At 65.9% G+C, this 42,825-nt stretch carries 37 protein-coding genes; 12 read left to right on the top strand and 25 right to left on the bottom strand.

The features are described 5' to 3' along the window. Positions 1 to 108: 108 nt before the first annotated feature. The 6 genes from purM to purF all read right to left on the bottom strand — a co-directional run bounded on the left by purM (position 109) and on the right by purF (position 8,719). Positions 109 to 1,188 carry a phosphoribosylformylglycinamidine cyclo-ligase gene (gene purM / locus ACIBW7_RS39755; RefSeq protein ID WP_063044470.1) on the bottom strand — a complete coding sequence of 360 codons (1,080 nt, stop codon included), beginning with the start codon at positions 1,186 to 1,188 and terminating at the stop codon, positions 109 to 111. Positions 1,189 to 1,293: 105 nt separating this feature from the next. Continuing rightward, entirely contained in the window at positions 1,294 to 2,979 is a 1,686-nt protein-coding gene (locus ACIBW7_RS39750; protein ID WP_397055714.1) for an ABC transporter ATP-binding protein, read from the bottom strand. Next, positions 2,976 to 4,040 (bottom strand): ABC transporter permease, encoded by a 1,065-nt coding sequence (locus ACIBW7_RS39745; protein ID WP_397055738.1) that lies wholly within the window; start codon positions 4,038 to 4,040, stop codon positions 2,976 to 2,978. The genes ACIBW7_RS39750 and ACIBW7_RS39745 overlap by 4 nt, the downstream gene beginning before the upstream one ends. Before the next feature lie 35 nt (positions 4,041 to 4,075). Beyond that, positions 4,076 to 5,086 (bottom strand): ABC transporter permease, encoded by a 1,011-nt coding sequence (locus ACIBW7_RS39740; protein WP_397055736.1) that lies wholly within the window; start codon positions 5,084 to 5,086, stop codon positions 4,076 to 4,078. Positions 5,087 to 5,205: 119 nt separating this feature from the next. After that, entirely contained in the window at positions 5,206 to 6,762 is a 1,557-nt protein-coding gene (locus ACIBW7_RS39735; protein ID WP_397055734.1) for an ABC transporter substrate-binding protein, read from the bottom strand. A gap of 397 nt (positions 6,763 to 7,159) precedes the next feature. Further along, positions 7,160 to 8,719 (bottom strand): amidophosphoribosyltransferase, encoded by a 1,560-nt coding sequence (gene purF / locus ACIBW7_RS39730; protein WP_397055732.1) that lies wholly within the window; start codon positions 8,717 to 8,719, stop codon positions 7,160 to 7,162. Between the two features lie 217 nt (positions 8,720 to 8,936). Here purF and ACIBW7_RS39725 point away from each other — a divergent pair, with 217 nt between their 5' ends. Together ACIBW7_RS39725 and ACIBW7_RS39720 are read left to right on the top strand one after the other, a co-directional pair. Further along, positions 8,937 to 10,190 carry an ABC transporter permease gene (locus ACIBW7_RS39725; RefSeq protein WP_397055730.1) on the top strand — a complete coding sequence of 418 codons (1,254 nt, stop codon included), beginning with the start codon at positions 8,937 to 8,939 and terminating at the stop codon, positions 10,188 to 10,190. Between the two features lie 10 nt (positions 10,191 to 10,200). Beyond that, the gene (locus ACIBW7_RS39720; protein WP_397055712.1) at positions 10,201 to 11,316 is read left to right on the top strand and encodes an acyl-CoA dehydrogenase; all 1,116 of its coding nucleotides are present in this window, start codon (positions 10,201 to 10,203) and stop codon (positions 11,314 to 11,316) included. Between the two features lie 130 nt (positions 11,317 to 11,446). Here the strand turns inward: ACIBW7_RS39720 and ACIBW7_RS39715 are convergent, their stop codons facing one another. The 3 genes from ACIBW7_RS39715 to ACIBW7_RS39705 form a co-directional block, all read right to left on the bottom strand. After that, a complete protein-coding gene (locus ACIBW7_RS39715; protein ID WP_397055728.1) occupies positions 11,447 to 11,809 on the bottom strand; it encodes a sterol carrier family protein in 363 nt (120 codons plus the stop codon). 281 nt (positions 11,810 to 12,090) lie between these two features. Further along, positions 12,091 to 12,693: a lysostaphin resistance A-like protein gene (locus ACIBW7_RS39710; protein WP_397055710.1), complete on the bottom strand. Its 603-nt coding sequence runs from the start codon at positions 12,691 to 12,693 to the stop codon at positions 12,091 to 12,093. Between the two features lie 47 nt (positions 12,694 to 12,740). After that, entirely contained in the window at positions 12,741 to 14,492 is a 1,752-nt protein-coding gene (locus ACIBW7_RS39705) for an alpha/beta hydrolase (protein WP_397055708.1), read from the bottom strand. A 302-nt stretch (positions 14,493 to 14,794) separates the two neighbouring features. Between ACIBW7_RS39705 and ACIBW7_RS39700 the strand changes: the two genes are divergently transcribed. Further along, positions 14,795 to 15,085 carry a YiaA/YiaB family inner membrane protein gene (locus ACIBW7_RS39700; protein WP_063044483.1) on the top strand — a complete coding sequence of 97 codons (291 nt, stop codon included), beginning with the start codon at positions 14,795 to 14,797 and terminating at the stop codon, positions 15,083 to 15,085. Positions 15,086 to 15,143: 58 nt separating this feature from the next. Here the strand turns inward: ACIBW7_RS39700 and ACIBW7_RS39695 are convergent, their stop codons facing one another. Together ACIBW7_RS39695 and purL are read right to left on the bottom strand one after the other, a co-directional pair. Continuing rightward, complete coding sequence (locus tag ACIBW7_RS39695) at positions 15,144 to 16,931, bottom strand: alpha/beta hydrolase (protein WP_397055705.1); 1,788 nt, start codon at positions 16,929 to 16,931, stop codon at positions 15,144 to 15,146. A gap of 71 nt (positions 16,932 to 17,002) precedes the next feature. Further along, the gene (gene purL, locus ACIBW7_RS39690; RefSeq protein WP_397055703.1) at positions 17,003 to 19,297 is read right to left on the bottom strand and encodes a phosphoribosylformylglycinamidine synthase subunit PurL; all 2,295 of its coding nucleotides are present in this window, start codon (positions 19,295 to 19,297) and stop codon (positions 17,003 to 17,005) included. A gap of 177 nt (positions 19,298 to 19,474) precedes the next feature. On the opposite strand from purL, the gene ACIBW7_RS39685 reads away from it, so the two are divergent. Further along, positions 19,475 to 20,788: a glycosyltransferase 87 family protein gene (locus tag ACIBW7_RS39685; protein ID WP_397055701.1), complete on the top strand. Its 1,314-nt coding sequence runs from the start codon at positions 19,475 to 19,477 to the stop codon at positions 20,786 to 20,788. A 164-nt stretch (positions 20,789 to 20,952) separates the two neighbouring features. Here the strand turns inward: ACIBW7_RS39685 and ACIBW7_RS39680 are convergent, their stop codons facing one another. Further along, complete coding sequence (locus ACIBW7_RS39680) at positions 20,953 to 22,239, bottom strand: M18 family aminopeptidase (protein WP_397055699.1); 1,287 nt, start codon at positions 22,237 to 22,239, stop codon at positions 20,953 to 20,955. A 436-nt stretch (positions 22,240 to 22,675) separates the two neighbouring features. Continuing rightward, positions 22,676 to 23,101 carry a MarR family winged helix-turn-helix transcriptional regulator gene (locus ACIBW7_RS39675; RefSeq protein ID WP_397055697.1) on the bottom strand — a complete coding sequence of 142 codons (426 nt, stop codon included), beginning with the start codon at positions 23,099 to 23,101 and terminating at the stop codon, positions 22,676 to 22,678. A gap of 49 nt (positions 23,102 to 23,150) precedes the next feature. On the opposite strand from ACIBW7_RS39675, the gene ACIBW7_RS39670 reads away from it, so the two are divergent. Then, positions 23,151 to 24,227 (top strand): substrate-binding domain-containing protein, encoded by a 1,077-nt coding sequence (locus tag ACIBW7_RS39670; RefSeq protein WP_397055695.1) that lies wholly within the window; start codon positions 23,151 to 23,153, stop codon positions 24,225 to 24,227. Between the two features lie 81 nt (positions 24,228 to 24,308). Here ACIBW7_RS39670 and purQ read toward each other — a convergent pair whose 3' ends face one another. Further along, a complete protein-coding gene (gene purQ, locus ACIBW7_RS39665) occupies positions 24,309 to 24,986 on the bottom strand; it encodes a phosphoribosylformylglycinamidine synthase subunit PurQ (RefSeq protein WP_397055693.1) in 678 nt (225 codons plus the stop codon). Positions 24,987 to 25,062: 76 nt separating this feature from the next. Beyond that, entirely contained in the window at positions 25,063 to 25,302 is a 240-nt protein-coding gene (purS, locus tag ACIBW7_RS39660; protein ID WP_040686358.1) for a phosphoribosylformylglycinamidine synthase subunit PurS, read from the bottom strand. Between the two features lie 95 nt (positions 25,303 to 25,397). On the opposite strand from purS, the gene ACIBW7_RS39655 reads away from it, so the two are divergent. Beyond that, positions 25,398 to 26,042, top strand: a complete 645-nt coding sequence (locus tag ACIBW7_RS39655) for an MBL fold metallo-hydrolase (protein WP_397055691.1) — start codon at positions 25,398 to 25,400, stop codon at positions 26,040 to 26,042. Between the two features lie 91 nt (positions 26,043 to 26,133). On the opposite strand, the gene ACIBW7_RS39650 is transcribed toward ACIBW7_RS39655, so the two are convergent. Next, the gene (locus ACIBW7_RS39650) at positions 26,134 to 27,498 is read right to left on the bottom strand and encodes a dipeptidase (RefSeq protein ID WP_397055689.1); all 1,365 of its coding nucleotides are present in this window, start codon (positions 27,496 to 27,498) and stop codon (positions 26,134 to 26,136) included. A 232-nt stretch (positions 27,499 to 27,730) separates the two neighbouring features. On the opposite strand from ACIBW7_RS39650, the gene ACIBW7_RS39645 reads away from it, so the two are divergent. Beyond that, positions 27,731 to 29,143: a glutamate decarboxylase gene (locus tag ACIBW7_RS39645; RefSeq protein WP_397055687.1), complete on the top strand. Its 1,413-nt coding sequence runs from the start codon at positions 27,731 to 27,733 to the stop codon at positions 29,141 to 29,143. 115 nt (positions 29,144 to 29,258) lie between these two features. Here the strand turns inward: ACIBW7_RS39645 and ACIBW7_RS39640 are convergent, their stop codons facing one another. Next, positions 29,259 to 29,960 (bottom strand): DUF2334 domain-containing protein, encoded by a 702-nt coding sequence (locus tag ACIBW7_RS39640; protein ID WP_397055685.1) that lies wholly within the window; start codon positions 29,958 to 29,960, stop codon positions 29,259 to 29,261. Between the two features lie 103 nt (positions 29,961 to 30,063). Here ACIBW7_RS39640 and ACIBW7_RS39635 point away from each other — a divergent pair, with 103 nt between their 5' ends. Continuing rightward, positions 30,064 to 30,354: a hypothetical protein gene (locus tag ACIBW7_RS39635; protein WP_397055683.1), complete on the top strand. Its 291-nt coding sequence runs from the start codon at positions 30,064 to 30,066 to the stop codon at positions 30,352 to 30,354. A gap of 1 nt (position 30,355) precedes the next feature. On the opposite strand, the gene ACIBW7_RS39630 is transcribed toward ACIBW7_RS39635, so the two are convergent. Beyond that, the gene (locus tag ACIBW7_RS39630) at positions 30,356 to 31,006 is read right to left on the bottom strand and encodes a nitroreductase family protein (RefSeq protein WP_397055681.1); all 651 of its coding nucleotides are present in this window, start codon (positions 31,004 to 31,006) and stop codon (positions 30,356 to 30,358) included. A 120-nt stretch (positions 31,007 to 31,126) separates the two neighbouring features. On the opposite strand from ACIBW7_RS39630, the gene ACIBW7_RS39625 reads away from it, so the two are divergent. Further along, entirely contained in the window at positions 31,127 to 31,570 is a 444-nt protein-coding gene (locus ACIBW7_RS39625; RefSeq protein ID WP_397055679.1) for a MarR family winged helix-turn-helix transcriptional regulator, read from the top strand. Between the two features lie 31 nt (positions 31,571 to 31,601). Here ACIBW7_RS39625 and ACIBW7_RS39620 read toward each other — a convergent pair whose 3' ends face one another. Continuing rightward, the gene (locus ACIBW7_RS39620; RefSeq protein WP_397055677.1) at positions 31,602 to 33,773 is read right to left on the bottom strand and encodes a S9 family peptidase; all 2,172 of its coding nucleotides are present in this window, start codon (positions 33,771 to 33,773) and stop codon (positions 31,602 to 31,604) included. A 10-nt stretch (positions 33,774 to 33,783) separates the two neighbouring features. Beyond that, on the bottom strand, positions 33,784 to 34,155 hold the full coding sequence (locus ACIBW7_RS39615; protein WP_397055675.1) for a MerR family transcriptional regulator: 372 nt from the start codon (positions 34,153 to 34,155) through the stop codon (positions 33,784 to 33,786). Between the two features lie 186 nt (positions 34,156 to 34,341). Between ACIBW7_RS39615 and ACIBW7_RS39610 the strand changes: the two genes are divergently transcribed. Both ACIBW7_RS39610 and ACIBW7_RS39605 read left to right on the top strand, forming a co-directional pair. Then, on the top strand, positions 34,342 to 35,430 hold the full coding sequence (locus tag ACIBW7_RS39610) for an alkene reductase (RefSeq protein WP_397055673.1): 1,089 nt from the start codon (positions 34,342 to 34,344) through the stop codon (positions 35,428 to 35,430). Positions 35,431 to 35,472: 42 nt separating this feature from the next. Next, complete coding sequence (locus tag ACIBW7_RS39605) at positions 35,473 to 36,507, top strand: DUF2330 domain-containing protein (RefSeq protein ID WP_397055671.1); 1,035 nt, start codon at positions 35,473 to 35,475, stop codon at positions 36,505 to 36,507. Positions 36,508 to 36,509: 2 nt separating this feature from the next. On the opposite strand, the gene ACIBW7_RS39600 is transcribed toward ACIBW7_RS39605, so the two are convergent. From ACIBW7_RS39600 to ACIBW7_RS39580, 5 genes are all read right to left on the bottom strand, one after another. After that, a complete protein-coding gene (locus ACIBW7_RS39600) occupies positions 36,510 to 37,466 on the bottom strand; it encodes an alpha/beta hydrolase (RefSeq protein ID WP_397055669.1) in 957 nt (318 codons plus the stop codon). 148 nt (positions 37,467 to 37,614) lie between these two features. After that, a complete protein-coding gene (locus ACIBW7_RS39595) occupies positions 37,615 to 38,037 on the bottom strand; it encodes an HIT family protein (protein WP_397055667.1) in 423 nt (140 codons plus the stop codon). 22 nt (positions 38,038 to 38,059) lie between these two features. After that, positions 38,060 to 39,481 (bottom strand): adenylosuccinate lyase, encoded by a 1,422-nt coding sequence (gene purB / locus ACIBW7_RS39590; protein WP_397055665.1) that lies wholly within the window; start codon positions 39,479 to 39,481, stop codon positions 38,060 to 38,062. Between the two features lie 6 nt (positions 39,482 to 39,487). Beyond that, on the bottom strand, positions 39,488 to 40,126 hold the full coding sequence (locus tag ACIBW7_RS39585; RefSeq protein ID WP_040686341.1) for a TetR/AcrR family transcriptional regulator: 639 nt from the start codon (positions 40,124 to 40,126) through the stop codon (positions 39,488 to 39,490). Between the two features lie 141 nt (positions 40,127 to 40,267). After that, complete coding sequence (locus ACIBW7_RS39580) at positions 40,268 to 41,434, bottom strand: pyridoxal phosphate-dependent aminotransferase (RefSeq protein WP_397055662.1); 1,167 nt, start codon at positions 41,432 to 41,434, stop codon at positions 40,268 to 40,270. Between the two features lie 137 nt (positions 41,435 to 41,571). On the opposite strand from ACIBW7_RS39580, the gene ACIBW7_RS39575 reads away from it, so the two are divergent. Further along, entirely contained in the window at positions 41,572 to 42,546 is a 975-nt protein-coding gene (locus tag ACIBW7_RS39575; protein WP_397055660.1) for a M23 family metallopeptidase, read from the top strand. Positions 42,547 to 42,825: the final 279 nt, after the last annotated feature.

The following is a 42,825-nucleotide window of genomic DNA, read 5'->3' as shown; positions in this document are numbered from 1 at the left end:
CGAGTCGTCGAAGCGCATGCGACGAAGTCGCGAGTCTCGACGACTCGGACGCGAGACACCAGGGGGCCGCGAACACGCAGCGCCGAAGGCGCTGCCAAAGACAGAGACTCAGAAGCGCGGGTGCTCGCCGACCAGTACTGCGCGGACCGCGTCGGCGTCCTTGGCCTTCTTGACGGTGCCGAGGGTCCAGCAGGCGATGTGCCGTGCCGTCAGCACGGCCAGGGCCCGGTCGACGTCCTCGGGCGCCACCACGGCAACCATGCCGACACCCATATTGAAGGTCTTCTCCATCTCGACCCGGTCGACCCGGCCGCGCTGCGCGATCATCTTGAATACCGGTGCCGGATTCCAGGTGCCGCGATCCAGTTCGGCGACCATGCCCGCGGGAATCACCCGGCCCAGATTCGCGGCCAAGCCACCGCCGGTGACGTGTGCGAAGGTGCGCACATCGGTTTCGGCGATCAGCGCGAGGCAGTCCTTGGCGTAGATGACCGTCGGCTCCAGCAGCTCCTCACCGAGGGTGCGGCCGAACTCCTCGACGTGGCCGGTCAGCGACATCCGGTCGATATCGAGCAGCACCTTGCGGGCCAGGCTGTAGCCGTTGGAGTGCAGGCCCGAGGAGCCCATGGCGATCACCACATCGCCGGGACGCACCCGGTCCGGACCGAGCACCGAATCGGCCTCGACCACGCCGACACCGGTCGCGGACAGGTCGTAGTCGTCGGGATCCATCAGGCCGGGATGTTCGGCGGTCTCGCCGCCGAGCAGTGCGCAGCCCGCCCGCACACAGCCCTCCGCGATACCGGAGACCAGTTCGGCCACCTTCTCCGGGACGACCTTGCCGATGGCGATGTAGTCCTGCAGGAACAGCGGCTCGGCGCCGCAGACCACCAGATCGTCCACGACCATGGCGACCAGGTCGAGGCCCACCGTGTCGTGCTTGTCCATCGCCTGGGCGACCGCGATCTTGGTGCCGACCCCGTCGGTGGAGGCCGCGAGCAACGGCTCGCGGTAGCCGCCCTTCAGTGCGAACAGCCCGGCGAATCCGCCGAGCCCACCCTGCACCTCGGGTCGGCTGGCCTTCTTCGCCAATGGCCCGAACAACTCGACTGCGCGGTCACCTGCCTCGATGTCCACGCCGGCTGCGGCGTAGGAAGCACCGGCACCACTGGGGGTCTGTTCAGTCATTTTCGGGGAGAGCTCCAAACCGAATCGGCGGATAGATGCCAGCTCACGCTACCGGAGCCGGATAACAATGCCGCAGCAGATCCGCCTGCTCCCCGCCGCCGACGCTCATTCGCCCTGCTCTGTCGCGAACAGGGCCGCCGTTTGCGCACGCCTGCGTCGCTGCTCCACCGGATCGGGCACCGGCACCGCGGCGACCAGTCGCCTGGTGTACTCCTGCTCCGGACGACGCAGAATGCGATCACGATCGCCCTGCTCGACCACCGCGCCGTTGCGCAGTACCACGATCCGATCGGCCAGCTGGTCGACGACCGCCAGATCGTGGCTGATGAACAGGCAGGCCCAGCCGCACTCCTGCTGCAGCTGACCGAACAGCTCCAGCACCGCCGCCTGCACCGAGACGTCCAGCGCACTGGTCGGCTCGTCGGCCACCAACAGGTCCGGATCGAGGACCAGCGCTCTGGCCAGGCTGGCGCGCTGTCGTTGGCCGCCGGACAGTTCGTGCGGATAGCGGCGTTCGGTGCCCGCGGGTAACTGCACGTCATCGAGAAGTTTGCGGACTCGCGCCCGGATCTCCGCCGAACTGCCCGCCTTGTGCACGATCAGCGGTTCCGCCACGCAGTCGCCGACGGTGAGCCGCGGATTCAGCGAGCTGGCCGGATCCTGGAAGACGAATCCGAAGCGGCGGCGAATCGGTCGCAGCTGCCGCTGGGACAGCTCCGCGATGTTCTGTCCGCGCACCTTCACGACCCCGGAGCTCGGGCGCTGCAAGGCCGCGACGCAGCGGCCGATGGTCGACTTTCCGGAACCGGATTCGCCGACCAGGCCGAGGGTTTCGCCGGGCCGGATGGACAGGCTCACGTTGTCCACGGCACGGAACGGCGGTCGGCCGAAGGGTCCGGGAAACTGCACCACCAGATCGGTCACCTCGAGCACCGGCTCGCCTGCGACGACCTCCTCGACCGCACCGTGCTCCAACTGCTCGGTGCCCAAATGCGGAACGGCCGCGAGGAGTTTGCGGGTGTACTCCTGCTTCGGCGCCGCGAACAGCTCGTCCACCGGCGCCTGCTCGACCACCTTGCCGTCGCGCATGACCACCACCCGGTCGGCTATATCGGCGACCACGCCCATATTGTGCGTGATCAGCACGATGGCACTGCCGATGCGATCGCGCAGATCGCGCAGCAGTTCCAGGATTTCGGCCTGCACGGTGACATCGAGTGCGGTGGTCGGTTCGTCGGCGATGATCACCTTCGGCTCGCAGGAAATCGCGATCGCGATCATCACGCGCTGCTTCTGGCCGCCGGAGAGCTGATGCGGGTAGTAGTCCACCCGATGCTCCGGATCGGGCAGGCCGACCATGCGCAGCAGTTCGATCGCCCTGGCCTTGGCGGCCTTGCGGCTCATATCGCTGTGTGCCCGCAATGCCTCCGCGATCTGATAGCCCACCGTGAACAGCGGGTCGAGTGCACGACCCGGCTCCTGGAAGATCATCGAGATCGCGCCGCCGCGCAGAGCGGTGAGCTGCCGCTCGCTCATCGAGGTGACCTTGTCCGCGCCGAGGGTGACCAGGCCATCGACTCGAGCGGTATTCGGCAGCAGTCCGATCGCGGTGCGCGAGCTCACCGATTTACCGGAGCCGGATTCCCCGACGATGGCGAGCACTTCGCCGGGATACACCTCGTAGGAGACATTGCTGACCGCGTAGACCGGACCGGCGTCGGTGGCGAAGGTGACCGACAGCGATTCGATGGACAGCGCCGGGGGTTTGGTCTCGGCGACCGCTTCCGTCATTGCGATACTCCTTCCCCTGTTGAACTGTCTTTATCTGCGGCGCTACCGCTTTCGCGCAGATCCAGTTCAGCTGCGGTGAGTTCCGTTGCGGGAACCTCTTTTTCGAGGGCGGTGTCGCTGGCGACGGTGGCCGGGCTGAGTGCACGACGGGTGCGCAGCAGCGGATTCAGCACCTCGTTGAGACTTTCGCCGACCAGTGTCAGCCCGAGCACTACCAGCACAATGGCTGTACCGGGAAAGATGCCCGTCCACCAAATGCCATTGGAGACATCGGAAAGCGCCTTATTGAGGTCGTAACCCCATTCGGCGGCCTGGGTCGGTTCGATACCGAAACCGAGGAAGCCGAGCGCGGCCAGCGTCAGGATGGCATCGCCCGCGTTGAGGGTGACGATCACCGGCAGCGACTGGGTGACGTTGGCGAGTATGTGCCGGAACATGATTCGAGTGGTGGACGCACCGGTGACCCTGGCCGCGTCCACATACGGTTCGTTCTTCACCGCGACGGTCGCATTGCGAACCACCCGAAAGTATTGCGGCACATAGATCGCCGTGATCGCGACGGCCGCCGACAGCACGCCGCCGAAGCTGCTCGACTGCCCACCAGCGACCACGATGGACACGACGATCGCGAGCAGCAGGGTCGGGAACGCGTAGATGGCGTCCATGAACAGAACGAGCACCCGGTCGAGGGCGCGTCCGATGTAGCCGGACACCAATCCCAGCGGTACCCCGACGACCAGTGACATCACCAGCGAGATCGCGATCACGAACAGCGCGGTTCGAGCACCGAAGATCACCCGGGACAGCACATCCTCGCTGCGCACCGACGTGCCGAACCAATGCTGACCCGATGGCGGTTGCTGTGCGACGAACGCGACACCGTCCGAAGAGTTCTGGGCGAGCCCGTACGGTGCGATCAGCGGCGCGAAGATCGCCACGAATACGAATACCGCGACGAGGCCGAGTCCGACGATCAGCGTCACCCGCTGCAATCCGGCGGTCATGGTGAACAGCCGCAATCCGGGGATCCGCCTGCGCTTCGTCGGCGGCACCGGTGGCATCACCAGTGGTTCGTTCGCCAATTCCGGAGCGGTCATCAGAACCTCACTCTCGGGTCGATCAGCGCGACGATGACATCCACCAGGAAGCTGATGACCGCGACGGCCAGCGCCAGGAACGCGACAATCCCCTGCACCGCGATGAAGTCGCGTTGATGCAGGTATTCCGCGAGCTGATAACCCAGTCCCTTCCATTCGAAGGTGGTTTCGGTGAGCACCGCACCGCCGAGCATCGTCGCGATATACATGCCCATCACCGTGATGATCGGAATCATCGCGTTGCGCACCGCATGTCGCCCCGTCACCACCCGCGCCGAAAGTCCGCGTGCCCGTGCGGCATCCACGAATTCGCTGTGCAACGTCTGGATCAGATTGACGCGCACCAAGCGCAGGAAGATGCCCGCTGTCAGCAGACCGAGTGCGACCGCGGGCAATATCGCATGCTTCAGCACATCGATCAGATAGCTATTGTCCCCGTAGAGGATTGCATCGACCACCATGATGTTGGTCTTCGGCGAAACATGCTGCAGTTGCAGCTCGACGGGAGTGCTCGCCCGGCCGGCGACCGGCAGCCACTCCAGCTTCACCGCGAAGATCAGCTTCAGCAGCAGACCGACGAAGAACACCGGCGCCGCGTACGCCAGGATGGCGAACAACCGCAACCCGGCGTCGGCCGTCGAATCACGGTGTGTCGCAGCATATCTACCCAGCGGCACGCCGACCGCGAAGGCGACGAGCAGGGCCCAGAACACCAGTTCCAGAGTGGCCGCGCCGTAGGTTGTCACCACCTCGCTGATCTGCCGATTGTCCTGGGAGTGACCGAAATCCCCGTGCATCAGCCCGGAGATGTACTCCCAGTACTGGGTCAGGATCGGCCGGTTCAAACCGGCGGCTTCCTTGCGCACTTCGATCTGTTCCTGGGTCATCCGTCCGCCCATCGCGGCGCTGATCGGATCGCCGATCACCCGCATCAGGAAGAACACAACGGTGACCAGGATCCACGCCGTCGGCAGGATCAAGATCAGTCGAATCACCAAATACCGCAACAACGCCAGCTGCCGGGAATCCCCACTCGACTTCCCGACCCATGGCAGCCCGAAGCGCCGGGCCCGATCCGGCACCTGCTTTTCAGCAGTGGTAACAGATTCGGGCCCGGCTTCGCCTGATGTCACTTGCTCAGCACCGTGTACCGGAACTTGAACGACGCGTCGAGTGTGTCCGACACACCCTTGACGCTCGGATTCGACACCGCGATCTGCTTACCGGACAGCAGCGGCAGGGTCGGCAGGTAGTTCTGCGCGAGATCCTTCTGTACGTCCTCGATCAGCTTGATGCGCTTGGTCTTGTCCTGCTCGGTCGTCTCCGCGGTGAGCTGCGCGGTGATCTTCGGATCCTCGAAGTGCGATTGCAGGAAGTTGTTGGGCGCGAAGAACGGGGTCAGGTAGTCATCGGCGTCCGGGTAGTCCGGGAACCAGCCGAAGTGATAGAGCGGGTAACCGTCGCGGGCCCGTTCCTTCTGGTAGGTAACCCATTCGGTGGATTGCAGATTCACCTTGAACAGCCCGGTCGACTCCAGTTGCGATTTGATCGCCGCATACTCCTCGGAGCTGCTCGAACCGTAGTGATCGGGGTTGTACTGCAGGTTCAGCTCGACCGGTGTGGCGATGCCCGCACCGGAGAGGAACTTGGCCGCCGCATCCTTATTGGGCTTGGCCCCGTAGAGGTCCTTGAGCGGCTCGGCCGCACCCGGCATACCTTGCGGCACAAAGCCGTACGCGGGCTGATAGGTGTTCTTGTAGACGCCCTCGGCCAGCGCGGGTCGGTCGATCGATGAGGCTATGGCCTTGCGCACCGCCAGCTTCTGCTCCGGGGTGCCGCCCGGCATGGTGTTCAGATTGAAGACGATGTAGCGCAGCTCGCCGCCGGGCCCGTCCTCCACCTTGACCTTGCTGTCCTTGCGCAGCGATTCGATATCGGTCGGCGTGAAGGATCGGTACGCGACATCGAGCGCACCGCTCTGCAGATCGAGCTTCATATTGTCGGAGGTCGCGTAGTACTTGGTGGAGACCTGCGATGTCTTCGGCGTGCCGAGGATGCCCTTGTAGTCCGGGAACGCCTGGTACTCGACCAGCTTGTTCTTGTCGTAGCTAGCGATCGTGTACGGGCCCGAGTAGCCCTTGGTCTTCACTACGTCCTCATCCGGCAACACCTTGTCGGCCGGGAAGACCTTCTCGTCCACGATCGGACCGGCCTGGGTCGGCAGGATCGCGGGGAAAGTCTGATCGTTGGCGACCTTCAAGGTGAAGTTCACTGTCAGGTCGTCGGCGACCTCGGTCTTCTCGAGATTGCCCAGCAGCGAGGCGGGACCGTTCGGGTCGTTGATGCCCAGCATGCGATCGAAGGAAAACTTGACGCTCTTGGCGGTCAACGGATTCCCATTGGCGAACTTCAGCCCGGACTTCAGCTTGCAGGTGTATACCGTCGGCGAGCTGAAATCACACTTCTCCGCGGCGTCCGGCTTCGGGGTGGCATCGCCGGGCGCGAAATTCAACAGATACGAATAGATCTGGGTTTCGACCAGCAGCGAACCGTTGTCGTAGGCGGCCGCCGGGTCGAGCGAGAAGATCTTGTCCGTGGTGCCCGCCACCAGACCGGCCCCGTCACCACCCCCACCGGTGCGCCCGGAACCGCATCCCGCGATCGCCGAGACGGCCAGCGCCGCCATCCCGACCGCCGCGATTCGTCGCGTCCGGTCCCCTCGCCCAGGCTTGTTCGAAACCCTCATCATCAGGCCCCACTTCTCGAGCGCGCCACGCCGCGTGTGCTGGATCACAGGACGGCGGCGGACACGGTGAACTTCCGATATGTCGGGCACCGTACCCAGGATCCATTTCTGGGATGTTGCGTTTTCAAAGAAAAAATGACGGGCAGGTTAGCGGAGGTTGCGAATGGTGCGCGGGCAACAGCGGATCACCGGACGAATGACCAGGTTCGCCTCGAAATCGCCGCCGGCACGTCTCGAGTAGGCCACGGCACACGCACGGACAGGTCGCGTCGAAAGCGACCCGAACAAGATCGAACCCCCCGGCTGTCACCGAGGGGTTCGTGATCGTCGAATTCTGTCAGGGGCGGCTCAGCGCACTCGCATTCGCGTTCTCGCTCAACAACATTGCCTCGGATTGGCCGGTGAGCATGCCCTCGAGCACGTTCTTGCCGATGGCCGCCTCGGTGGGCAGCGGGATCGGGTATTCGCCGTCGAAGCAGGCGCTGCACAACCGCGAGCGCGGCTGCTCGGTGGCGGCGATCATGCCCTCGGTGGAGATATAGCCGAGGGTGTCCGCGCCGATCGAACGACGCACCGCCTCCACCATGTCGTCATAGCTGTCATCGGCGCCCGCGCCATTGGCGATCAGCTCCGCGCGCGAGGCGAAGTCGATGCCGTAGAAGCACGGCCACTTCACCGGCGGCGAGGCGATCCGCACGTGGATCTCCACCGCGCCCGCCTCGCGCAGCATCCGGATCAACGCGCGCTGAGTGTTGCCGCGCACGATGGAGTCGTCCACCACGATGAGCCGCTTACCGCGGATCACCTCGCGCAGCGGATTCAGCTTGAGCCGGATGCCGAGCTGGCGGATGGTCTGACTCGGCTGGATGAAGGTGCGCCCGACGTAGGCGTTCTTCATCAGGCCCTGTCCGTACGGCACGCCCGAGCCCTGCGCGTAACCGACCGCGGCGGGGGTGCCGGACTCCGGCACCGGAATCACCAGATCGGCCTCGACCGGATGTTCCTTGGCCAGGCGACGACCGATCTCCACCCGGGTGGCGTGCACCGAGCGACCGGAGATGGTGCTGTCGGGCCGGGCCAGGTAGACGAATTCGAAGACGCAGCCCTTGGGTTCGGGATTGGCGAAGCGCATGGACCGCACACCGTCGGCGTCGATCGCCAGCAGTTCGCCCGGCTCGATCTCCCGGACGAAGGCGGCGCCGACGATATCCAGCGCGGCGGTCTCACTGGCAACGACCCAGCCACGCTCGAGCCGGCCGAGGCACAGCGGACGAACGCCGTGCGGATCCCGCGCGGCATAGAGGGTGTGCTCGTCCATGAAGGTCAGACAGAACGCGCCCTTCAGCGTCGGCAGCAGCTTCATCGCGGCCTGCTCGATGCTCGAATCCGCGGCGGCGTGCGCGAGCAGCGCGGTCATCACATCCGAGTCGGAGGTGGCGGTGATCGGCACGGGGCGACCACCGGAGACCGGCGGCATCCCGATCAGCCCGAGTTCGCGTGCGCGCGCGCTCAATTCGGCGGTATTGACCAGATTTCCGTTGTGGCCCAACGCAAGTCCGGAACCGACCGAGGTGGTGCGGAAGATCGGCTGCGCATTTTCCCAAGTGGTGGAGCCGGTGGTGGAGTAGCGACAGTGACCGACGGCGATATGACCCGGCATCGCGGCCAGCGTCTGCTCGTCGAATACCTGGCTGACCAGGCCCAGATCCTTGAAGACCAGAATTTGTGAGCCGTCGGAGACGGCGATACCCGCGGCCTCCTGGCCGCGGTGTTGCAGCGCATACAAGCCGTAGTACGTGAGCTTGGCCACGTCCTCGCTCGGCGCCCAGACTCCGAACACACCACACTCTTCGCGTGGTTCGTTCTCGACCTGATCGGGGGTAGTTTCGACCGGCATCTCGGCGTTGGTCACCGTTTGCTCCCTGTTCGGGCGGGCTGGGGGCAATGGCCATTCTACGGGTGAACGATGCGCCGCGATCACCGCCACCGGGTAGGCGCAGCAATCGCCGAGCGACGCTGCCGTTTTTCCGCGCGGCACGGTGCTACCGTGCCAAGCCGTGACGACTTCGGACAGTGCGCGCACCCGTGGGTCGGATACACGGTTGACCGCACGCATGTGGCTGGTCCCGATCGCGGTACTGACGCTGTTCATGGCGCTGCTGGCGACGATGTATCTGGATTACGTCGTCGATCCGGAGAAGAACCTGCACGACTTCCCGATCGCATTGGTGAACCAGGATGTCGGCGATACGGTCGGCGGCCAGCAGGTGAATTTCGGCACACAGATCACCGATGCGCTGCGCCAGGGCATTCCGGCGGACAAGGTCGATCTGCAGGTGCTCGGCATCAACGATGCCGAGCTGAAGATGCAGTCCGGTGCGGTCTACGGCACGATCCTTGTTCCCAGCGATTTCAGTAAGCGCCTCGGAATTCTCGGTGTGGGCAGTGTGGTGCCCGGTGATATCCAGCGCCCGACGCTGACGCTGCAGACAAATCCGCGCAGTGGCGCGTTCGTCACCAATATCGTCACGACCATCGGCACCCAGGCTCTGGCCCAGGTGAACGATCAAGTCGGTAAAAAACTGACCGATCAGGTGAATGCGCAGTTGACGCCGCCGAGCGGCGGGGCAGCGCCCGAGTTGACGGGTGCGACTCGGGTGGCGCTCGCGGATCCGGTGCGCATCGTCATCTCGCCGTTCCGTCCGCTGCCATCCGGCACCGGACAGGGTTTGACGGCGTTCTTCTACGCGCTGCTACTTCTGCTCGCCGGACTGGTCGGCTCGATGACCATCCACACCATGATCGATGCCGCACTCGGATTCGTGCCCACCGAATACGGGCCGTGGTACGTGCATTTTCCGGCCACTCCGATCTCGCGGTTCAATACGCTGCTGATCAAATGGGGTGTGATGGTTATCACCGCGAATATCGTCGCGGGCGTATTCCTCGGTGTGGCCGGGCTGCTCGATATGCCGATCGATCATCCGCTCACGCTGTTTCTCTATAGCGCGTTGGCCATCATGGCGGTCGGGATCACCGGGTCGTCCATCCTCGCCGCGGTCGGTTCGGCGGGTTTGCTGATCAACCTGATCCTGTTCATCATTCTCGGGCTGCCCTCCTCGGGCGGCACCGTGCCGATCGAGGCGACGCCGAAATATCTGGGCTGGCTGGCGAAATTCGAGCCGATGCACCAGGTGTTCGTCGGTGTGCGCGCAATTCTCTACTTCGACGCGAACTTCCCGGCGGGATTGTCACGCGGGGTGTGGATGGCGGTGCTCGGGCTCTCGATCGGGCTGGTGCTCGGCACCTTCATCACCCGGTACTACGACTACAAGGGCCTGCATCGGCGCGATCTGTCCCGCGGCTGAGGCGAGCCCCGTGGCGGCTGCGACCGGATTCGCGGCATGCACCAAGATGGGTGGAGTGAATTCGTGGATCGAGCACGCGCGGTATCTGGCCGATGAGATATTCGCACCACAGGCCGACGCGGTCGACCGCACCGGCGAAATTCCCGGCACCCATTTCGACCTGCTCGCCGAGTACGGGTTCTACGGCGCGACGATGGATCCAGCATCGCGCAGCGATTCGATGAGGGGTGGTGGCCGGGGGACGAGGCAGGCCGATATGGATATCGCCACCTTCACCCAGGCCGGTGAGATCCTGGTCGCCGGATGTCTGACGACCACCTTCGTCTGGGCGCAGCATCTCGGGGTCGCGCGACGGATCGCCACCTCACCGAATCTCGAACTGCGCGAACGACTTACCGAGGAGCTGCGGCACGGCCGGGTGCGCGCGGGTGTGAGCTACGCGGGCGCGAACGACCAACCCGGTTTGATCGCGCGTCGCGTCGACGGCGGGTATGTCCTCCACGGCACCGCGCCGTTCGTCACCGGGTGGGGTCTGGTGGACCTTCTCGGCGTGATGGCGCGCGATGCGGACGACGAGGGATCGTTGATCAGCGTGCTGGTGCCCGCCGAACCGAGCCCCGCGGTGCATGCCACCCCGCTCCCGCTCATCGCCGCCGACGCGAGCAAGACCGTGACACTCACCTTCGACGGCGTGCAGGTGCCCGATTCCGCTGTGGACAACCGGATTTCGCTGCGCAGCTTCAACGCCTCCTTCATCCTGGCCGCCTGGCGCAACGGGGCGCTGGCCCTCGGCATCGTGCGGCGCTGCCTCGGCGAACTCACGCAGTTCGGCATCGACACCACCGCTTCGGCCGCCGAAGCCGCCCGCATCCGAACCGAACTCGACGATGCGCTCACCGGCCAGTCGGATGTCTACTTGGCTCGCGCCCGCGCGTCCGAACTCGCGGTCCGCGCGGCCACAGCTCTGGTGACGGCCACCGGTAGCGCGGCCGTCACGCGGGGCAATCTCGCCGAGCGCTCACTACGCGAGGCGACGTTCACCCTGGTCTTCGGCTCCCGTCCGGGCATCAAAACGGCCCTGCTCGACCGCCTCACCCAGCCAGCGGTGGCCCCCCAGCCCCAGTGAGGTTCGCTCCGTAATCGGCGCACCCGTCGTGGGCGCCCAAAGAGTGCGGATCCCGATAGGAGAGGTGCGAATCACCGAGGTGCAGACCAGCGGCGGCAGGTATGCGAATTCGTGGTCTGCCCGGGCGATTTCAGTCCGCGGTGGGGCGGGCGATGGGAAGCCAATGGGCGACTTCGGCGGCTCGGCTGCCGGAGGCGGTCACGGTGCCGTTCGCCACTGCGGTCTCGAAGTCGAGGAGGCCGGTGGCGAGTAGGAGCCAGGTGCGCGGATCGGTTTCGACGACATTCGGTGGTGTGCCCCTGGTGTGCCGTGGGCCCTCGATGCACTGCACCGCCACGAAAGGTGGGACGCGGACTTCGACGGAATGGCCGGGTGCCGAGGCGGCGAGGGTCCGGACGGTGGTGCGGACCGCGGCCGCGAGTTCGGGCCTGGCGGGGGCCGGCGTCGAGTCGTCGCGTAGCCAGGTGCCGACTGCTTCGACCGCCGCTCGCATTTCCGCTGGATCCACCGTTCCTCGTCCTGCCACGATGCCGAGATTACTGCTGGGCTCCGACAATGCTCATGGAGCGGGTCGGTTGGATCCGGTCCCGCACCTGTAGCGCATTCTGTCGGCAGCGGCACTGCCTGTGGCGTGCGGAAGGCGCGCCGATCAGCTGTTGCGAGCCGGAGCCGAGGCGGAAGTCAGCGCCCCGAGCACGAGCCGGCGCGGGAGTCAGCGCCCCGAGCACGAGCCGGCGCGGAAGTCAGCGCCCCGAGCACGAGCCGAGGCGGGAGTCAGCTGCTTCGGGCACGAGTCGAGGCGAACCGGGCGGCGATTCGCGGTGCGAGCGCACCCCCGGCGTTCACGGCGAAGTGCAGCAGAGCGGGGGCTGTGGCGCTGTCGGTGCGGCGGCGCAGCAGGTCGAACAGGAGGCCTCCGGCTGCGGTCGCGGCAATCGATGCCGCGATGCTGTCGCCCGCAGCGCGTGCGGGATGGATGTGCCAGAGGCCGAAGGCGGCTGCTCCGATCAACGCACCGCGGCGTGGCCCGAACTCCTTGTCCAGCAACGGGTTCAGTGTTGCACGGAAGATGAGTTCCTCGCTGTAGACGGTGCCGATCGGAATATGCACCGCGACCCACTCATCGAGCGAAACGTCCGGAGCCCGGTCGGCGAACCCGCCGAGACGATCGCGCAGCGCCGGAATGGCAACGGCCGCACCATAACCGGCGGCGACCACGCCCGCCGAGGCTAGTCCGTAACCGAGCCCCCGCGCGGACAACCAGTTCGGACGGCCGCGAAATGCCAATGCATAAGCGGTCGCGAATCCGGCATTGGCGGCGGTGCGACCGCGCATGTCCAGCCGCAAGCGCGGCAACAGCCAACCGCTCCATGTCAACGGAATACCAACGGCTACAGTGGTTTTCGTAACACGACCGATCAATGTCATTTGATCTCGCGCTCGTAGTCCTCGGCGGCCTCGATCTGGGCCCGGATCTTGTCGGACTGTTCCACGGTCCAATCCGGCGGTGCCGCAACGGCGATCCAGCCGTCCAATACCAGACTGCCGTACCGGTGCCCGTGCCCGTCTGTGACGCCCTGCGCATTGGACAGGTCGCAGGTGACCTGCCAGAACGTGACGAACGGCCACCAGCGCATCTGCGAGGACACATCGGAGCCGCGCGGTTCGGAGAGCCAATCCGGTTGGGAGAAGATCAGATCCGAGGACCACCAGACGATCGGGTCGGAGGCGTGCTGCAGGTAAGCGATGCGCGGGGCCCGCCATTCGGTTGTCGGACGCGCGAGATCGGCACTGTCGGAGGCGAATCGGACCACCAGGCCATCGGCGTACACCGGTTCGACCTCGCGCGATCCGGGGTCGCGTCGCGAAACGAACTGCTCCCACAGTCGATTCGAATTCGGTGGCCCGACCCACAGCGCACCGTCGACCTTGGAGCGCAGATCGGCGAGTCCGCCGAAGGCCGCCTCCGAGCCTTGCGAGCCCAGACTCTCGCCGTACACGAGCAGCTTCGGCCGCGCCCCCTCGGGCCGCGCCGACCAATGCTGGTAGACCGCGTCGAACAGCTGCCTACCCGCATCCGATGCCTTACCACGGTCCGCGAGGAAGGACAGCACGCTGGGCAGATACGAATACTGCGAGGCCACGATGGCGGAATCGCCGCCGTACATGTATTCGATGGCGCCGGCCGCCATGGAATTCACCCATCCGGTGCCGGTCGTGGTGACAACCACCAGCACCTTCCGGTCGAAGGCGCCGGTGCGCTCCAGTTCGGAGACCGCGAGCTCGGCCCGGTCTGCACCGCTCTGCGCCGACTCCAGACCCACATAGGCGCGGATCGGCTCGCGGGCGGGCTTACCGGTGATCGAGGTGATCCGGGCCGCGGAGGGACCGTGCGAGACGAACCAGCGGCCCTCGAATCCGAGCGAATCCCACTTCGCCAGCGAGGCCGGACTGCCCGACCGCTCGGGCTGCACCGGCTGGACGGCATTCGGCGAAGTGTGATCGTTCTGGACACTGAAGGCGGAGTTGGCGACCGCAAAGAAGGCGCGCGAGGCGACGCCGTTGAACAGCGTGACGGTCAGCACCACCAGAACCAGGAATCCGGCCGACGGGGCCAGCTCGCGCGGCACCCGCACCCAGCGGTTGAGCTGGCGAGCCAGGAATCGAATGATCTCGCGCAGCGTCCGATACGCCGCGACCACCCCGGTCGCCACCGCGATACTGAGCAATCCCGTGCGCAGATACGCGGGAGTGGTGGTGCCCTCCATGCCCATCAGCGCGGTGATCTCGCGCTGCCAGCGGGCCGACTGCACCAGCATGAAGGCCGCCGTGACGGCGGCGGTCAACAGGACCGCCGATTTCACCGCATAGCGCACCCAAGTCGGCGGCGGCGCGATCCGGTCGCGCAGCAGCTTGGCCAGCCGCGGCCGGACCCAGAGCCGGAACAGCCACTCCAGCAGGCAGCCGAGCCCGTAGCCGAGCGCGGCATTGATGCCGCTGATCAGGCCCTGGAACAGCCAGTCGCGCGGCACCAGCGACGGCGTCACCGAGAGTGCGAAGAAGATCGTCGCGAAGACCAGCCCGACATAGTTCAGATCGATGATGTCCTCGGCACGCCGCACGACCACGACGCCGCGCGCACGCAGCTTCGTCAGGGTGGTCGTGGTTTCGAGCATCGGTCAGCGGGACGGCGCGATGCCCGGATTGTCGGTGGGATCGGGCACGGGCGGCGACGTCAACGGGTCCGTAGCGATCTTCACTCGAACAGTATGCGGGTGCGCTCGGGTCAGTGGGTGCGTTGCCCGGAGCACCACGCGATATCGCCGGTACAGATCACAGGGCCGCTCAGCCGGCTCGACCCGGCACGATTCGCGAATCATCCAGCGGCAGTGCCACTACCGCGTCGTCCGGCAACTACCCAACGCGCTCGAGTAGTTGTACGCGGTTGCGCAGCGCGCCGAATCAGCAGACTACAGGTATGAGCAATCCCAACGCCCGGCCGAAAACCTCTTCGGCCTTCCTCGCGCAAGCCGCGATCGCGTTCGGCGTCAGCTTCTTCGGGACCGGCGTCGGCATCTTCTACCTGCCACTCGATATCGCACAGCGCGGCTTCCTCGGCATGTCCGTGCTGTTCCTGGTGTCGAGCGCCTTCACCCTGGCGAAGGTCGTTCGCGACCAACAGGAATCGGCGAGCATCAGCCGCCGCCTGGACGAGGCGCGGATGGAAAAGCTGATGGCGGAGCACGATCCGTTCAAATCCGTCGCCTGATGGCGCGCGCCTGGGCGAGTCCGGCAACGAGGGGTTCGGGCCCACCCGGGTGTGTGCTCTATTTCAGCTGGTGCTCACGCGCCGCGGAGATCGCCAGATAATCCCGGATCCGATCCGCCAGATCGGCCGACCAATCCGGCGGCTGCGCGATCGCGGCCCACGCATCCAAAACCAGGTTTCCGTAGTTGTGCCCGTGTCCATCACTGACGCTCTGCGCTCTGGGCAGATCCGCGGCGACCTGCCAGAAGGTGACGATCGGATACCACGCCATCCGCGAGGACACATCGGGACCGCGCGGTTCGCGCAGCCAATCCGGTTCGCTGAAGAGCAGATCCGCCGACCACCAGACCACCGGATCGGAGGCGTGCTGCAGATAGGCGATGCGCGGTGGCAGCCAGTTGTCCCCAGGCTTCCACAGGTCGGCGCGGCTGTCGGAGAAGCGCACCACCAGCCCGTCGGCATAGGTCGGCAGGATCTCCGGCGTGCCGGGATCACGGCGGGCGGTGAATTCACTCCACAGCCGGTTGGAATTCGGCGGTCCGACCCACAGCACGCCGTCGGTCTTGGATCGGATATCGGCCAGACCGGTGAAAGCACCTTCGGAGCCCTGGGATCCCAGACTCTCGCCGTAGACGAGCAGTTTGGGCCGGGCATCCTTGGGCCGGGCCGACCAATGCTCATAAACCTTGTCGAAGACCAGCTTTCCCATCTGGGTGGCCTTGTCCTTATCGGACAGGAACGACAGCACACTCGGCAGATAGGAGTACTGAGTCGCGGCAATCGCGGTGTCGCCGTTGTACATCAGCTCGACGGATTCGGCGCTGGACGAATCGATCCAGCCGGTGCCCGTCGTCGTCACGACCACCAGCACCTTGCGCTCGAATGCCTTGGTGCGCTCCAACTCCGCCGCAACCAATTCGGCCTGTGCCTCCGGCCCGTCGGCCGATTCCAATCCGGCGTAGACCCGAATCGGTTCGCGCGCGGGCTTTCCGGTGACCTGGCTGATATCGGCGGCAGTCGGCACGAAGGAGACGAACCAGCGGCCCTCGGAACCGAGCGTGTCCCAGGCCGCCAGCGAATTCGGACTGCCGGAGCGTTCCGGCAGCTGTGGCTGTACGGCATTGGGCGAGGTGTGGCTGTTGCGCACGCTGAACGCCGAATTCGCCACATCGAAAAAGACTTTGGTGAGCACGCCGTTGAACAGCAGCACCGCCGCGACGACCACAACGAGCACTCCGGTCGGGACGGCCAATTGGCGCGGAAAGTGGGCGCGCCTGATCAGCTCGAATGCGATCGAACGGACGAGCCGTCGCAGTATCCGGAATACCGCGATGACGATCGCGCCGACCAGTGCGCTCATTGCGCCGGTGCGCAGGAAGCCGGAAGTCGTCGTGGATTCCATGCCCATGAGCGCGGTGATTTCGCGCTGCCAGCGGGCCGATTCGACCAGCAGGAAAACAGCGACGCCGAGACAGGCCAGCACAATCGTGGTCTTGACCGCACCGGGCAGCCACTTCGGCCGCTTCGCCCACACTCGCGTGACCGCAGGCGGCAACTGAGCGACCTTGCGGCGCAACGGTTTCCGCAACCACTTGCGGTAAACCCATTCGAACAGACAGCCGACACCGTAACCGATGGCCGCGTTGATCCCGCTGACCAGTCCCTCGAACAGCCAATCCCGTGGCAGCAGTGAGGGTGTCAGCGACCAGCCGAAGAACACCGTGGCGACGATGAGGCCGAGGTAATTCGGGTGGAAGAAACGCTCGACGGCGCCGACGATCTTGCCGACGCCGACGCCGCCGCGGCGCGAGCTCAGGCCCCGGAGGCGGTAGCGGAGCGGAACCACGGAGGGGACAGCGAACGCCGCAAATCGAGCCCCGCGTGGGACTGCCGAGACTTCACCAGCCTCCGGCGCGCTCAAACGGCACTGGCCCCGAACAGCTTCGGCAGCGTGCCCTCGTGCGCCTCGCGCAGGTCGTCCAGGGTGATCGAGAACTGGCCCTGCACCTCGACGGAATCCGAGCCCTGATCGACCACACCGATGCGCATCCACGGCAATTCGCGCGCGGTGCACATCTTGGTGAAGCGGGTCTCCTCCGAGCGCGGCACCGCGACGAGCACCCGGCCCGCCGATTCGGAGAACAGCTGCACGAACGGATCCGACCCCTCGGGAAGCAGGATGCGGCAACCGGTTTCGCCGGCCAGCGCGGCCTCGACCACGGTCTGGATCAGACCACCCTCGGAAAGGTCGTGCGCCGCACTGATCATGCCGTCGCGCGAACCCGAGGTCAGCACCTCCGCGAGCAGTTGCTCGCGGGCGAAGTCGACCTTGGGCGGCACCCCGCCGAGATGATCGTGGGCGACCTGCGACCAGATCGAGCCGCCGAATTCGTCGGCGGTCTCGCCGAGCAGGATCAGCGTCTCGCCCGGCTCCAGGCCGAGTCCGGTCGGGATGCGCCGGTGCACATCGTCGATGACGCCGAGCACGCCGACCACCGGGGTCGGCAGGATGGCGTCCTGACCGGTCTGGTTGTAGAAGCTGACATTGCCGCCGGTGACCGGAATGCCCAGGGCCACACAACCGTCCGCGAGACCGCGCACCGCCTGCTGGAACTGCCACATGACGCCCGGATCCTCGGGAGAACCGAAGTTGAGGCAGTTGGTGACGGCCTTCGGCGTCGCGCCGGTGGTGGCCACATTGCGGTAGGCCTCGGCCAGTGCGAGCTGTGCGCCGGTGTAGGGGTCGAGTTTGGTGTAGCGGCCGGACGCGTCGGTGGCCAGCGCAATGCCGCGGCCGGTCTCCTCGTCGATCCGGATGACGCCCGCGTCGGCGTGTTCGGCGAGCACGGTATTGCCGCGGACGTAGCGGTCGTACTGTTCGGTGATCCACCGGCGGCTGCACAGCTGCGGGCTGGCGACCATCTGCAATACGGTGGCGCGCAGTTCCTCCGGAGTCTTCGGCCGGGGCAGCGTGTCCGGGGTGTCGGCGATGAGCGCGTCCTGGAAATCCGGTCGCTGGACCGGACGCTCGTATACCGGGCCCTGATGTGCGACGGTGCGCGGCGGCACATCGACAACGGTCTCACCGTGCCAGCTGATCACCAGCCGGTCGCCCTCGGTGACCTCGCCGATGACCGTGGCCAGCACATCCCACTTGTGGCAGACGGCCATGAAAGCGTCCACGTTCTCCGGCGTGACCACCGCGCACATGCGCTCCTGCGATTCGCTGGAGAGCACCTCGGCCGGGGTCATCCCCTTGGCGCGCAGCGGCACCTTGGTCAGATCGATATGCATGCCGCCATCACCCGCGGCCGCGAGTTCGGAAGTGGCACAGGACAATCCGGCACCGCCGAGGTCCTGGATACCGACCACCAGCTTGGCCGCGTACAGCTCGAGACAGCACTCGATGAGCACCTTCTCGGCGAACGGGTCGCCGACCTGTACGCTCGGCAGCTTCTTGCGGCCGGTGCCGGATTCGTCACCGGAGAAGGTGTCCGAGGCGAGCACCGAAACACCGCCGATGCCGTCGAGGCCGGTGCGCGCGCCGAACAGAATGATCTTGTTGCCCGCGCCGGAGGCGAAGGCCAGATGCAGATCCTCGACCCGCATGACACCGGCGCACAGCGCGTTGACCAGCGGATTGCCTTGGTAGGAGGCATCGAAAACGGTCTCGCCGCCGACATTCGGCAGGCCGAGCGAGTTGCCGTAGCCGCCGACACCGCGCACCACACCGTCGACCACGCGCCGGGTATCGGTTGCGTCCGCCGCACCGAAGCGCAGCTGGTCCATCACCGCGATCGGCCGCGCGCCCATCGCCATGATGTCGCGCACGATGCCGCCGACACCGGTGGCCGCACCCTGATACGGCTCCACATAGGAGGGGTGGTTGTGGCTCTCCACCTTGAAAGTGACCGCCCAGCCCTCGCCGATATCGACGACGCCCGCGTTCTCACCGATGCCCGCGAGCATCGCGGACTTCATCTCGTCGGTGGTGGTCTCGCCGAAGTAGCGCAGATGCACCTTCGAGGACTTGTAGGAGCAGTGCTCGCTCCACATCACCGAGTACATCGCCAGTTCGGCGTCGGTCGGCCGACGGCCGAGGATTTCCTTGATCCGCGCGTACTCGTCGTCCTTGAGACCGAGCTCCTTGTACGGCTGCGGGGCGTCGGGAGTTGCTGCGGCTGCGCTGACGGTGTCGACCTGCGGAGTCACGGAGTACCAGGGTCCTTTCGGGCCGGAGCGCGAAGCTGGGGATTCGCCATGAAGTTTAGCCGTGACCCTCGATGGGCAGCCGGTCGCATCGACCGGTCGTCCGGATCGCCGGTTTTCGGGCGCGGATGCCTCGGGTCGGCACACATTGCGGGAGTTCGCAACCGCTACTCTTTGGCGGTGAACGATCGATCGGGGGTTGCGGATCCGGCCGAGCAGCCCGTCACCACACAGGACATCCGGCTCGAAGCCGACTCGGACATCTCGCCGCGATTCTCATTGTCGAACCCGCAGGTGCGCTGGCTGCTGATCGCCGTGGCGATGTTCGCGGTATCGGCCATCGTCTCGCTGGTGGTGCACTGGTGGAACGGATACATCGATCTCCAGGTCTATCGCAACGGTGCGCGCGTCTGGCTCGACGACGGCGAGTTGTACGGACCGATGCCCCCGGTCGAGGGGATCGGACTGCCGTTCACCTATCCCCCGCTGGCCGCTCTGTTCTTCGCACCGCTCGCACTGATGCCGCTGCCGCTGGCCGAGGTGCTGGTGACCGCCACCTCGGTGCTCAGCCTCGGCATCACGCTCTGGTTGGCGCTCGCGCGGCTACGCCCGAGTCTCGAGCGGCGGACCGTACTGGCGTTGGTCATCGGTATGGTCGCGGTGGCGCAGACGTCCGAACCGATCCGGGCGACCTTCGGCTTCGGCCAGATCAATCTGGTCCTGATGGCCGCGGTCGCCATGGACTGTCTTGTCCGCAAACCGTTCTGGCCGCGCGGCATGCTCATCGGCATCGCGGTCTCGGTGAAATTGATTCCGGCCGGATATCTGCTGTACTTCCTGCTACGGCGGGATTGGAAGGCAGCGGGCACGCTGATCGTCTCCGCGATCGTCGCGGTCGGACTCGGATTCCTGCTGTTCCCGAGCGATTCGGCCGAATACTGGTTCCACACCCTGGCCGATACCGGCCGCATCGGCCCGCCGTACTTCGCGGGCAATCAGTCGATCAAGGGCATGGCCTTCCGCCTCGGCGTCTCCGATTCCCTGGCCACCCTGATCTGGATCACCCTGTCGCTCATCGCGATTGCCCTCGCGGCGGTGTGGATGCGCCGCCTGCTCGATGCGGGACAGCAGGTCGCCGCGCTGATGGTGAATGCTGCCGCCGTACTGCTGGTGTCGCCGGTTTCCTGGTCGCACCACTGGGTTTGGATCGCCCCCGCCATCCTGGTCGCCGCCGACGCCATCGCCCGCGGCACCCGCAACCGCTGGTTCATCGGCACCGTCGCCGCCTTCACCGTCCTGTTCATGATCGGCCCCCAATGGCTCCTGCCGCATTCGAAGGACCTGGAACTCGGCTGGGCCTGGTGGCAACAAATCATCGGCAGCAGTTACGTCCTCGCCACCATGGCGGTATTCGTGGTCGCCGTCATCACCTACCACCCGACCACCACACCAGTGCGGCAGGAATCCGGCACGCTCCCGCCCCACCGAGCGTAGTCGAATGGCGGCCGGCACCTCCCGCAACAACCATTCGACTACTCTCGGCGCCCCTGCCGCATCGAGGGCGGCCAGAAGGTGGCTCACCCCGCCGGGGTAGTCAAATGGTTACTCCATGCCGGGCCACGGCGACCATATGACCACCTTCGACGGGCGCGGGCGGCCTAGGCAGGGGTAAGGAAAGCACCCAGTGCGGCGGCGTAGGACGAAATGTCTGTTGCGCCCATGATTTCGCGGGCCGAGTGCATTGCGAGTTGCGCGGCACCGACGTCGACGGTGGGCATGCCGGTGCGGGCGGCGGTCATGGGGCCGATGGTGGATCCGCAGGGGAGATCTGCGCGGTGCACGTAGCGTTGCAGGGGGACCTCGGCTTGGGCGCAGGCCAGGGCGAACGCGCCCGCACCTGCGGCGTCGGTGGCGTAGCGGAGATTCTGGTTGACCTTGAGGACCGGGCCGCCATTGACTTCGATGCGATGGGCGGGCTCGTGCCGGTCCGGGTAGTTGGGATGGGTCGCGTGCGCCATATCGCCGGAGGCGCAGACGGATCCGGCCAGGGCGGCCAGGTATTCGGCGCGGCCTCCGCCGCGGGCGAGCACGATGCGCTCCAGCACCGTCGGCAGCAGATCGGACTGTGCGCCGCGATCGGACTGACTGCCGACTTCCTCGTGATCGAACATCGCCAAAACCGGAATGGCCGCAGCGGGTTCCGCGATCGCCGCCAGGAAGGCGTTCAATCCGGCGTAGCAGGTGCCCTGGTTGTCCAGGCGCGGTGCGCTCACCAGATCGCGGTCGCGGCCCACCAACCGGCTCGGTGCCAGATCGTGGGTCATCAGCTCCCAGCCGAGCACCGCCTGCGGATCCACCTCGGCATATTCGGCGACGAACTCGAGGAACGAGCGCGGTCGCGCACCCAGACCCCAGATCGCATTGACGTGCCGCTGCGGGTCCAGGGTGACACCCCGGCGGTCCTCCGAAAGGTGGATGGCCAGCTGCGGCACCCGAAGAATCGGTTCATCGATGCGAACCAGCTGGTCGCGCACCGCATTTCCGTCGCGCACGCTGAGCCGTCCGGAGATCCCGAGTTCCCGGTCCAGCCACGAATTCAGCCAGGCGCCGCCATAGGGCTCCAGCCCGACCAATTGCCAGCCGACCGCGGCCAGATCCGGATACTGCTTCACTCGCAGATTCGGACTGTCGGTATGCGCACCGACCACCCGGAACGGCGTCACACCGGCGGAATCGGCTGTCGCCCAGGCGACCAGCGAACCGCCGCGCACGACGTAATGGCGGCTCGGCCCATCCGATGGCCACGGCGCCGACTCCGCGAGCGGGGTGAAGCCGTGGGCGTCCAGTTCCCGCGCGACCGTCCGGCACACGTGGAACGGCGACGGTGAATCGTCGATGAAGGCGCACAATCCGGCGGCCGTGGCAGCGGTAGTGGAAATGGGCATGCCTGTGATCCTAAGAGGGCATCTGAGAACTTGGCGGTGCCCTGTGTCGGGCTGCCGTTTATCCGGGGGCACCGACACTGCTCGCCCGGGTCCGGGAGCCGGAAGCGCGAGCCCCGGTGACCAATGTCAGGGCACTGGCCTGCACGTTGGTGCGGTGGAACCAACCCGGATGAAGCGGAACCGAGGTGTGCAGTCTCGAGGTCTGCACGGAGGACATCCGAGAAGGATGGTGGCTGGAAATGCCGAAGGGTTTTCCAGCCACGCTGTTGCAGACGCCGAGCTAGGGTCCCAGGATCCGATCGGGTCGATCTCGAACCAAATACTTCCCTTTGGAATTTGGCCGAAGGAATGGAAATACGCGCACCCACAGCTGCGGAAACCGGAAATTTGCCCAGTTAATTCATCCGATGACCGAGCCTGTCCGTGCCAATTTGAACTACTCCGCGGAAACGAGTTCGAGCAAACGCATCAGCTCGGCATAACGCCGCGCACCGATACGCGAACGCAACTCCTGCTCCGCACGCTCCTCCTCGGCGCGCACCGCGTCGACCAGATCCGAACCGAGCCTGCTCAGGCCGATCAGGATGCGGCGACGGTCGTCCTCGGCGGCCACCCGGAAGATCAGGCCGCGTTCGGCGAGTGCGTCGGCATGCCTGGTCGCCGAGGACGGCGGTAGCTGTGACCTGGCCGCGAGCTCACTCATGGTGACCCCGAACTCGGTGGACAGATTCGACAGCATCGACCATTGATCGGCTGTCAGTTGCCTTGCGCACAGGGCGGCGTCGAGGTGATCCAGCCAACGCCGTTCCGCGGCACGCAGCGCACCATGCAGCGTGGAATATCCGCTTACAATGGTCGTCATTATTTCCTGCCTGCCATGAATTTCGCTAGAACGAGAAGAAGAGTACCGAATGTCAGCGTTCGGCGAGAGCCCAGACGGCACGATCGAGATCCTCAACATAGTCCCGATGCAGGGACCGGGCGGTATCGTTGCGGCGTCGTGCGATGCGGCGATTTCCCTCGCGGTCGACGAAATCAATGCTGGAGCCGGTTTTCTCGGCCGCGAAATTCGTACTACGAATATCGATGGCGGCCGGAATCCGCGCGAAGTCGCCGATGAGGTTTCCGCGCTGCTCGCCACCGGAATGGTGCACGCGATCACCGGCTGGCACACCTCGGCGGTGCGATTGGCCGTCGCGCGCGCCAATGCCAGTCGGGTGCCCTATCTATTCGCGACCGGACACGAGGGCCTCACCAATGAGCTACCCGGGGTGCTGATGCTCGGGGAGCATCCGGCGGGTCAGACCCTGCCCGCTGTGCACTGGCTGGAGCGCGAACACGGTGTGCGCCGCTGGGCGATCATCGGCAACGACTACATCTGGCCGCGCGAATCAGCCAAGGCGGTGCGGCGCAGTCTGGCCGATCCGAGCGCCATCGTGTTGGAGCGATTCGTACCGCTCGGCGCACCCGACTTCGGTGAATTCCTCAACGATCGCGCATTGGACCAGGCCGATGCCGTCATCATCCTGATGGTCGGCGCGGATGTCTCCCGCTTCAACCAGCAGTTCGCCGCCACCGGACGCGCCGACACGCTGCTGCGCATCAGCCCGGCCGCCGACGAGAACGTCCTGCTGACCGCTGGTCCCGCCGCCAACCACAACTTCTACGTGGCATCGAGCTTCTTCGTGGACCCGGACACCGACGACGGACGCGACCGGCTGGCCCGCTACCGACGGCTACACGGCACCTTCGCGCCCGCACTGACCAGTTTCAGCAATATGAGCTACGAGGCGATCCACACCCTGCGCGCGATCGGCGAGACGGTCGGATCACTGGCCGTACCCGACGTGCACGCGGCACTCGATCAGGGCGTGCAACTCGAAACCCCTGGCGGTTCCCGAAGATTCATCGGAAACCAGGCCCAACAGCACGGCTATATCGCGCTGGCCGACGGCGTCGATTTCGACATCCTCGCCCGCATCACTTGAGGTGACTCACCTGACACGGTGACCACCACGCACGAGACACCAGGGAGCCGCGAACGCGCCGCGCCGGAGGCGCGGCCACAACTACGCAGCGACCAGGGTGTCGAGTACCGAGAGGAACAGGCCGAGGCCGTCGTCGCTGGGGCCGGTCAGCGGCTCGGTGGCGTGTTCGGGATGCGGCATCAGGCCGACGATCCGGCCATCGGCCGAGGAAATGCCCGCGATGTCGCGCTGGGAGCCGTTCGGATTATCGCCCGCGTAACGGAAGACCACCCGGCCCTCGCCCTCGAGTTCATCGAGTACGCGGTCGGACGCCTGGTAGCGACCCTCGGCGTTCTTGATCGGGATGAGGATCTGGGCGCCGGGCTCGAAGCGCGAGGTCCATGCGGTATTCGCGGTTTCGACACGCAGCCATTCGTCACGGCAGACGAAGTGCAGGCCCTCGTTGCGGGTCAGCGCACCGGGCAGCAGACCCGCCTCGCACAGCACCTGGAAACCGTTGCAGATACCCAGGATCGGCAAACCCTTACCCGCGGCCTTCACGACCTCACCCATCACCGGGGCGAACCGGGCGATGGCACCTGCACGCAGGTAGTCACCGTAGGAGAAGCCACCGGGCACGACCACCGCGTCGACCTGCTTCAGATCGGCATCGGCATGCCACAGGCTGACCGCCTCGGCGCCCGCCAGTTTCACCGCCCGAGCGGCGTCGACATCATCGAGCGTGCCGGGAAAAGTAATGACCCCGATCCGTGCGGTCATGACTGCGCCTCGCTGACGCTCGACTCCGTCATGCCCGCAAGGGCGGCTGTGTTTTCGATTCGCTCGCTGCGCTTGCTCATGCCGAGACCCGCACGACCTTCCAGTCCTCGATCACGGTGTTGGCGAGCAGCGCCTCGGCGATCTGTTCGAGCTCCGCGTCGCTGACACTGTCGTCGACATCGAGTTCGAATCGCTTGCCCTGCCGCACATCCGACACTCCGGCGAATCCCAGGCGCGGGAGCGCGCCGGCGATGGCCTGACCCTGCGGATCCAGGATCTCGGCCTTCGGCATCACCTCGACCACGACTCGTGCCACGCGTTGCTCCTCAGGTGGTGTTGGGGTTACCTGAGCAGCGTAGTTGTCCAGGTTGTCCGAGCTACGGTCGGGGTCGAGTCAAATAGCATGGCCCCATGCGCATAGCCCACTTCGGTCACTCCTGCATCCTCGTCGAATTGCACGGCAAGAAGGTGCTGTTCGATCCGGGCACCTTCTCGCACGGCTTCGAGGGCATAACCGGCCTGGACGCCATCGCCGTCACCCACCAGCATCCCGACCACATCGATCCGAGCCGGATCGAGGCGCTGCTCGACAACAACCCGAATGCGCGCCTGTTCAGCGACCCACAGACCGCACAGCAGCGCGGCGAACCGTGGGAGGCGGTGCACGCGGGCAATGTGATCACCCTCGGCGATCTCCAGATCACCGGAGGCGGCGGCAGGCATGCGGTGATCCACCCCGAGATCCCGGTGATCGATAACACCGTCTTCCAACTCGGCACCCCGGACGACCCGGCCCAACTCGTGCACCCCGGCGACTCACTCTGGGTGCCACCGGTACCGGTCGGCATCCTCGCCATCCCCGCATCCGCACCGTGGATGCGCATCAGCGAGGCCGTCGACTACCTGCGCGCGGTCGCTCCCCGCACCGCCTTCCCCATCCACTTCGGCATCATCCAACCCGAAGCCCAGGGCATCTACTTCGGCCGCCTAGCCGAAATGGGCCCTACCGCCACAGAATTCACCGTCATCTCCCCCGAGGACCAGCGCGACCTCTAACTCCTGGACTGTTGATCACCATGTATCCCTGGTGGCAAATGTCGAGAGGGATCCGCTACGGATACATGGTGATCGGGCGTCCGACGCCCGCTCAGCGGATCTGTTGGGCGTAGGTGGTGAGGAAGAGGGCCTCGGCGAGGGCCATGTGTTCGATTTCGGAGGGGTCGACGCTTTCGTTGGGGGCGTGGATGAGGCATTTGGGCTCTTCGACGCCTAGCAGCATGATCTCGGCGTGCGGGTAGGTGTCGGCGAAGATGTTGCACAGCGGGATCGAGCCGCCCTGGCCCTGAGTGGTGGTCGCGCGGCCGTATGAGGCGGTGAGTGCGGCTTCCATGGCAGTGCGGGCGGGACCGCCGCTGGCCGATCGGAACGGGGCGCCGGTCGACTCGGTTTCCACCGTGAGCTTGGCGCGCCACGGCGTATGCGCACGCAGGTGCGCGGTCAGCAGTTCCAGCGCCTGGTCAGGCTCGGTGCCCGGCGGAATGCGCAGGTTGAGCCGGGCTCGCGCGGCGGGCTGGATGGCCGCCGCTGAGCCGACCACCTTCGGCGCGTCGATGCCGAGCACCGTCAAAGCCGGTCGCGCCCAGAGCATATCGGCGACGGTGCCGTCACCGGTGAGTTCGACGCCGCCGAGTACGCCTGCGTCCGCTCGGAATCGGTCCTCCGAGTACTGCACACCGGTCCAGCGCTGATCATTGGGCAGTCCGGCCACCGTCGTGTTGCCGTGTTCGTCGCGCAGGGAGGCGAGCAGGTGGACGAGCGCGGCGAGCGCATCGGGAGCGGGACCGCCGAACATGCCGGAATGCATTGGCCCGGCGAGGGTTTCGATGGTGACGACAACGTTCACACTGCCGCGTAGCGTCTCGGTCAAGGTCGGCACGCCGATCGCGAAATTGCCGCAGTCGCCGATCAGAATCGCATCCGCGCGCAAAAGATCCGGATTGGCCTCGACGAATTGTTCGAGTCCGCCGGTGCCCTGCTCCTCGGAGCCCTCCGCGACCAGCGTCACCCCGAGCGGCAGATCCGCGCCGAGGGCCCGCAGCGCGGTCAGGTGCATCACGATATTGCCCTTGCAGTCCGCACTGCCGCGCCCGTACCAGCGGCCGTCCTTCTCGGTCAGCTCCCAGACCGGGGTCCGCCAGGCATCGTCGTCGAGCGGCGGCTGCACGTCGTAGTGGCAGTACAGCAATACCGTCGGCGCACCGTTCGGCGCGGGACGCGAGGCGATGACGGCCTTACTGCCGTCGGGAGTTTCGTGCAGACCCACCTTGGTAAGGCCCGCCCCGGCGACCGCGTCGGCCACCCACTGCGCGGTCCGGTCGCATTCCTCCAGCGGGAACTGTCGGGGATCGGCCACCGACTTGAACGAAACCAGTTGGGTGAGATCGGTTTTCGCTTGTGGCATCAGCTCGGCCACCCGCTGGCGCAGCGCCGCGATTCGGGAGTCGTCGATCATCCGGAACCTCATTTCAGATCCGATCCAGCACACAGAAGCGGCCGACCGCGCGCCGCCCGCCCACTCTGGCATGAACCGCTCGGTACATACCGAGAAATCAGCCGACCGATCGGTCTGTGTCGTCCGGATCGGAACAGCGAAAATCCGGTCGCCGCTGTGACATGCTGAAACGTCGACGCTGGTTGCCACTGTTTTCGCAAACATCACGCGATCCATATTCGGAGGCGGTTCGATGACAGAAGGACTTGAGCCCGACGACCTATTCGCCCTGCCGGGCCTGCGCCGGTCGGCCCCGAAGACCGGATTTCCGATCAACGAGTTGTTCTCGCAGGTCGCCTACGAGATCGTGCACGACGAGCTGATGCTCGACGGCGTCTCCCGGATGAATCTGGCGACGTTCTGCACCACCTGGGTGGACGATCAGGCGCGCAGGCTGATGAACGAATCCCTGGACAAGAACATCGTCGACAAGGACGAATACCCGCAGACCGCCGAATTGGAGCGGCGTTGCGTGCGAATGGTCGCCGATCTGTGGCATGCGCCGGATCCGGCAGGCACGCACGGCACCTCCACCACCGGCTCGAGTGAGGCCGCGATGCTCGGCGGTCTGGCCGCCAAATTCCGCTGGCGCAAGCGTGGCGGCACCGGTACCCCGAATTTCGTCTGCGGCCCGGTGCAGGTGTGCTGGGAAAAGTTCGCGCGCTATTTCGATGTGGAGATACGGCAGATTCCGCTGCGCGGGGACCGGCTGACCATGCATCCCGACGACATATCCGCCTACTGCGATGCGCGCACCATCATGGTGGTGCCGACCTTCGGGCAGACCTACACCGGCCTGTTCGAGGATGTGGCCGAGATAAGCAAGGCACTGGACCGGCTGCAGGAGGTCAGCGGCCTGGATATCCCGATCCATGTCGACGCCGCCAGCGGCGGATTCCTCGCGCCGTTCACCGCGCCGGATCTGATCTGGGATTTCCGGCTGCCGCGGGTCAAATCGATCAATGCCTCCGGCCACAAGACCGGGCTCGCGCCGCTGGGCTCGGGCTGGGCGATCTGGCGCGAGGCCGCCGATCTACCCGAAGAGCTGATCTTCAATGTGGATTACCTCGGCGGCAGTATGGCCACCTTCAATCTCAACTTCTCCCGCCCCGGCGGGCAGGTGATCACCTCGTACTACGAATTCATCCGGCTCGGCCGCACCGGATACACCCGACTGCAGTCCCAGCTCTACCACGTCGCCCAACATCTGGCCGATGGCCTGCTGAAACTCGGACCGTTCGAGATGATCCACGGCGGCGATCCACATCGGGGCATCGCGGCAGTGTCGTGGCGGCTGACCGAGGATGTCGGCTTCAATCTCTACGAGCTGTCGGATCGGCTGCGGACCAGGGGTTGGCTGATCGCCGCGTATCCGTTGCCCGCCGACCGCGAGAACGAGACGATCATGCGGGCACTGGTCCGGCACGGGTTCACCATCGATATGGCCGACCTGCTGCTCGCCGATATCGCGCGCGGTATGTCACAACTGGAAAAGCATCCACAAGCCAAACCGCTCACCCGAGAGGAAGCGGGCGGATTCACGCATAACGCGACCGCGGTCGTACCGAGCGAGAAGGCCAAACCCGTCCGACCGAGCCGCAAATAGCGCTGGCGGAGAGTCGATTACGCCGCGCGCCGCCGCCCGGTCACGCCATTACGGGCGGCGGCGCCTCGTGCGGGCGGTGCCGACCACACCCCTGCACGGCTTCCGGCGGACCCGATCAGGCCGCTTTGACGGCGACGAACGGCTCCCAGCGGTACACGTCGCTGGCCGCGCCGTGGAACAAAGCGAGATCGACCGCGTCGAGCATTGCCTGCCGCGGACCGGAGCGGCCGAGCTGAGCGGCGGAAACGGCCAGCCGCAGCACACCGCCGCGACGTGCGGTCCTGGCCGCGCCGAGCACCAGCGCACGACACCACCACGGCTCGGCGCGGAAACCCTCGCCCATGCCTAAGACCCGCGCCTTCTGGGCGATATTGCGCTCGAGATCGAGAATCGAGGTCAGCCCGAGCGCGAGCCGGAAACCGGCCTCGGGCAGCGCCTCGATGGCGCCCGCCGAGGCATCCCAGCGCGGGGCCGCGAACAACCGGGTACGCAGTTCCACCTGCTCGAGCACCCGATCCGCCGCGGTCAGCCGCAGCCGCGCCTCGTGCCTGGGCAGTGTGGCGAATTCGGCTCGGCGGCGCTTGGTCGCCGCCTGGTCGTAGCCGTGCAGCACGATCGCATCGCCGCGGGCCCGCCGACCGCGCAGCCACGACTGCGTCGCCGGATCTTCCACCAGCCGGTAGCCACCCTTCAACCGGGGCGCGACCAGCAGCGAAAGCCGCACATCGCGGCGATCCATTTCGGCCGCGAACTCGATAGCCGCGTCCCGCGTGGTGTCCCGGATCCCGGAAATCGACACGATCAGCTCAGCGTTCATGGCCTTACCGTGCCAGCCGCAGATGTACTCGGCGTGCAGGGCGGATGACCCGCCGACGAACACTGCGTTCCACCCGCGGCACATCTCCCCTAGGATCTCCGGCGTGAAGACAGCCCTGCTCAGCGCTCTGTCAGTTCCACTCCTGCTCATCGCACCGGCTACGGCCCTAGCCGATCCGGGCGATCCCCAGATCTTCAGTCAAGACGAAACATGCACGGCGACACAGGGTTTCGTCAACCAGGTGCGCAGCAAGACCCCGGACGCGACGCCGGATCAGATCGCCAACGCCTACATCGCGATCATGGATGCGAACGGCGCATACCAGGGGATCGAGGAATTCCGCGACAGCGATCGCGCAACGTTCCTGGACAACATGCGTACCTGCGGCCTCTGACCTACCACCGCTCCCAGTGCAGTACCTGCGCCCTCGGCACCCGGACGGCGGGTTTGAAGTCGGTGCCGAGGGTGTAGGCCAGCGGAATGAATGCCGCCAGCATCACCTTGTCGTACGGAATCCCGAGTGCCGCAGCGAGTTCGCGCTCCAGCGGACCCTGCGCACTGGTCCAGGTGGTGCCCAGTCCGCGGGCGCGGGCGGCGAGCATGAAGCTCCACACGGCGGGCAGAATGGACCCCCAAGCGCCCGACTGGATCTCGACCGAGGCGCGATCGGTTCGGCCCTCGATGGCCGGGATCACCATGGCCGGAACACGATGGATGTTCTCGGCGAGATAGCGCAGCCCGTCGAAGACCCGTTCGGTCGAACGCGGTGCATAGTTCATGCGCCACACGTCATCGGCGGTCAGCGGCTGTCCGGTCCCGAGGGTGAGCGCCCGACGGAAGATATCGCCGACCACTCGACGCTTGGCCCGATCGGTGACGACGATGAAATGCCAGCGCTGCCGATTACGTCCGGTGGGCGCCTGGGTTGCGAGATCGATGCACTCCTCGATCAGCGCATGCGGCACCGGACGGTCGAAATCCAAGCGTTTGCGCACGGCACGGGTCGTGGACAGCAACTCATCCGGGGTCAGATCCAGCGTTGTCATCGGTACTCCTCCGGCCGATTCGTGCAGACGATAAGACCGTATGACCACAAATCATCTGCTGTCAAACGATTGAGCGGCAGATGATCGATGGTAGGCTGACGCCACCGACAGTGAGGAACCATGGCCAAACCGACCTACTTTCCACAGCTCGCCGCCGAACGGCCGGATATCGCGCTGTGCCGCGCATCGACCGCCGTGGCCAGAGCAGGCGAAATCCACGCCGCAGCACAGGGTTTGGGAGTTGGGCAGCAGTTGGTTTTGAAGATGCTCGATGCCGTCGGCGCGTGCTCGCAGCAGACACTGAGCGCGGAACTGCGAATCGATCGCAGCGTCATGGTCAGCGTCTGCGATGACCTGGAGAAGTCGGATTACGTACGGCGCGAACGCAATCCGCACGACCGCCGCTCCTATGCCGTGACGATCACCGATGCAGGCCGTGAACGGCTACATGAGGCGGAGGCCGCGATTCCGGCCTATCTGGATGAGACCTTCGCAGCGCTGACCGCCGCGGAGCGCCGCCAGCTCACGGCGCTACTCGGCAGACTGTTGGTACCCATCGGGTGAGCGGCCGGGGTGTACCGACCGCTCACCCGACCTACGCGTCGGCCAGACCGAGGGTGTCGAGCACCCAGGCGTATTCGAAGGCGACTTCCTTCCACTTCTCGTAGCGGCCGCTGACGCCGCCGTGGCCAGCGCTCATTTCGGTCTTGAGCAGCAGCGGTGTGTCGCCGGTCTTGGTGGCGCGCAGTTTGGCGACCCACTTGGCGGGTTCGACATAGAGCACGCGGGTGTCGTTGATGCTGGTGATGGCCAGAATGGCCGGGTAGTCCTTGGCTTCGATGTTCTCGTAGGGCGCGTAGGACTTCATGTAGTCGTAGACGCCCTTGTCCGCCAATGGATTTCCCCACTCGTCCCATTCGATGACGGTGAGCGGCAACGACGGGTCGAGGATCGAGGTGAGCGGGTCGACGAACGGCACGTTGGCCAGGATGCCCTTGAACAACTCGGGTGCCAGGTTCGCCACCGCGCCCACCAGCAGGCCGCCCGCACTGCCGCCGTCGGCGATCACCCGGTCCGCGGAGGTAACGCCGGTATCGATGAGATGCCTTGCGCAGGAGACGAAATCGGTGAAGGTGTTCTTCTTGGTGAGCGTCTTGCCGTGCTCGTACCAGAGCCGCCCCATTTCACCGCCGCCCCGCACATGCGCCACCGCGAACACCATGCCGCGGTCGAGCAGCGAAAGCCGCGATACCGAGAAGGACGGATCCATACTGGCCTCGTATGAGCCGTATCCGTACAGCAGCAGCGGTTTCGGCCCCGCAGACAGACCCTTCTTGCGCACCAGCGAGATCGGAATCCGGGTGCCGTCCGCGGCGATCGCCCAATCCCGGTGCTGCTCATAGTCGTTCGCGTCGTAGCCGCCGAGCACCGGCTGCTCTTTGCGCAGCAGCAGCTCACCGGTAGCGGGCACATAGTCGAAGACCTGCATCGGCGTGATGAACGAGGTCAGCCCGATCCGCAGCGTCGGCTGCTCCCACTCCGGATTGGCGCCGGAACCGACCGCGAAGAGTTCCAGATCGAATTCGAGTTCGCGTCGCTCGCCGTAGCCGGATTCGGTCAGCGGCCAAATGGCAATGCGGGTCAGGGCTTCGCGCCGGTAGCTCAGCACCAGATGACTGGCGAACGGATCGATATCCTCGAGCCGCACATCGTCGCGATGGCCGATCAGCAGCGTCATATTCGACGGATCCGATACCGGCGCCTCGGCGAGTACGAAGTTCTCGGCCTTCACCCCGTCCACGACATCGTTGTGCAGGATCAGGAACCGGTTTTCGCCCCCGACCACCGCATGCTCTGCGGAGTACTCGACGCCGTCGCGGCGCGGAATGATGACCCGGAAATCCCCTTCCGGATTATCGGATTCGAGCACCCAGCCCTCGGTGGTGATCTTGGAGCCGACCCAGATCATCAGGTACTTCTCCGAGCGCGTCGCGCCGATGCTCACCCAGTAGCGCTCATCGGGCTCGTGGAAGACCTTGACGTCGTCATCCTTGCCCGTACCGAGCCGGTGCCGCCATACGGTGTCGGGCCGCCAGGATTCGTCGACCGTCTGATAGAAGACGTGCGTGCCGTCCAGCGACCAGGTCGCGCCGGGTGCGGTGCCCGCGATCTCGTCGGCAAGCACCTCGCCGGAGCGCAGATCCTTGAAGCGCAGCAGATAGCGCTCGTCACCGCTGGTGTCGACCGAGTACGCGAGCAGGTTGCCGTCATGGCTGACCGAGAACGCGCCCAGTGCGAAGAAGTCGTGGCCCTCGGCGACCTGGTTGCTGTCGAGCAGCACCTGCTCCCCGGGAATCTCGGTATCGACCTCGAGTTGCGGCGGGGTCCAGGCATCGATCCCCTCGGCCGCTGCATCGATGGGACAGCGGCAGTGCACGCCGTACTGCTTGCCCTCGAAGCTGCGCGAGTAGTACCAGTACTCGCCCATCCGGGTCGGCACCGAAAGATCGGTCTCCTGGGTGCGCGACTTGATCTCGTCGAAGATCCTGTTCCGCAGTCCGCCGAGGTGGGCGGTCTGCGCCTCGGTGTAGGCATTCTCGGCCTCGAGGTACGCGATGACCTCGGGGTCTTCTTTATCGCGGAGCCATTCGTACTCATCGATGAAGACGTCGCCGTGGTGCACCCGCTCGGTGCGCACCGTCTTGGCGACCGGGGCCGTCACATCACCCGGACCGGCGAGCGTTCCGATTCCACTGTCGAGAGCCATGGGCTCCACCCTACTGTTCGGGCTGCGCACCGCCCGCCGCTCGGAGGATCTCGTCGAGTACCGCGCCCGCCCGGTGCAGATCGGTCATGGCCTGGTCGATGCGGCGGCGCTCCTCGGCCAGCTTGTCCACCAGGAACGGTGTCGCCAGTTCGTTCGGCGTGCCGTCTTCGTCGTGGATACACGGCAGAAGCTGGCTGACGGTGTCGCTGCCGATGCCCGCGGCGAACATCTCGCGTATGCGCAGCACCCGCGCGACCGCCGACTCCGGATATTCGCGCTGACCACCGGAGGTGCGCTCGGATCCGAGCATGCCCTTGGTCTCGTAGTACCGCAGCGACCGGACACTCACCCCGGTCCGCACGGCCAGCTCGCCGATACGCATATCTGTACCGCCTCCCCGGACCTTTTGCCGACAAGTGAGTGCAACGGCAGTCCCGCTACGGTCCGGCGGTCGAGCACGAAAGGCCTGCTGGGCGTTCCTGACGAGTTACCCATGTGCTCCGAGATCAGCCATTGCGATATCGAGCTTACTTGACCTCACATCGATGTCAGGTTTTATGGTGCCGTCATGCAGCTATTGAGCGAATACCGCAACCATGTTCTGGCCCTGCCCAATCGCATCGTCATGTCACCGATGACCCGGTTGCGCTCGCATCCGGACGGCTCGCCCACCGCCGATGTCGTCGATTACTACGCGCAGCGGGCCACGGCCGGACTGATCGTGACCGAGGGCATCTGGCCGCATTCGACCGGCCAGAGCGAGGCCTGGGTGCCGGGCCTGCAGACGGGTCGCCATGTCGATGCCTGGCGGAAGGTCACCGATGCGGTACACGCGGCGGGCGGGCGGATCGTCGCACAACTGATGCACGGAGGTCGCAAGGGACATCCGCTGGCACGGGTCGACGGCTCGTGGCCCACCGGACCGTCGTCCGTGGTGGATGACGATCGGCCGCACCTGCTCGACGGCACCAAGGCCGATCCGATCACGCCGGCTGCGTACAGCCGTGCCGAAATCGCCGCCGTAGTCGAGCATTTCGCGGCCGCTGCGGCCAATGCGATGGCGGCGGGCTTCGACGGTGTCGAGATCCACGGCGCCAATAGCTATCTGCCGCACCAGTTCCTGGCCGACAACACGAATCTGCGTACCGATGAATTCGGCGGCTCGATCGAGAACCGCATGCGTGCACCGCTGGCCATCGTCGACGCCGTCGTCGGGGCCGTCGGATCGCACCGGACCGCCATTCGCCTGTCACCGGGCAACCCGCAGTTCAATATGTACGAGGCCGATCCGGCACCGCTGTACCGCACGCTGGTGGCCGAGTTGGATCGCCGCGACCTGGCCTATCTGCATCTGACCGATAACGACGACTATCCGGCGCTCGCCGATCTGCGGCCACGCTGGCACGGCACGCTCATCGCGAATATCGGTGAGAACCGCAAGCCCACCAGCGCGGACGAGGCCGAGACAGCGCTCCGGCAAGGGCTCACCGATCTGGTGTCGTTCGGACGCGCGTTCATTGCCAATCCCGATCTGGTGGAACGGATTACGCATGATCTGCCGCTGGCTTCGATCCGCGAGGCGCTGCTGTACGGGCGCGATGCGGCTGGGTACAGTGACTATCCGAGCTGGCAGTTGCGCGAAACGCGGTGCGCCTGATGGTCCGGCCGCACGGCCGCGCAGCCCACTAGGCTCGCGGCCATGCGCGCTGTTCACCTGCTGGCCGTCATCGGGATGCTGTTCGCCACAGCTGGAATCGGCGCGCTCGCACCGGCTTCCGCATGCGCGTGCGGCGGGGTCGCCAATCCACCGGGTCACCTGACGTCGGTGCGCGAGGAGACGGCGCTGGTCAGCTGGGACGGTCGGCGGGAGACGGTGCTCATGCGGCTCGCGCTGAAATCCGGCACCGACCAGGCGGCGCTGATCGTGCCGACGCCGAAACCGGCGACCGTCGCGGGCGGTTCCGCCGCGACCTTTACCGAACTGGCGAACTTGACCGCCCCCAAGGTCATCACCCAGCGTCGATGGTTCGGCTCGGGTTCCAGCGACACCGCGGGCGAGGGCGCTATGAGCGCTGCCGGTGGCGGCCCGACCGTCCTCGACCGCGTGCAACTCGGCCCGCTGGAGGCAACCACCCTGTCCGGCGGCAACTTGGATGGCATTCGAAAGTGGCTGAGCGACAACGGCTACGAGATGCGTCCCGAGGTGGTCGGCACCCTCGAACCGTATCTGCGCGAGGGCTGGTCCTTCGTCGCTATGCGCCTCACCAGCGCCCGACCGCTCGACGGCGCAATAGATCCGGTGCGCCTGAGTTTCGATTCGGATCGGTTCGTGTATCCGATGCGCATGTCGAGCGCCGCCGAACAGGCCCAGTACGTGCACCTTTACGCGCTGAGCGAGCACCGCTTGCGACGCTCCGATCCCGATGCCACCGCCCAGAGTGTGCGCGTCGATTTCGCAGGCCGGGTCGCGTCATCGGATCCAGAGCTCGCGCCGGTGACGACGAATGGCCGCAACTACCTGACCGAACTGCGGATTTCGATCGATAGCCCGGCGGATATCCGCTCCGACTTCGCCTTCGAGGCCGATACCAGTGACGCGGAGGTCTACCAGACGATCCACCGAACCGAGAACGTGGAACTATTCGGCGTGCCCGGGGGCATCGTCATCCTCGGCACGGTCTTCCTGGCCGCGATCGTCGTGGTATTCGCCATCGTCCGCGTGCTGCGGGCCTGATCTCAGGCTCCGATCGCCGGACCGATGGTCGGCCAGGAGGCATGCAGGGTGTCCTGCCAGTAGGACCAGGAGTGAGTTCCGGTCGGGCTGTAGTCGATCTCGGCGGGGATGCCGAGGGCACGCAGCCGCTGTTCGAACGAGATGACGCAGGTGTTGACGCCGACCTCGACCGGGCCGCCGAGGACGATGTTCTCGCCCAGTTGGGGTTTGACCTCGGCCTCGTGCGGACCGGGTATGCCGGTGCCGGTGGAGAGGTAGATCGTCTTGCCGCGCAAGCGATCCGCGAGCGCCGCCGCATCGTGTTCGGCCCAGGCCGGGCTGCCGGGACCGCCCCACATATTCACCGGGTCGCCGCCGCGGTTGGCGATGGAGAACATCACCGCACCCATGGCGAGAGTTGTGTCGGGACAGGCGCTGTAGCCCGCGATCGCCTGGTACAACTCGGGATGGCGGGCGGCGAGGATGAAGGCCGCATTGCCGCCCATCGACAGACCGCCGATGGCATTGACGCCATTGCCGTATCGGGCGTCGATGATCGGCGGCAGCTCCTCGGTCAGGAAGGTTTCCCACTGGTAGCGGCCGAATTTGGGATCGTCGCGCTGCCAGTCGGTGTAGTAGCTGGCCTGGCCGCCGACCGGCAGCACCACATTGACGTTCTTGCCCCGGAAGAAGGATTCGGCGTCGGTGGCATTGGTCCAGGTGCTCTGGTTGATGCCCGGATCGAGGCCGTCCAACAGGTAGAAGGACGGATGCGAGCCGCCGCCCGCCGGGTGCAGAACCTCGACTTGGATGATCCGTCCCATCGATGGCGACTCGATGAACAGCGCCGAGCGCGTCGAGCTCAGTTCATCGATTCGATCGATCCGTGCGGCCGATGCCGTGGCCGGCTCGACAAGCATCGGCCCCGTCAGCGCGATCGTAAAGGCCAGCACCGCAACAGCAATCTTCGTTCGCCGCACGAACCTACCTCCATCACCGCATGACAATGGCCTTCAACGTAGCTCACGTCGAGACGTTGGAGAAGAGACTCTTGATCCGGTGTTTCCGCGGCAAACTTTCCGGTAGGTAATAACTTTCACGGCAGTCACAGCCCGGCCCGGCGGCGGCTCAGCGATCGAGCGCGCCGCGGATCGAACTCGCCAGATAGTCCAAGTCAGCGCGGTGCGGACTGGTCGGCCGCCCACGTAATCCGAACCCGTCACCCGGCGTCCGCGGAATGACATGCAGGTGCACATGGAATACTTCCTGCCCCGCGGTCACGCCGTCGGCCAAGAAGAAGTTAACTCCATCACACCCCACCTCGCTGTCCCGCAGCGCCCCGGCCAATTTCTGCGCCACCTGGAACAACTTCCCACCGACCGCCGGATCCAATTCCGCCAGACTCCGTGCCGCCACCTTCGGCACCACGAGTAAATGCCCCGGCGTCATGGGCCGAATATCCATGAACGCCACCACATCATCGTCCTCATATACCCGGCTGGCCGCGGCCCGCCCGGCCACAATGTCCCCGAAGATCGTGTACGGATTCACGCCGATCACTATGGCCGGTCGGCTAGAGGATCGGCGACGGGGTATAGCGAGCGGCGTCCGGGTACTGGTCCACCAGCTTTTGGACGGCCGCGACGACATCCGAGACCTGGGCTTCGGCTGCCCCGACGAAGGCGGACTTGTCGGCCAGGGCGGCCTCCAAACCGGCGCGGTCCAAGGGGAAGCGGGAGTCGGTGGCCAGGCGGTCCAGCAGGTCGGGTTCGCGACCCTGTTCGCGCATGGCGAGGGCGACGGCCACGGCGTGTTCCTTGATTACCTCGTGGGCGGTTTCGCGGCCCACCCCGGCGCGCACGGCGGCGATGAGCATGCGGGTGGTGGCGAGGAAGGGCAGGTAGCGGTCGAGTTCGCGGGAGATGACGGCCGGGTAGGCGCCGAATTCGGTGAGCACGGTGAGGAAGGTTTCGATCATGCCATCGATGGCGAAGAAAGCGTCCGGCAGCGCGACGCGGCGCACCACCGAGCAGAAGACATCGCCCTCATTCCATTGCGCGCCAGCGAGTTCGGCGGCCATCGAGGCATAACCTCGCAGCACCACCTGCAGCCCGTTGACGCGCTCGCAGGAGCGGGTGTTCATCTTGTGCGGCATCGCGGAGCTGCCGACCTGGCCGGGCTGGAAGCCCTCGGTGACCAGCTCGTGGCCCGCCATCAGCCGAATGGTGTGCGCGAACGACGACGGGCCCGCACCTACCTGAACAAGCGCCGACAGCACATCGTGATCGAGCGAGCGCGGATATACCTGACCGACGCTGGTCAGCACATTCGCGAAGCCGAGATGCCGCGCGACCTGCTGCTCCAGCGTCGCAAGCTTGGCCGAATCGCCGCCGAGCAGATCGAGCATGTCCTGCGCGGTGCCCATCGGGCCCTTGATACCGCGCAGCGGGTAGCGGTCGATGAGCTCGCGCAGGCGGGTCAGCGCGATCAGCAGCTCGTCGGCGGCGGAGGCGAACCGCTTACCCAGCGTGGTGGCCTGGGCGGCCACATTGTGCGAACGACCCGCCATCACCAGCGCGTGGTACTCGGCGGCCCGCTCGGCCAGCCGCGCCGCCGCCGCGACACCGTGCCCGTGCACATGCTCGAGCGAGAGCCGGATCTGCAGCTGCTCCACATTCTCGGTGAGATCGCGGCTGGTCATGCCCTTGTGCACATGCTCGTGCCCGGCCAGCGCATTGAATTCCTCGATGCGCGCCTTCACATCGTGGCGGGTGACCCGCTCACGCTCGGCGATCGAGGCGAGATCCACCTGATCAATGACCCGCTCGTAATCGTCGATGACGCCGGCGGGCAGATCGATGCCGAGTTCGGACTGCGCCCGCAACACCTCCAGCCACAGCCGCCGCTCGAGCACGATCTTGTTCTCGGGCGACCAGAGATGCACCAACTCGGGGCTGGCGTATCGAGTGGCAAGGACGTTCGGGACAAGGCTCACGTCTTGTCAGTCTAGTGTCCGGAACCTGTCGACCTGCTGCGGCGTCGCGGGCGCGACGATATCGATGACCTCGAGCAACGCACCGCGCGCCATTCGCCTTGGCTCCGGGTCCATTTCGCTCAGCGCCGCCACTACGGCCCCGTCTACCACCGCGACCATCCTGCGCAACTGTTCCGCCCGAACCGCCCGATCGGAGCGGCGCAGCACATCGGCGAGCAGTTCGTCCAGCTGCGCCCTTAGTCGGAGCTGCACTTCCCGCAGCTCCGGATGCCGCGCCGATGCCACCGAACGCTCATAGCGCGCGATGAGCTGCCCGCGTGCGCCCTCGTCGTTTCCGTCCGACCCCACCAGCAGGTCCAACACCAGGTCGACGGTCGCTTCCGCGCCGCGTCTGCGGTGGCTTACCTCGCCGACCCGACGCCGCATCGCGTCCAGCTCCGCATTGCCGCTGAATTCGACCGCGCGCGCGATCAGATCATCGAGCGACTCGAAGTAGTACGTCGTCGACGCCAGCGGAAGGTCGGCGCGCGTTGCAACCGAGCGATGCCGCACCGCATCGAATCCGCCTTCGAGTAACAACTCGGCGGCGGCCGCTACCAAAGCCTGGCGACGCCGTTCGCCTTTCGGGGTCGTCGCGGTTATCACCGTGCCATCGTGCCAGTCATCATCAGTTCATCCGTGCGAAATCAGAGGAAACCCAAGGAGTGAAAGCCCAGCCATCGTTGTTTTACCGCATCTGCTCGTTCACGGTGCCGAACTGTGCAAACTCGTTGTCGGACAGCATGATCAACCACGCAGATAGTGACCCAGCCGAACTAGTGCCGCCTCGATGTCCGCGGTAGCTCCGGCAAAGGAGAACCGTACCGTCCGGTGCCCCGCCACGGTATCGAAATCGATTCCGGGGGCCAAGGCGACTCCGGTGTGGTCGAGCACCTCGGCGCACCACTTCCGGGAATCGTCGGTGAGGTGGCCGATATCGGCGTAGGCGTAGAAGGCGCCGTCGGCCGGGGCCAGCTCGGTGATACCGAGCTTGGGCAGCCCCTCCAGCAGCAGTTGCCGATTCACCGCATAGCGGCGAACGTGACCGTCGAGTTCCTCCTTGGCCTCGGCGCCGAACGCGTGCAGCGCCGCGAACTGCGAGACCGCGGGCGGACACACGGTCATATTGGATGCGAGCCGCTGCAGCGCGGGCCGCAATCCGCTCGGCGCCAGCATCCAGCCGAGCCGCCAGCCGGTCATCGAGAAGTACTTCGAGACCGAACCGATGACCACGGATTCGCGCGAGGTCTCCCAGGCCGATGACGTCCGGCCGCCGCTTACGCCCTGGTAGGTGATGCCGTGGTAGATCTCGTCGGAGATCAGCAGGGTGTCGTGCGCATCGCACCAGCGGGCCAGCGCGGCGAGCTCATCCGGAGCGATCATCGTGCCGGTCGGGTTGGCCGGACTGGCAACGATCAGACCCGCGGGCGGTTCCGGGAGCGTCTCCAGCATGGCGACCGTCGGCTGGAATCGGGTCTCCGCACCGCAATCGAGTTCGACTACGCGACAGCCCAGCGCGGTAAGGGAGTTGCGATAGGCCGGATATCCGGGCCTGGCCACCACGACGGTGTCCCCGGCGTCGAATGCGGCCAGGAAGATGAGGGTGAACGCACCGGAAGAGCCGGTCGTCACCACGACGTCATCGGGTTCGACGGCGTATCCGTAGGTATCGCGGTGGTGTTCGGCGATCGCCTCGCGCAGCGGCAGAATGCCGAATGTCTCTGTGTAGCCTAGTAATTCGGAATCGATCGCCGCCTTCGTCGCGCGTAGCACCGGAGCGGGCGCGGACGTCGAGGGCTGCCCGGCCGCCAGCACCAGCACATCGCCGTGCGTCCTGGCCCGTTCCGCGGCGGCTTTCCAGACATCCATCACGTAGAAAGGTGGAATGGTCGACCGGCGAGATTCTCTGGACACTCGACGTACGGTAGACGGTTCCGCACATCGGGTGTGCGCCGATACTCGGCTTTTGCCGAACTCGTCAGGTACCGAAATGCGACCGACCCGCGGTTCGGCATGTGCGTGGCATGCGGCGCGGGTTATTGTCGGCGCTAATGCTTGACGAGGCTCGCCGTGCGCGGCTGGACCGAGTACCCGGGGTGGGTGGCATCGGTGTCATACCCCCCGATTGGCGTGCCAAGTTGCGGGAACGGCGCGGATCCGAGTTGCGTAGGCGGGCGCGTTCGGTGCTCGGCGACTGCAAGGACGGCCTGGTCTGGCTGCGTCGGCAACCACTGCCCGACCTGCACGCGCTGTGGGAGGACCGGCCCAGACCCGACTATCGCGCGCTATTGCGCAAGCACCGGATCCTGATCGCGGGAGTCTGCGTCACGGCCGTATTCGCGGCGGCTGATTCCTCGTTCACCTGGGGCGTCACCGATCGCACGCCCGGCAAGGACGAAGCGCAACGCGTCGCCTTCGCCTATCCACAGCAGATGCAGTCGACACCGCCGTCGGTGAAGCGCTATCTGAATGCCATCGCCAACGGTGAGCGCATCCGTGAACAGGAGGTGGTCGCGGCCGCGGCCCGCACGACCCTGGAACGCGCCAAGGCCGAGGCGGCCGCGGCCGTGTCCGGTGGGTATCAGCCGTGGATGGCGGGCAGCGCGCCGGTCACGACGGGTTCGGTGCTGCCCGGCATCACCGGCATGGTGTTACCCACGCGCGGCACCTTCACCTCCGGATTCGGTTCGCGCTGGGGCACTTTCCACAACGGAATCGATATCGCGGGGCCGATCGGCACCCCGATCTATGCCGTCGCCGGCGGCACCGTCATCGATGCGGGACCCGCACAGGGATTCGGACTATGGGTGCGGATCCGGCACGATGACGGCAGCATCACCGTCTACGGCCATATGTACGACTTCTTCGTCTCGGTCGGCGAGCGCGTTCCGGCAGGTATGCAGATTGCTCGCATGGGCAACCGCGGTGACTCCACCGGGCCGCATCTGCACTTCGAGGTCATCGTCAACGGACAGCACGTCGACCCGCAGCAGTGGTTGGCGGTGCACGGACTCAGCTTCGGCTGAGTCTTTGGCCGCGCCTTCGGCGCGGCGTGTTCGCGGCCCCCTGTGTCTCGCGTCCGAGTCGTCGAGACTCGCGCCTGCGGCGCATGCGCTTCGACGACTCGGACGCGAGACGGGCCGCGAACGGTCGCTCGTAAGACTCGCTCCGTTGGGGTCGCTGATGGCGGATCGTTCGGCGCCTGATGGGCACGTGCCGGGCGGGCGGGGCCCCGTACCTGCGTCGCCCATGCGCTCCGACGACTCAGACACAAGACAGGCGAACGGGCCGCTCGTAAGACTCAC

Source organism: Nocardia sp. NPDC049526, from assembly GCF_044465765.1.
GTDB lineage: Bacteria > Actinomycetota > Actinomycetes > Mycobacteriales > Mycobacteriaceae > Nocardia.
The sequence above is the reverse complement of the archived record's forward strand: the minus strand, read 5'-3'. Positions and strand labels throughout refer to the sequence as shown.

Coding starts and splice junctions, on each gene's coding strand:
- ACIBW7_RS39615 (WP_397055675.1), bottom strand. CDS start 34,155: ATGCGTATCGGCGAGCTGGCCGTGCGGACCGGGGTGAGTGTCCGGTCG.
- ACIBW7_RS39630 (WP_397055681.1), bottom strand. CDS start 31,006: ATGACAACGCTGGATCTGACCCCGGATGAGTTGCTGTCCACGACCCGT.
- ACIBW7_RS39645 (WP_397055687.1), top strand. CDS start 27,731: ATGACAGAAGGACTTGAGCCCGACGACCTATTCGCCCTGCCGGGCCTG.
- ACIBW7_RS39725 (WP_397055730.1), top strand. CDS start 8,937: ATGTGGCTGGTCCCGATCGCGGTACTGACGCTGTTCATGGCGCTGCTG.
- ACIBW7_RS39640 (WP_397055685.1), bottom strand. CDS start 29,960: ATGAACGCTGAGCTGATCGTGTCGATTTCCGGGATCCGGGACACCACG.
- ACIBW7_RS39610 (WP_397055673.1), top strand. CDS start 34,342: ATGCAGCTATTGAGCGAATACCGCAACCATGTTCTGGCCCTGCCCAAT.
- ACIBW7_RS39705 (WP_397055708.1), bottom strand. CDS start 14,492: ATGCTCGAAACCACGACCACCCTGACGAAGCTGCGTGCGCGCGGCGTC.
- ACIBW7_RS39620 (WP_397055677.1), bottom strand. CDS start 33,773: ATGGCTCTCGACAGTGGAATCGGAACGCTCGCCGGTCCGGGTGATGTG.
- ACIBW7_RS39650 (WP_397055689.1), bottom strand. CDS start 27,498: ATGATCGACGACTCCCGAATCGCGGCGCTGCGCCAGCGGGTGGCCGAG.
- ACIBW7_RS39735 (WP_397055734.1), bottom strand. CDS start 6,762: ATGGCGGCGCTGGCCGTCTCGGCGATCGCGGGATGCGGTTCCGGGCGC.
- ACIBW7_RS39575 (WP_397055660.1), top strand. CDS start 41,572: ATGCTTGACGAGGCTCGCCGTGCGCGGCTGGACCGAGTACCCGGGGTG.
- ACIBW7_RS39670 (WP_397055695.1), top strand. CDS start 23,151: ATGTCAGCGTTCGGCGAGAGCCCAGACGGCACGATCGAGATCCTCAAC.
- purM (WP_063044470.1), bottom strand. CDS start 1,188: ATGACTGAACAGACCCCCAGTGGTGCCGGTGCTTCCTACGCCGCAGCC.
- ACIBW7_RS39675 (WP_397055697.1), bottom strand. CDS start 23,101: ATGACGACCATTGTAAGCGGATATTCCACGCTGCATGGTGCGCTGCGT.
- ACIBW7_RS39715 (WP_397055728.1), bottom strand. CDS start 11,809: ATGCGAGCGGCGGTCGAAGCAGTCGGCACCTGGCTACGCGACGACTCG.
- ACIBW7_RS39745 (WP_397055738.1), bottom strand. CDS start 4,040: ATGCCACCGGTGCCGCCGACGAAGCGCAGGCGGATCCCCGGATTGCGG.
- purF (WP_397055732.1), bottom strand. CDS start 8,719: ATGCCGGTCGAAACTACCCCCGATCAGGTCGAGAACGAACCACGCGAA.
- ACIBW7_RS39750 (WP_397055714.1), bottom strand. CDS start 2,979: ATGACGGAAGCGGTCGCCGAGACCAAACCCCCGGCGCTGTCCATCGAA.
- ACIBW7_RS39680 (WP_397055699.1), bottom strand. CDS start 22,239: ATGCCCATTTCCACTACCGCTGCCACGGCCGCCGGATTGTGCGCCTTC.
- ACIBW7_RS39605 (WP_397055671.1), top strand. CDS start 35,473: ATGCGCGCTGTTCACCTGCTGGCCGTCATCGGGATGCTGTTCGCCACA.
- ACIBW7_RS39700 (WP_063044483.1), top strand. CDS start 14,795: ATGAGCAATCCCAACGCCCGGCCGAAAACCTCTTCGGCCTTCCTCGCG.
- purQ (WP_397055693.1), bottom strand. CDS start 24,986: ATGACCGCACGGATCGGGGTCATTACTTTTCCCGGCACGCTCGATGAT.
- ACIBW7_RS39655 (WP_397055691.1), top strand. CDS start 25,398: ATGCGCATAGCCCACTTCGGTCACTCCTGCATCCTCGTCGAATTGCAC.
- ACIBW7_RS39625 (WP_397055679.1), top strand. CDS start 31,127: ATGGCCAAACCGACCTACTTTCCACAGCTCGCCGCCGAACGGCCGGAT.